Here is a 57671-nt window from a genome sequence, read left to right as displayed (position 1 = left end):
GCCCAAAGCGACTGTTTTGATTTGGCTGAACTTTCCGATTTATCGTTGTAACTGTATTGATGATTGCGCCATTCCTGTGCTAAATCTTGCCAATCGAAGGTGTTTATCAAGTAATTATGAATGAAATTTTTAGTCTCGAAATGCAAGGCATTCTTTAATAATTCATCAGAAGCTTTGTTTAGCGCATAATCCATCACATCCTGATCATTCGAAATCCCATTCATTCGCAGTGGAGACAGCAAAATAAGCCCCTCTAACGAACGCAAACGCGATAATGCCACATACGCCTGTCCCGGAAGGAAAACTTGCGAAACATCAAGCGCAGCTTTATCAAAAGTTAATCCTTGACTCTTATGAACCGTTATGGCCCACGCCAGCTTTATGGGATAATGAACAAAAGTCCCTAACACTTCCTCGGCAACTTCCTTGGTCGTTTCGTCTACTTTATAGCGGATATTTTGCCATTCGTATTTTTCGACTTCTATGGTTTTGTTTTCCTCTGGAAAATGAACTAAAATTTCATGGCTCGAAAGGGATTTAATAACACCCATTTTCCCATTGAAATAATTTTTATCAAAAGACAAATCGTTCTTGACAAACATAACTTGCGCGCCAATTTTGAGTTTCAAATGCTCCTCCACCGGAAAAATCTTATCGGGAAAATCACCAACAATTTCAGGTTTATAGATAACTTCTTTACCCACTAAAGCTTCCAAAGCTTGCGCATTCATAGTATCTGCCTTGACATTATGCGTCGTTAGCGTAATGTAACCTTTGTTTGCTTTTAAATCAAAATCCGGTTTAACGTATTGATTTAAGGCCTGAATATCTTCCTGCGAAATCTGATTGTTCCGCAAATTATTTAAAACAGCGATAAACTTATCATCCGTTTGACGGAAAATTTTAGATAATTCGATATACAACGGCGGATTTTGTTGCACGACATGCGAATGGAAAAAGAACTTCCCTTTGTAATAATTGCGAAGTGTGCGCCATTCTTCATCACGGATTACGGGAGGCAATTGCAACAAATCGCCAATAAATAATACTTGAACACCACCAAAAGGAGTGTTTCTTTTGCGAACGGTTTGCATCATATAATCCATCGCATCCAATAAATCAGCCCGAAGCATACTTACTTCATCTATGATCAGCAATTCCATATTGCGAATAACCGATTTCTTCAAACCGCTCATTTTGAAATGGCGGCGCAACGTATCTTTAGACTCGAATTTTACGCTTTCGGAAAATTGAGAATTTACATTGAATTCCGGGATAAAACCTCCAAAAGGCAACTGAAACATCGAGTGAATCGTAACACCCCCTGCGTTTAAGGCCGCTATTCCCGTGGGTGCAACAACTACAGTATTCTTGTGAGTGGTTTGGATAATTTCTCGCAGCAACGTGGTTTTTCCAGTTCCTGCTTTGCCGGTAAGAAACACCGATCGATGCGTTTGATTAATGAATTGTAAGGTATAAGCTGCGGCTTCAGAGATTGTTTGCATTTGGCGTGTATAGAGATAGCTAAAATATTGAAAATAGAATTACTATTTAAGTTTTTGGAAAATATTTTTGGTTTGATTCCAATGTTTTTCAGCCCCGATTGTAATGGAAATACTCGAGATTTAGAACGCAATTTTTTCTAAGCAGAAAAGAGCGACCGCAGGAAGCTTTTTTTATGGTTAAGAAAAAAGCTTTATAAACGAGAGATTGAAATGAAAAGCGGGATTAAGCTGCCAAAAAAAAGCCTCCAATCTAAATATTAGATGAAGGCTATATTTTGAATTAATAGTAAAAAATATTATTTTTTAGCTTCCGCTTCTTTTGGAGTTGCAGATTTGTATTTATCATTCAATTCTTTAATAATCTCTTTTGTGATATCGTATTTGTCTTCAGCATACAAAATTGAAGCTGCATCACCAGTTCCGTAGATATAAGAGTATCCTTTTTCTTTACCATAGGTTTTGATGAATTTTTTTACACCACTAACTAAAGAATCCATTTCTTTTCCACTTTCTTGTTGCAACTCTTGTGCTAATTGTTGTTGTGCAGCACCTAATTGTTGCTCTCTTTTTTGTAATTCAGCTCCTTTTTGTTGTGCCCAAGCTTGACCGTTTGCTTGTGCTTGTGCTTGAAAACCGGCAGCTTCTTGCTTGAATCTTGCAATTTCAGCATCTAGTTGTCTTCCTTTTTCCTCTGATTTGGCTTTATATTTAGCCTCAAGATCTTTGGCTTCTGTATATTCTTTCATTAACACTGAAGTATCAACGTAAGCTGTTTTTACTTCCTTAACTGCAGTTGCTGGTTTGTTACAAGATAGTACTGTAATTGAAAGTGCGATAATTAATAATGCTTTTTTACTCATCTTTTTAATATTACTTTTTTGGTATTCGTGAATCTTCGATTTCATTTGGTAAATTTCTAATTTTTTAAGTATGTGTGACAAAAATATAAAAAAATAAGTAGCATTGACATAAAGTTTAAAAAATGCACATTTATTTGTTGTATCAGTTTTTGTTATTGTAATTGATTTATTAATAATATAATTTTATCAAAACCCACTTCAATAGCTTTCTTTTAAAAGAATTTCACCGAAAAGACAATGTCAGACCTAGTTTTAAGCGAGAAAAGCGCTTAAACATCTTTAAAATTAGTTTAAGTAGTTTTTTATGATATAAATATGTGAGGAGTACTCCAAATTCTTCTTGGCTTTCCAATTCGACTGTAATCCAACGAAAAACGCTTTTATAAAATTCATTTTCCCAGTTTTATATTTTTCTGAAAGCAAGGCAACGTAAAAAGAATCAAACTTCATAGGAAGTACTTTTATCAATTTCATTTTTTCTTTTTGAAAAAGAGATTGTATCGCCTGTTTTGAAAAATGCCAAAAATGGATTGGCACATCATAAGCCGCCCAAAATGTTCCGTAATGTTTTGCGTCGAAAGATTTGAAATTAGGTACTGCAATAATTAAAGTTCCATTTGGTTTTAACAGACGTTTCAATTCTTTTATTTGTTCGTCTAAATTAGGGACGTGTTCCAGAACGTGCCACATCGAAATAACATCGAAAGATTGATTTTCCAATTCCGTTGTTTTCTCTACAAAAGAAACGCCCTTGTTTTTTGCGATTACTTTTGCTTTATCACTTGGCTCTACTCCTATTGTCTGCCAACCGTCTTGTTTTGCCACCGATAAAAAATCTCCTGTTCCTGCTCCGATATCCAAAATTCTTCCTTTATCAGGTTGTAATGAATTAATCAAATCAAGTTTGTTTTTTAGCGCAATGTTTTTCACGAAGTGATATGCTTTTTCAAAAAACGAACGCTTACTGTCTGTATGCGAAATATAATCCACACTTTCGTAGTACTTTCCTAAATTTTCTAAACTAGGTTGTGGAGATGTAATCAACATGTCCAAATCTTCGTCATGATACAAATCAAATGTTTCTTTAGAAACGGAATAATCTTTAACGGTTAAAAAATGCTTTTTGTTTGAAATGTCCATTTTTAGTTTTCAGTGGTCAGTTTTCAGTGGTCAGTTTAATACGATTCCTGAAAATTATATTTATAAATTAATTAATAGTTTCACGTGGAACAATTTTTACGATTCAGTGTTCATTAGCAGTATTCATTATAGGTCGCAGATCGAACTGACGACTGTAAACTGATTACTGAACACTTTCTTAACGTCCCATATAAATCAACAATACCGAAACATCACTTGGCGAAACACCGCTAATCCTTGATGCTTGAGAAATAGTTACAGGACGAATCTTGCTTAATTTTTGTTTAGCTTCAATCGACATCGATTTGATTTTATTATAATCGAAATTTTCTGGAATCTTCACATCTTCCAATCGAAGCAATTTATCAGCGTTGTTTCTTTCTTTTTCTATGTATCCAGAATATTTCACCTGAATCTCAGCTTGCTCACATATTTCCTGATCTACATCATTTGCCGCAACATAAGCCGCAACTTTCTCGAATTTCATGATGTCTGCCAAATCAATTTGTGGACGCGAAAACACTTTAAACAATTTGTCACCTTGTGTTATTAAGGCCGTATCCTTTGATTCTAAAATAGGATTTGCTTCTGCAACTGAAACACTCGTTTCTTTGAAAAAAGACACCATTTTTTCCGATTCATTTAATTTATGTTCCATTCTGCGCAAACGCGTTTCTGAAGCCAACCCAATTTCATATGACATGGGTGTTAATCTGAAATCGGCATTATCCTGGCGAAGTAAAGTTCTGTATTCAGCACGAGAAGTGAACATTCTGTATGGCTCTTCTGTCCCTTTTGTAATTAAGTCATCGATTAAAACCCCAATATATGCTTCATCTCTTTTCAATATTAACGGTGCTTTTTCATGCACTTTTAAATGCGCATTAATTCCTGCCATCAAGCCTTGAGAAGCTGCTTCTTCATATCCAGTAGTTCCATTTATTTGCCCCGCAAAATACAAACCTTCCACTAACTTTGTTTCTAATGTATGTTTCAACTGTGTTGGCGGGAAATAATCATATTCAATTGCATATCCTGGACGGAAAAATTTTACCTTCTCAAATCCAACAACAGAACGCAACGCTTTAAATTGAATATCCTCAGGAAGAGAAGTAGAAAAGCCATTTACATAAACCTCACAGGTATTCCATCCTTCTGGCTCAACAAACAACTGATGTCGCTCTTTGTCAGCAAAACGATTAATCTTATCCTCAATTGACGGGCAATATCTCGGACCCAGACTTTTTATTCTACCGTTAAACATTGGAGAACGATCAAAACCTTCTCTCAAAATATCATGCACGTCAAGTGAAGTATAGGTCATATGACACGATCTCTGATGAATTAAAGGCGAGGTGATATCCGAATAAGAAAACTTATCTGGCTTGGCATCTCCCTTTTCTTCGTTCATTTTAGAATAATCCAAAGAACGGCCATCCACTCTTGGAGGCGTTCCTGTTTTCATTCTTCCTGCTTGAAATCCTGCATTCACTAAATCTTCGGTAATTCCATAAGCGGCACTCTCGCCTGCTCTTCCTCCACCAAATTGCTTTTCGCCAATGTGAATCAAACCATTCAAAAAAGTCCCGTTAGTTAACACAACCGATTTAGATCGAATCTCCACTCCAAGCGAAGTTCGAATTCCTTTTATCTTTCCACTTTCTATAATCAAACCTTTCACCATTTCCTGATAAAAATCAAGATTTGGAGTTCCTTCTAACATCATCCGCCACTCTTCAGCAAAACGCATACGGTCACTTTGAACCCTTGGCGACCACATTGCAGGGCCTTTAGATTTGTTCAGCATCTTGAATTGAATCGCTGTTTTGTCCGAAACAATTCCGGAATAACCGCCCAAAGCATCAATCTCTCTAACTATCTGTCCCTTGGCAATTCCTCCCATAGCAGGATTGCAAGACATCTGGGCGATGTTCTGCAAACTCATTGTAACCAATAAAGTTTTGGAACCCAAATTCGCAGCCGCAGCCGCAGCCTCTGAACCCGCATGACCTGCGCCAACAACAATTACATCGTATTCTTCTTGAAACATTTTCTTATTATTTTGTTCTGAGAAAACTCAGGATTAAGATTGAAGCAGGTTTTACACCACTTAAACCTTGATTTAATTTATTGTTCCACGTGAAACATTCAACACCAACACAAATCATATTTAAAACTGTTCCACGTGAAACAATACTGCTTTGTGTTTGAAATTTAATCTATCGTTCCACGTGGAACAACGCTATCTTTTCATCTTCTTTAGAACGCATCAATAGTTCGTCAGCTTCTCCTTTGTCTTTATAACCACAATAGTGCAAAACACCATGAACCAAAACACGTTTCAATTCTTCTTCAAAAACAACATTAAAATCTTTAGCGTTGTCCTTTACTCTTTCAATAGAAACAAAAATATCGCCACTCAACTCATTCCCCATAGTGTAATCAAAACTGATAATATCGGTTAATGTATCGTGATTGAGATATTCTAAATTAATTTTATGCAAGTACTCGTCGTCGCAAAAGATGTAATTTATCTCTCCCTCTTTCTTGTTTTCTGAAGTAATAACATTGGTCAACCAAGCAGCAATTGCTTCTTCGTTGCCTAAAGTAAAGTCGGTTTCGTAATTAAAATTGATCATTTCTTATTAAAGTATTCTTGAACTTTTTGATTAAAATTCGAGCGCAAAGGTAAGGATTGTCTATTTAATATTTCGATGCTATTTAAATAATCTAATAATGCGGATGGCAATGCGTTAGATTGATTAGTAAATTCCTTTTTATTGGTTTCTGATTGCCTTTTATTTTCCTGTCCTTGTTGCTGAACTGCTGAGTTTAATTTCAATAATTCCTGTTTTACATTCAGGATTTTTTGAAGCGTCTCGTTTTTAAATCCTTTATTCAAAAGCTGTTTTTCTATTTGCTTCATTTGCTCCAAAGCGCTTTGGCCGTTTCCTCCTAGCCCCTGTTTGTTTAATTCGTTTTGTAACGCTTCACGCAGTTCTTTTTGTTCTTTGTAAATTTCCATAATAGCATTGGCATCTCCTTCACCATCATCGCCTTCTTGATCGTTTTCACCATTTTGACCAGAACCTTTTTTTCCCTTTTCTCCTTCTCCTGGTTTCTGTCCTTCTCGTGGCTTCTTCCCTTTCTCCATTCCATCCTTCATCTTTTCACCAAGTCCCTCCTGCTTTTTAATAATATCCGGCAATTGCATTCCTTGCCCTTGACCAGGTTTTGGTTTCCCGGAACCCATTCCGGACAAAGACATTTGCATGCCATTCAGAATTTCGCTCAAAAAATCCGCCAGCTTATTAGCAGCAGAAATCGTATATTGCTGATGCGACAAACCCTTTGGAATCTGTGAATCTGCCAAAGTCTCCAATGATTTATCAATGTTATAATGTACATTGCCTATTTCTTTTGTGACGTCCTCAGCTATTTTTTGGTTTCGTAAAGACATCGCAAACAAACTATCATCAACATGCTTGAACTGTAGTTTTAAATTTTGCTGTACTTTAATATTTTTATTAAAAGAAGGAGACCCCGTTTTCAGACCTCTGAACTGCAGCATCACATCTTCCTGAGACAATGAAAATGCCAACAAGTTATCTAAAATTTGTCTCAACATTTTCACATCTTCGTCCAGTTGTTCTTTCTCTGCACCTTCCATCCCTTGTTCCATTTTCATGGACATCTCTTTCATTTTCTTAGAAGCACTTTTTTGTTTAGGTTTAGCTTTAGATTGACTTTCCTTTTTTAATTCTTCAGAAGCTTTCTTCAAATCATCATTAATGCTTTTTTCTTTCTCCGTATCTTTTGGAAGATCCATTGGGGACTTAAGATCCTTATTTTCCTTTTCCAAATCTTTTAAATCGTCTTGAATTTTATCAAAAGTATCATTTATTTCCTGCTGTTTCTCTGATTTATTTTCCTTTTCGTTATCCGATAATTCATTTTGTTTCTTAGAAAGCTTGTTTAATTTATCCGCAATTTGTTCCGCTTTTTTATCTACATAATAACGCTTCGTGAGTTCCACTAACTGCGCTAAATTTTTTGTTTGGTTTTTACTATTTTGCTTAAATTTTTCTAATTTATCCAGCAAGTCTTCATTCTTGATTTTATCATTTAACGCTTTTAGTTCGTCCAATAATTTTTGATTTTTCTCTAAATCTTTATCGGCTTTATCTAATCGTTTTTGTAAATCTTCTTTTAGTTCGTCTTTTTTATCTGTTTTAAATTTATCTAAATTGTCTTTCATTTTTTCTGCAAATTCCTTCATCATTTCATCTTGTTGCTTTTGACGCTGGATAAAATCATTTACTTTCTGCTGATCATTAAATTCTAAATTGTCTTTTTCCTTTCCGCTCTTTTGAATTTTTTCAATGGCAGAGATTTGTTTGTCCTGATTTTTTAAAGACTTCTCTAAACTATTAATATTATCATTTTGTTGTTTCAAAACCTGGTCCTCCTTTTCTTCATCTGTAGAAACTCGATTTGAGAAAACAGATGATTTCGTGCTTTTAAAACGATGGATTGCATCATTATCAAAAACCTCAAAATAATAATCATACGACTTGCCTTGCTCTACAGGAAGGTTTCCAGGAAAAGTAAATACGAACTGATCAAATACTGATGCCTTCACAACAATTATTCCACGTCTGGCAGTTTGTGGCCTGTCTCTTTCAAAATAAACCACCTGAAGTTTAGACAATCCATAATCATCAGAAATTTGACCCAATACATAGTTTTTTTCCACCTTCAAACTGTCAGGAGCAGTAGTGACTCTGATAGTTGGGAACTGATCTTTAATTATTGAAAGCTGATAATCCAACTTTTCATAGTTTTTTACTTTATCATTCGAGGTAAGAATTTGATATTCTGTGTTTTGAAGGATATATTTTGATAAACTGAACGTATCTTCTGATTTTGAAAAAGAAAAAACGGATGATACAGCCTTAAAAACCACATTTTGAGTCGCTTGCGTGTTCATTTTCCAGGTAACTCTGGTTCCTTCCGGAATTATAGCGTTTCCGGTTCCTTTAATGTATTCCGGTTTTCTATTCAGATAAGACGGAAAATTTAATGACATTTCAAAATTAGAAATAGATGGTACAGTCACTACTTTCAATTCATAATCCACAGAAGAAATCCCATTGGCCTCCACGTGAAACAAAATATCTTTCGCCGGTTTCGAAATCTTAAATTGGAAATCCCCCGATTTAGTGGTTTCCATGAAATAACTTTCATCGTTAATAAAGATTGTGGCGTTTTCAGGAACAACTTTCCCTTCTGTTTTTATATGAACGACGAAATCTTTACTTTGTTCTGTTTGCAGATTATCATTTAAAAGAATGAATTTGAATGGTGCCGGAGGTAAAAATGGAGAATTAAAATGCACTACTCTATTCAAACTTTGAGAAAGTATTGTACTGTTACCCGACAAATAAAAGAAAGATAAAACCACGATAGGAAATAGCGCAAGAGGCAAGAACTTCTTGTTCTTATTTAAGATAATTGCGTTTCCAAAAAGAATCGGCTGCAAAATTTTCGCTTTCTGTTCTATTGAAGCTAATAATAATTCGGATTGATCTGCATCATTTGATAATTGTAAAAAATTAGTCAGCTTATCACTTACTTCGGTAAAATGATTTCCGATAATGTTTGATGCCTGTTTGTAGTCAATTCCTTTCTGGAGTTTGAACAGTTTAAATATTGGAAACAAAATAAATCGGAACAACAGTAAAACTTCAATAGCAACAAAAGTCCAAAACAAGAACCTTCTTCCCATTGGCTTAAGCCAAAGAAAATACTCCACAAAAATAGTGAACAAAAAATACAACAACCCTAAACCGACGAAGAATAACAATCCTCGTATCAGTTCATTGGCGTAATACTTTTTGATAAAAGTCTCCAATTTTTGAAAAATAACATTTCCTGTTTCCAAAATTTCTAACTTATTTGTAATAACCAATAAAAGTACTAATTTTTAATTAGAAAATTTATCAAATAGAAGATTAGAAAATGCACCAATTGTCTGAATTATCTAATTGCAATCCTTTTCTCATTATCTAATTAGAGTTGTATCTTTGCCACAAAATTTACAAAAATGTCGAAGCAAGTTCGTGTGCGTTTTGCACCAAGTCCAACTGGACCTTTACATATTGGCGGAGTTCGTACCGCATTGTTCAATTATTTGTTTGCCAAAAAAAATAATGGTGTGTTCTTCTTAAGAATTGAAGATACCGACCAAAACCGTTATGTTCCAGGTGCCGAAGAATATATCATGGAAGCACTGGAATGGCTGGGAATTGCACCAGACGAAACGATTGGAAAAAATGAGAAATTTGGTCCATACCGTCAAAGCGAAAGAAAAAATTTGTATAAACAATATGCGGATCAGTTAATCAATTCCGGTAATGCCTATTATGCTTTTGATACAACAGAAGCTTTGGATACAGCAAGAAAATTAGAAGAAGAACAAGGTAAAACCTTCATTTACAATCACCACAACAGAGAAAAACTAGACACTTCTTTGGTTATTTCTGCATCAGCAACTGCCAAAAGAATTGCTGATGGCTCCGCTTATGTAATCCGTTTTAAAACTCCGGTAAACGAAACGTTGCATATGCATGACATCATTCGTGGTGACGTAAAATTTGAAACAAATCTTTTAGACGATAAAGTTTTGTTTAAAAGCGATGGAATGCCAACCTATCATTTAGCCAATATTGTGGACGATCATTTAATGGAAACTACTCACGTAATTCGTGGTGAAGAATGGTTGCCATCAATGCCTTTGCACGTTTTATTGTACAGAGCTTTTGGTTGGGAAGCACCCCAATTTGCACATTTACCATTGATTATGAAACCTGTTGGAAACGGAAAATTATCCAAACGTGATGGTGACAAAATGGGATTCCCTGTATTCCCATTGGATTGGAAAACCGAAGAAGGCGTTTCATCAGGATACAGAGAAAAAGGGTTCTTTCCAGAAGCCGTTATCAACTTCCTGGCATTATTAGGATGGAACGACGGAACGGAAAAAGAATTATATACGCTTGAAGAATTAGTTGCGGCATTCGATTTGAGTCGAGTACATAAAGCCGGAGCTAAATTTGACCCGGAAAAAAACAAATGGTTCAATCACCAATATTTAGTAAAACAAAAAGATGGCGATTTGGCGAAAGCCTTCACTCCTATTTTGACGGAAAAAGGTTTCTCAATTTCTGAAAACGTAGTGACAAAAGTGGTTTCTTTGATCAAAGAACGCGCTCATTTTGTTTCGGAATTTTGGGAACTATGTGATTTCTTCTTTGTGGCTCCAACAGCTTATGATGAAAAAGCAAGCAAAAACTGGAAGGAAGAAACTCCTGCATTAATGCAAGAATTAATCTCTGTTATAGAGGAAATAACCGATTTTACTTCGATGAATATCGAAACAATCGTAAAAGATTGGATGACGAAAAACGAAATTGGACTGGGGAAAGTAATGCAACCGTTTCGATTGAGTTTGGTTGGCGCACTGAAAGGTCCTCACCTATTTGATATCGTTGAAGTAATTGGAAAAGATGAAACGATAAAGAGAATTCAGAAAGCAATAGCTACTTTATAAAAACAAAAAAGCTCCCAAATTTGGGAGCTTTTTTTATAAATACAGAATCAAATCTCCATTAATAATTCCTGGGTTTCCTTTGAAATTTACACCTAAATTCTTCGTGTTCAAGTTACCCAACATATTGTTCAGTCCATATTGATAGGAAACGTTAACTCGGAAATGACGAACTCCCGCAGTTATTCCTACGGTTGGATAGAAATTAAATTTAGAAATATCTACAATATCTTTGGCCAATAATGTGGTTCCAGAAATGTTGTTATTTTCTTTATTAGAATCAATTTTAAATTTTCCGTTTACTTGCACTAAAGGGCCAAATTCAACACTCAAATGATTTTCAATCAATTTATAACTCAACTGCAGTGATATTTGAGCTGATGGTAATTTGTAATTCACGGCTTCATTTGCTAAAAAAAAGCTTTTGGTGGCAACCGTAAAATTGTTTTCGCTGAACTGCAAAGCATAAACCATATCCCAATTATTATAGAAATTTCCTCTGACGGAAAGTCCCCCGTTCCATCCTGAACCAGCATTGGTCTGGAAATTATTAGTATTCAATGTAAACTGATTTACTCCAAAAGTAATCCCGATCCTATTGGCATCTCTATAATTATATTGCGCAAAAGAGGCTGTTGATAGCAGTATCAAAACACTAGTTAAACCTATCTTTTTCATGTTTTAAAATTTAATTAGAACAAACCTAAAGTTTTTTTGTAATTTAACGGTAACTTATTAATTAAATTATTCATACTATGAACATTACACTAATTATTATTATTGTCTTCGGATTATTTATTTTACTGTCTTCCTTTTTTACTGTCAAACAGCAAACCTCCGTCATCATTGAACGCTTTGGAAAATTCTTAAGTGTGAGGCAATCGGGGCTTCAACTTAAAATTCCTTTAATCGACCGAATTGCCGGACGCGTTAATCTAAAAATTCAACAGTTAGATGTTATCATCGAAACCAAAACGAAAGACAATGTTTTTGTAAAACTTAAAGTATCAGTACAATTTATGGTGATCAAAGAAACCGTTTATGATGTTTTTTACAAATTGGAATATCCTCATGACCAAATTACTTCTTATGTATTTGATGTCGTGCGTGCCGAAGTTCCAAAATTAAAACTGGATGATGTTTTTGAACGAAAAGATGACATTGCAATTGCTGTAAAAAGAGAATTGAACGAGGCAATGACTACTTATGGATATACCATTATCAATACTTTGGTTACTGATATCGATCCGGATATTCAAGTAAAAAATGCCATGAACAGAATCAATGCAGCGGATAGAGAAAAAACGGTTGCAGAATTTGAAGCAGAAGCCTCCAGGATTAGAATTGTGGCTAAAGCTAAAGCAGAAGCAGAAAGTAAACGTTTACAAGGACAGGGAATCGCGGATCAGAGACGTGAAATTGCGAGAGGTTTAGTAGAAAGTGTAGATGTTTTAAATAAAGTGGGGATAAACTCTCAGGAAGCTTCGGCTCTTATTGTGGTGACGCAACATTATGATACTTTGCAAGCCATTGGCGCAGACGCTAACTCTAATTTAATATTGTTACCCAATTCTCCCCAAGCCGGAAGTGACATGCTGAATAATATGGTGGCTTCTTTCAGTGCGTCCAATCAAGTGGGCGAAATGATGAAAAATAAGAATAAAAAAAGAAAACCAAAAGCGGGTGAGGAATCTCATACAGCTCATCAAACACCTCCCACTCCGGAAGAACCTGAAATAGAAATATAACACTACATAAAAAAAGAGGCTTAATTGCCTCTTTTTAATTTTGATACCCATTTGATAACCGTTGGAAAAACCTTGGAAACAAAAGGAACTGCTTTAACAACATATGGAATTGCAAGATTTATTAACGTCCCGTAATTACCTGAAAAAGCGTTCAACGAAGAACCTATCACTCCACTGACAATGTTTTGTGGTGTAAAACTCTCTTTCGTTTTTTTAATCCCGTAAACCAGTTTTTGATAACTGATTTCTTTTTCTATTTTCAATATTTCCAATTCCCTATCAATCTGAGCATAGGATGAATATTTTTTTGTTTCCATAATTTAGTCGTCGTTAAAAAATATTTCAGAAAATTTCTCTAATACTGATCCTTCAAAAAATCTTTCTCTGATTGTGAATAAAAGACCCGTTAAGACAAGGTATACCCCTGCTATGCTTAAAAATCCCAATGGATAACTGTCTAAATATTTGCCTATTGCCAACGCTCCAGCAATGGAACAAAATAATAAAACAATGCTAAAACATATAAAAATCAACGTGAACTTAAGAATCATGGTAGTTGATTTCATAGCAACCTTAAAACCCCATAATTTATAATAAGCCACATTGCTTTCCAAAAAAGACTGCATCTGTCCTTGAATATTCTCTGTGTTTTCTTTTAACTCTTCAAAAGCCATATATCTGTTTTTTAATATCAATTAGTACTGGTAACCAATATTATTTTTGAAACTTCGCATTTTGCTCTTTCAAGCTAGCCAATTTTTCTTCTAAAAAAGAAATTACATCTTCGGTTTTATGACTCACATTAGAAAGCATCTCATCATAAGTTTCCTGTAAATTATTTTGTTTGAAAAGAGAAATTTTATGTTTCAACTCTTCAGCTGCATTTTCATATTTATGCTTTAAATTATTTTTGGCTTCATCATATCCATCATTAATTTTTTCTCTGGTTCTCGAACCTTTGTCTGGTGCATATAAAATTCCGAATCCAGCTCCAATAGCTGCACCAGTTAATAAAGCTAATAATGTACTTCCTGCGTTATTTGACATAATTTCTGTTTTTATTGTTAATAATCTAAATTTACGGATTTTATTAACATCCCGTTGTTAACAAGCCGTTAAATTGTTTTCCATAAGACCAAAACACCAAATAAAGCACGCTGTTGTTCAAAAAATCAACAAACGTAAATCAAGCTGTGAAACTTAAAAAACCGCTTTAAATTTCATTTATGCGCATCTATTTTAATTGATAAATTTTATAGTACTAACAACTTTAATAAGAATTTACTATAATAAAAAAAGCACCTGATAAAAGGCGCTTTCGATTGAAAAAATCTATATCGTTTGTGGTCCGTTATAATTTCAAATCATTTAATAATTTTAGAACTTTTTCGTTTTTTTCAACATTTTTAATTTCCGAAAGTTGAGTTTCAAAAAGACTGTAGTTATTTAAATCATTTTGCAAATTCTGGATTGCCAAAATTCTGACAGCAGCCATTTGACTTTTTAAAGACATCGAATACAATTTAGTCAATGACTCTTCCTCTATGTCTTTAATTTTAACTTTATCAGAATAGTGCAAAATCAAATTAGAAAACAACAGGGAGTTATTATCATTCTTGATATTTTTGACAATTGTCTGAATAATTAAACTGTAATTATCAATACTTTTTATGTTTTGAATGATATAATTTAAAATCAAAACCGCATTATTCTCTTCTTTTTCCTTTACATATTTATTGATTTCCTTTTGAGTATTCATCAATAAATTTTCTTCCTTCTTGCCTTTTTCTTCCCAAGCATCTTTCAAACCAACGGTTTTATTAAAAACAATTTTACCTTCGGTTGTGTCTTTATCAACATTGAAATAACCCAAACGTTGAAACTGGAATTTATCATCCGCTTTTACGTCTAATAAACTTGGCTCAACAAATCCTTTTACAATTTGCAAAGAATTAGGATTGATAAATTCTAAGAAATTTTTCTCTTTATGACTGTCTGGCGCTTCATCTATAAACAAACGATCATACAAACGAACTTCGACCTCTAAAGCATGTTGTATAGAAACCCAATGCAAGGTTCCTGCCACTTTACGCTGACTGGCTTCACTCCCACTTCCACTTCGGCTGTCTTCATCATAAGTAACATGTATTTCCTTTATGTTTCCAGCAGCATCTTTTACAACACTTTCACCTTTGATGATATAAGCATTTTTAAGACGAACTTCTCTGCCTAAACTCAAACGGAAAAATTTAGCTGGTGCCTCTTCAAGAAAATCTTCTCTCTCAATGTATAATTCTCTTGAAAAAGGAACTGTTCTGAATCCTGCACTTTCATCTTCCTGATTATTTTCGGCTTCAAGCCATTCTTCTTTATCTTCTTGATAATTAGTAATAATCAATTTTATTGGATCCAAAACTGCCATAACTCTCGGAGCCGTCTTGTTTAAATCTTCCCGTAAGCAAAATTCCAAAAGTGAAAAATCGATGACATTTTCTCTTTTGGCAACCCCAATGATATCACAAAATTTACGAATAGAAGCAGCTGTGTAACCACGTCGTCTCAGTCCTGAAATGGTAGGCATTCTGGGATCGTCCCAACCATTTACTATATTTTCCTGAACCAGTTGCAGTAGTTTTCTCTTACTCATTACCGTGTAATTCAAGTTCAAACGTGCAAATTCGTACTGATGTGGTCTTACTTTTGATTCATCATAAATTTGGTCTAAAAACCAATCATATAATTCACGGTGCATTACAAATTCAAGTGTACAAATAGAATGCGAAATTTGTTCGATATAATCACTTTCTCCGTGTGCATAATCATACATTGGATAGATATTCCAATCGTTTCCGGTTCTGTGATGATGACGGTGTAAAATACGATACATTAACGGATCACGCATCAACATATTAGTTGATTTCATATCAATTTTAGCACGTAAAACATGGCTTCCTTCCGGAAAATCTCCGTTTTTCATTCCTTCAAACAAAGTTAAATTTTCTTCTATGGAACGGTTTCTATAAGGTCCATCAACTCCAGGTTGTGTAGGAGTTCCTTTTTGAATCGCCATATCTTCCGATGATTGACTGTCAATATAAGCTTTACCATTTTTAATCATGCCAACCGCCCAATCATATAATTGTTGAAAATAATCAGAAGAGTATAATTCTTCGGTCCAATTAAAACCCAACCATTTCAAATCTTCCTTGATTGCATCTACATATTCCTGTTCTTCTTTGGCTGGATTGGTATCATCAAAACGCAAATTAACTGGCGCATTGTACTTTAATCCTAAACCAAAGTTCAAGCAAATAGATTTGGCGTGACCAATATGCAAATACCCATTCGGTTCCGGCGGAAAACGAAACCGTAATTTATCTTGAGGAAAACCGCCTGATAAACTGTCTTCAATGATTTGTTCTATAAAATGGAGCGATTTTTCTTCGGTTGACATATTTTTTCTTAATTTTAGCAAAGATATAAAAAGTTTATAGTTCGTGGTTTATGGTTTGTAGTTAGATTCGCCATAAAGAACAAACTATAAACAAAAATTTGTATTTTTGTTTAAATATTAAAGGTGATGAGACAAATAACAGTTACAATTCCAGACGATTTTTACGAAACTTTTATTAGTTTTTTCAAACATATTCCTGACGTTTCTATAAATGACAACACAGAGAATGAAGTTCCGCTATGGCAACAAGAAATGGTTTTAGAACGAATGAAAAACGCTAAACCAGAAGATTATATTCCTTTAGAAGACGCTTTGAAAGAATTAGACAAAAAATGGCTTTAAAAGAAAATTATAAAACCACCATTCTTCCTAGAGCAAAACAAGAAGTTAATGAAGCAGCCGAATATTACGAATCTATAAGAATAGGATTGGGTAAATTATTTTATAAAGAGTTCAAAAACTATGCCTTAACGTTAAATAACATTCCATTTTTTGAAGTAAAATATAACGAAATCAGAATATTACCTCTTAAAAAATTTCCATATTCAATCCATTTTACAGTTGATGAATTTGAGAAAATTGTTTCAATTCAAGCTGTAACCTCCAATTACCAAAATCCAAACACCACAAGATTAAAATTATAAAAATGGGATTTATAAAATTAAAAAACATCAGAACCTTTTCCTATCATGGTTGTTTAATTGAAGAGAGCAAAATAGGTTCCGATTACAGAGTAGATTTAAAAATAAAAACAGATTTACGACAGTCGTCATTATCAGATGAATTAAATGACACCGTAGATTATGTGCATTTAAATCGAATTGTAGAAGAAGAAATGGCCATTCGATCCAACTTATTGGAACATGTGGCACAACGTATAATTACCAGGACATTCAAAGAAATTCCATCTATTTCCAGAGTAATTTTAGAGGTTTCAAAATTAAATCCTCCTATTGGTGGTGATGTTGAAGCAGTTACTATAGAAATGGATGAAACTAGAAGTTAGGTTAATTACGAATTACGAATTGGCAATAACAAATTTTTAAAACTTTGTGGTTATTGGCTTTCCTTTTTTAACTTTTTTAGTATATTTGCACACCAATAAATAATTGGCGTCGTGGCCGAGTGGCTAGGCTGGGCTCTGCAAAAGCTCCTACTCCGGTTCGAATCCGGACGATGCCTCTAAAAGAGATACAGAAATGTATCTCTTTTTTTTTGCTTAACTTTTTCTTAAAAATTAAAGATAATATCAATCAGACACAGAATTTATTACAGTGCTTTTTTAAAACTTATATGCTTTGTATGTTTAGAATTTCAAACCATATAAGGAATATAAGTTCATTTAATAAACTGTCATTTTTTGTCATTCCGACAAAGGAGCAATTTCATTTAAAGATTAGTTTTTCTACTTAGTTAAAACGACAATTTTCAAGATAAAAAAAACCTAAATCGGAATATTTTTATCCAATTTAGGCTTTCTTTATTTTTGAATTAAAAACTTCTTTACTTATTTTCTATTTTTTCGAAGGCATTTTTTACCATTTCTTTTTCTTTTGGAAACCAACCTTGGGTAATTAAAACGACACCAAAAATCATTAGAACAATACTAATTCCTTTTTTGATTTTAAGAATATTAGTAGGTGTCAATTTATTTTTTAACTGTTTGGCTAATAGAATTTTAATACAATCTATAAATAAATAAGATAAAATCACTGTTGTAAAAAAAGTCATCATTCTGGAAGTTTGCATTTCCAGTTTTGGGCCAACAGAAATAATAATTGCCAGCCAAAAACCAAGAACACCAATGTTAATGATATTTAAAAAAAATCCTTTTACAAAAAGACTTCCATAATTCTTCTTTATAATCTCCTTATCAATTATATCAGTATTTACCTTTTCTTCTTTTTTTAATTGTATGAAAGAAATAATACCGTAAACTAACATCAATATTCCTCCAAAAATAAAAAGAGCCGGCTTATCTTTTAAACTTTGAATCAGTCTATAACTTCCTAAATAAGCAATTCCTATAAAAACAATATCACCACAAATTACACCTAAATCAAATACTAATGCCGCTCTAAATCCTTTTATAATACTGGTTTCCAGTAAAATAAAAAAAACAGGACCTATCATAAAACTTAAAAAAATTCCCCACGGAATACCGGATAAAATATCGTTTATCATTAAAATTTAAAATTTATCAAATAGAATTGCAAAACTATTATTTTTCCATGATAGTTCCACCAATGAAAACTTCTTTATTAATTTGCTTCGGTTTTCCATAAATATAGACAGAGCCTCCAGCTTTAACTTTTGCATCTACTAATACTGTAGCATTGATTTCTGCATTTCCTCCAGCAGAAACGCTTATTGAGGTTTGTGTCGTATGTAAATCCTTTGCTTTTAGAACTCCTCCAGAAGTAATAACAACATCTTGATTTAATGCTGTTCCTGATAATTCAATTATTCCACCAGCATTAGCTTTTACATTCACTTTATCAACATTTATGTCAATGTTAATAACTGCACCTGATTTTGAATTCAAATTCAATATGGTTTGTTTAAAATCAGTTTCACTTGAAACGTAGCTTCCTTCACTTGCGCTTATACCTTCAATTTTTTTAAAATATAACTTCACTATAATATCATCACCTGATAATAATTGTGGAAAAGGCATTCTAATTTTGAGAATACCGTTTTTATTGACCACTTCTACTTCATTCGCTCTATTACCTGTAATGATGGTTTTATTTTCTAAACCAGGAATCAGTTTTAAATTGATTTTGTCAAATACTCGTACTTCATCAAAATCTCCTAAGTTTCTAGTTAACTGAGCATTTGTTAATTGGCTTAATAATACAACTGCAATAATGACTAATTTTTTCATTTTTTTATTTTATTGGTTCTTCAATTCTTCGTAAAAAATTAAAATCCAGTTGTTTTTTAACTAAATCGGCGTTTTTTACTTTAACGTAAATTTCATCTCCTAATTGTAATAATTTTCCGGAAGTTGCGCCAGTTAATGCATATTGTTTTTCGTCAAAGGTGTAGTAATCGTCTTTTATATCGCGTATTCTACACATTCCTTCACATTTATTTTCGATAATTTCAACATAAATTCCCCACTCAGTCACACCAGAAATTACACCCAAAAATTCCTGATCCTGATGATCTTGCATGTACTTTACCTGCATGTATTTTATAGAATCTCGTTCCGCATTTGTTGCTAAACCTTCCATCGTGGAAGAATGAACACATTTCGTTTCATACGTTTCTTCATCTGCCGATTTTCCTCCGTCCAGATAATGCTGCAATAATCGATGCACCATTACATCGGGATAACGACGAATGGGTGATGTAAAATGAGAATAATATTCAAAAGCTAAACCGTAATGCCCAATGTTATCGGTAGAATATTTGGCTTTACTCATACTTCTAATAGCAAGAGTATCAATTAAATTCTGTTCTTTTTTACCATTCACTTCTTCCATCAAAGCATTCAATGATTTTGAAATATCACCTTTGTTTCTAAAATCAATTTTGTAACCAAACTTTGCAATTAAAGTTTGCATGGCAATCAATTTATCTTCATTTGGTTCATCATGAATCCTGTAAATAAATGTTTTCTTTTGTTTTCCAATGAATTCCGCTACTTTTCTATTTGCCAAAAGCATGAATTCTTCAATCAGATGATTGGCATCTTTTGATACTTTAAAATAAACACCTTGAGGTTCTCCATCAGCATCTAAATTGAATTTTACTTCCACTTTATCAAAAGAAATAGCGCCATCAGCCATTCTTCTTTTTCTGAAAATTTTAGCTAATTCATCCATTTTTAGCGTCGCAGCAACTATTTCTTTCGAAACTTTATACGAACTACCAGTTATAGAAATTTCTTCCGGAATAACGTCATCTTTCGTTTCTATGATGTACTGTGCTTCTTCGTAAGCAAAACGCTGATCCGAATAAATTACCGTTCTACCAAACCATTGATTGACTACTTGCGTGGTTTCGGTGATTTCGAAAATAGCGGAGAATGTATATTTTTCTTCATTTGGACGCAACGAACAAGCAAAATTTGATAATACTTCAGGTAACATTGGCACTACTCTATCCACTAAATAAACCGAAGTTGCTCTTTGATACGCTTCATCATCAAGGATTGTTCCTTCTTGAAGATAATGGGAAACATCAGCAATATGAATTCCAATTTCGTAATTGCCATTCTCTAATTTTTTGAATGATAAAGCATCATCAAAATCTTTGGCATCTTTTGGATCAATCGTAAAGGTCAATGTATCCCGCATGTCACGACGTTTAGCAATTTCACTTGCTTCTATCGATGTATCAATTTTTTGTGCAAACGTTTCTACTTCTATAGGAAATTCTGATGGTAATCCGTATTCAGCAAGAATGGCATGAATTTCGGTATCGTGTTCTCCTGGTTTCCCTAATACTTTTATTACAGAACCAAAAGGACTATCGGCTCTGGCTGGCCAGTCTTCTATATGAACCAAAACTACATCTCCTTGTTCCGCCTCGCCTATTTTATCTTTTGGAATAAAAATATCAGTATACATTTTAGGATTAGCTGTTGAAACAAAAGCAAAATTAGCTTGAATGTCAATTACACCAACAAAGTCGGTTTTATTTCTTTCAATTACTTCAATTACCTCACCTTCCGGTTTTTTACCTTTTCTTTTGTTATAAACATATACTTTTACAATGTCTTTATCTAAAGCGTGATTCAAATTATTTGTTGGAATAAAAACATCTTCTTCCAGTTCAGAACAAACGAAATAAGCTGTCTTACGACCAGTCATATCAATTTTACCTTCGTAATAATCTTTACTTACTGCTTTAACTAAATATTTTCCGGGTTCTGATTCGATAATTTTATCTTGAGAAGCGAGAATCTTCAAATCTTTAATAATTTGATTTCTGCTTTGGGTATCATCGAGTTCTAGCTTTGCTCCTATTTGTTTGTAATTGAATGCTTTATTAGCACTTTGCGATAATATTTTTAATATTTTATCAGAGAAATCTTTCTCTTTTTTTATCGGCTTTCTTAATCTTTTACTCATACATCTTTTCTTATAAGCTATAAAATTACGAAATAGTTAATGGTTATCAATAAACGGTTAATAGAATTAAAGAAAATATAACTTTACAGAATAGTTGTATCTTTATAAAAACGATTCAAATGGAAGACTTTCAAACCATTGCTATTTTTAATTATTCACATGAAATTGTTGTTCTAAAACATATTTTAGATCAGGAGGGAATTCATTATTTTTTCGAAAACGAAACTACACTAGCGGTTGCTCCTTTTTATTCTGCAGCGTTAGGTGGTATTAAACTAAAAGTCCATCCAAACGATTTTCAAGCGGTTCAAGATATTTTAGACAATCTAAATAACAATCTTAGAATTGTTTAATTAATTCATAGCGTTTACAATTCTTAAACTTGATTTAAAAATTTTTAAAACTTAAATGTTATCAACATATATTAATATAAACAAAAAGAAAAATTAAATTTAAATTATTTTTTGGTTGTTATTATAGCTTGTTAATAATGGCAATAAATTTATTTTAAAATGTATTGAAATGAAGTTTTAGGATGTTATATAGAGTTATTAACATACTTATTTTATAGTAAAGGTTTAGTTTTAAAGCGGTTTTAAATTTTAATTAACAATGGTTAATAATGTAAAATGAATCAGTTTTGTAAATAAGTATTTTATAATTTTTTGTTAATAAACTACTTTTTTATAATGATAACTATTCTAAAAATTCACCAAACAAAATTTGGATTTCTAATGTGGGTTTTGGATTACTTATTTTTTTGTTACAACCCAAAAAAACTTCTAATATTCTATCTAAAGTTATAAACAATATATGTTAATTTAAAGTTAACTGAATATCAAGCAATTGCGTTTTACTATTAACAATGTAAAAAATTAACAAATTTATTATATAATCCACATTGATTTCTAGTCGTTTATGCATTTAAAAGAATTGTTAATAAGTGCTAATTTGGTAACAGTCTGGTAGTTATAGAAAGTTAATTTGAATTAATATATTGTATTAAAGAAAGCGAGAATTAAATTCAACAAAACTAAATTTCTTTATATAAATTTGCAGCACACAACTTAACTCATTACAAATGAAAATCTCCATAGGAAACGATCACGCCGGACCAGAATACAAAAAAGCAATTGTTGAAATGCTTAAAACAAAAGGACATGAAGTAACTAATTACGGAACTGATTCTATAGATAGTGTAGATTATCCTGATTTTGCGCATGCTGTTGCAAATGACATAACGGAAGCAAAAGCTGATTTCGGAATTATTATTTGCGGAAGTGGAAACGGAATCGCTATGGCAGCTAACAAACACGCTAAAGTTCGCGCCGCTTTATGTTGGATGAAAGAAATAGCAGCTTTGGCTCGCCAACACAACAATGCTAACATCATCAGTATTCCTGCTCGTTATACTTCGATTCCACAAGCGGTAGATATGGTAGATACTTTTTTAAATACTGAATTTGAAGGTGGAAGACACCAAACAAGAGTGGATAAAATTAGCTGTTAAGATTTATTTTAAACGAAAATTTTTTCATAAAAATAGAACACAGCAATTCCAATTAAAATTTGGATAAATACAATTCTGTAAAACTTAAAGAGATAATATTTTTTAGATATTTTATGACGAAAAATATACATGGCTAATGCCGAACCAATTGTGCCTCCGACAGCAGCGAATGTTAAAAGGGTTTCTTCGGAGATCCTTTTTTTTTGCACAATCGCCAATCGTTTGTCATAAGCGATAATTATAAAAGCTAAAATATTTAAGGTCAAAAAACTATATAATAAAGTCATAATTGATATAAATTTGAAGTTAAAAGCTATTATTTTAGCTAAAAATTAATTAGACGATTTCATTTTTTCTAATTAAAAATTTTTCAGATTAATGCATTTAAAATTATCTAATTACAGGATGACCAATATACAATTTATAGCTAAGCATGTTTCGACGGAAGCACTTAATATTCAAAATACAGTTCAATTATTAAAAGAGGATTGTACGATTCCGTTTATTTCCCGTTATCGAAAAGATACAACCGGAAATCTGGATGAAGTTTTTATTGAACAAATTGCCAAATTCCAAAAGGATTACGAAGTTATTGTAAGAAGGAAAGAAGCGATTTTGAAATCTATTCTGGAACAAAATGCGCTTAGTCCGGAATTAGAAAAAAAGATCCAAATCAGTTTCGACTTACAGGAATTAGAAGATTTTTATTTGCCCTATAAAAAAAAGAAAAAAACCAAAGCCGATGTCGCTCGCGAAAACGGATTAGAGCCATTAGCCAAAATCATTATGGCGCAAAATAATGATGATGTCGATTTTATTTCTACCAAATATTTGAATGTAAATGTAATTAATGAAGATGCTGCGCTGCAAGGTGCGCGCGATATTATTGCCGAATGGATTAATGAAAATATTTATGTTCGAAAACAACTTCGAAGATTGTACGAACGTAAAGCAGCTATTACAACAAAGGTAGTAAAAACAAAAAAAGACGATGAAGGCGCACAGAAATTTAATCAATATTTCGATTGGTCAGAACCGTTGACTAAGGCACCATCGCACCGATTATTAGCGATACTGCGAGCAGAAAATGAAGGTTTTATTAAGTTTAAAGTAGAAGTAAATATCAACGAAGCCTATGATATTATTGATGCGTTAGTTTTAAAAAGTCAAAATAAAACCACGCCACACGTACAGTTGGCGATTGAAGACAGTTACAAACGATTGTTGAATCCGGCAATTTCCAATGAAGCTTTGCAGGAAGCCAAAGTTAAGGCTGATGCGAATTCGATTCAGGTTTTTGCGAATAATTTAGGACAGTTATTATTAGCTCCGCCTTTGGGTGAAAAACGAATTCTGGCGATTGATCCAGGATTTAGAAGTGGTTGTAAAATCGTTTGTCTGGATGAAAAAGGCGATTTATTATACAATGAAACGATTTATCCGCATGCACCCCAAAAAGAGGAAGCGATGGCGATGAAAAAAATTCGTTCGATGGTGAATTCGTATAAAATTGATGCCATTTCAATAGGAAACGGAACCGCTTCGCGCGAAACCGAATTCTTCATCAAAAAAATAGCTTTCGACAAACCGGTACAAGTTTTTATTGTTTCCGAAGCTGGTGCATCCGTTTATTCCGCATCTAAAATTGCGAGAGAGGAATTTCCTAATTATGATGTAACGGTTCGTGGCTCGATTTCTATTGGGAGACGACTATCTGATCCGTTGGCCGAATTGGTAAAAATTGACCCGAAAGCTATTGGCGTAGGCCAATACCAACATGACGTTGATCAAAATAAGTTAAAACAAGAATTAGATAATACGGTGATTCGTTGCGTGAATTCAGTGGGGATAAATATCAACACGGCGAGTAAACATTTGTTGAGTTATGTAAGTGGAATAGGAGAGAAGCTGGCCGAAAATATTGTTCAATATCGTTCTGAAAACGGTCCTTTCACCGATAGAAAACAATTGAAAAAAGTACCGCGATTGGGTGAAAAAGCGTACCAACAAGGTGTGGCTTTTATCCGGATTTCGAATGCCAAAAATCCTTTAGATAATTCAGCAGTTCATCCGGAAGCTTATGGAATTGTAGAGAAAATGGCCAAGGATTTGAAATTAACGGTCAATGATTTGATTACCAATGCAGCAAAAACGAGTTTAATAAAGCCAGAAAATTACATCACGCCCGAAATAGGTTTGTTGGGATTGAAAGACATCATCAAAGAACTCGAAAAACCAGGATTAGATCCTAGAAAATCAGCTAAAGTATTTGAATTTGACCCGAATGTAAAAACCATAAAAGATGTAAAAACCGGAATGATCTTGCCGGGAATTGTCAATAACATTACCAATTTTGGTTGTTTTGTCGATATTGGAGTAAAAGAAAGCGGCTTAGTTCACATCTCACAACTTAAAGCAGGTTTTGTTAGTGATGTCAACGAAGTAGTGAAATTACACCAACACGTTCAGGTAAAAGTAACGGAAGTCGATGAAGACAGAAAGAGGATTCAGCTGACAATGATAATTTAAACCATAAAAAAAAGGCTTTTCAAATTATGAAAAGCCTTTTTTTATTTTGTTTCTTCTTCTTTTTTATCTGCTGATGGGTCCTCTTTAGCAGCGTTTTTGAATTCTTTAATTCCACTTCCTAGACCTTTCATTAATTCTGGAATTTTTTTACCTCCGAAAAGTAATAAAACAACGGCCAATATAACAAGGATTTCTGTAACACCTAATCTTCCCATGATTGAATAATTTATGCCGAAGCAAATTTGTAATAAAAACTATGGACAAAGATAATTATAATAAATTAATAGGAACTCATTTTAAGGCAATTATTTGGTTTTGCCAACGTTAAAAATTTATTAAAATATATTTGCCGTTTTGAAAAAAGCGTTGAAAGCATACAAATACTATCAATAGCATTAATTGTCTATATTTGTTCAATAATCAAATTATATGTCCAAGAAAAGACAAAAACGGAAAATAATTAAGGAAAATTTATTCAATAAAAGACGTTTAATAATTCTAAACGAGGATACTTTTGAAGAGACCTTTTCTTTAAAACTCACATTGATGAATGTTTTTGTATTTGCTAGTTTGGGAGCGATAATTATTATAACGGTTACCACTTTTATCATTGCTTTTACGCCGTTGCGCGAATTTATTCCTGGATATTCGTCTTCTAAATTAAAAAAAGACGCGACTCAATTAGCTTTAAAAGCGGATTCTTTGTCATTTGTATTGAAGAAAAATGAAGCATATATCAAATCAATCCAAAAAGTATTAACCGGGGAATTGGAGTTTGCTAAATTCAATAAAGATTCCATCCTTGGCGCAACTGAAGAAGTTTCTTCTCCAGTAAATTTATCCCCTTCAAAAAAGGAAATTGATTTAAGAGCGCAAGTGGCTAAAGAGGAAAAGGGCGCTATTTCTAAAAAAATAAAATCTAAGTAAAACAATAGTATTTATTCTTAAAAAGTACAAACATAAAAAATGTCAATAAAATCAGTAGCGGCAAAACTTTTTGCAAACAAAATATATAAAGAAACACAAGCTTGGGCCAAAAATCCTGTTGCAGCCCAAAACAAAGTTTTACAAAAGTTAATCAAAAAAGCTAAGGGAACTCAATTTGGGCTTGACCATCATTTTGACACCATAAAAACAAGTGCTGATTTTGCCAAAAATGTTCCAGTACGAGATTATGAAGCACTAAAAACTTATGTTGACAGAGTAGTTAAAGGAGAAGAAAATGTGCTTTGGAAAGGAAAGCCATTGTATTTTGCAAAAACATCGGGAACAACTTCCGGGGCTAAATATATTCCGCTGACCAAGGAATCGATGCCGTATCATATTAAAGCAGCGAGAAATGCAATTTTGCATTATATCCATCAAACGGGAAAAGCGGATTTTATTGATGGGAAAATGATTTTCCTTCAGGGAAGTCCAATTTTAGAAGAAAAGTACGGTATCAAACTGGGCAGATTATCTGGAATTGTAGCTCATTTTGTTCCAAAATATCTGCAAAAAAACAGAATGCCTTCTTGGGAAACGAATTGCATCGAAGATTGGGAGACCAAAGTAAATGCGATTGTCGAAGAAACATTCAACGAAAATATGACGGTGATTTCCGGGATTCCTTCTTGGGTGCAAATGTATTTTGAAAAACTGCAACAAAAAGGAGGGAAGCCGGTTGGTGAAATCTTCAAAAACTTTAATTTATTTATTTACGGCGGTGTCAACTATGAACCGTATCGCGCCAAATTCGAAAATTTAATAGGTCGGAAAGTAGACAGCATAGAACTTTTCCCTGCTTCCGAAGGATTTTTTGCCTATCAAGATTCCCAAAAAGAAAAGGGAATGCTGTTGCTCTTGAATTCGGGAATTTTTTATGAATTTATAAAAAGCGACGAATTTTATGCGGATCCCGAAGGTTCTGGACCAAGACGTTATACTATTGGCGAAGTGGAATTGGGTGTAAACTATGTTTTGATTATTTCTACCAATGCAGGGCTTTGGGGATATAACATTGGCGATACGGTCCAGTTTACATCATTAAAACCCTATCGAATCGTTGTTTCGGGAAGAATCAAACATTACATTTCGGCTTTTGGGGAACACGTGATTGGTAAGGAAGTAGAAAGCGCGTTGCAGGAAGCGATAACTGGAAGTACTATTCGGATTAACGAATTTACCGTTGCGCCTCAGATCACACCAGCAGAAGGATTGCCGTACCATGAATGGTTCATCGAATTCGAGAACGAACCGGAAGACAGCGGAGCTTTTGCAGAAGCGATAGACAATGCAATGAGAAAACAGAATATGTATTATGACGATTTGATTGTGGGGAATGTATTGCAAAAAGTAGTTGTAACCAAAGTGGCAAAAAATGGATTTCAGGACTATATGAAATCAATAGGAAAATTAGGCGGACAGAATAAAATACCAAGACTTTCTAATGATAGGAGTATTGTTGATTTATTAAAACAATAAATAAAAGAATTACATTTACGGGTTAGCAAATAAAAAAGAATGAAAGAGACTAGAAATATATCAAGATCCAGAGCACAGGAATCATCGGCAGCTATTGAAAAAATGTACATCACCATGCGCCATTTATTTAATAGAGGTTTTTATAAACCAATGGGAATTTCTGGAGACACATTAAGAGAAGCTTTATTGGCGCTGCGCCCTGAAATATATGGAAATATTGGTGAAGAAAAAGTAGAATTAAACGGACTTTTATATGTTATTGAACGCCTTCCACTAGGAATTGAAGAATGTCGTTTTATCAATTTAACCTCGGAAGAAGGATATTCTAAATCCCATTTTAAAGCGATTGTTCCACCTAAAAGAAGACGTAATTGCTATCGAATTGATGAGGAACAAATGAATGTGGAAATTACCCGCGGACGTTCCGATATCTATGATATTTTGACGCATTTGACTTTTATTTTCATCGAATCCCATAAAATTAGAAATAGAGTTTTGCTGGATGACGCCGGTGAAGTATCGCGCGACTGGTTTAAACTGGAGCAGGCGGTTTCCCAAAATAAAAAACTGACGCTTATAGAAAAAGAGAAAGCGATTTCACATGCAGCGAACATCCTAGGACGAACATTTGAAGAAGTTCTAGACATTTACGATGCGTTTGGTTCGGCTGCTTCCCCGGATCGCTTTTTGCATGTGATTTTTTGGTTGGGAAAATTGGCAATTGAAGAAGTTGTTGATGATAATAAAAGGACGATAACTTTTAGTCCTATTTTGAGAGAACGTTTAGGACATCATATTCATGGTGAAATATGGGCAACAAATATCAAGGAAGTTTTGAAAGAAAACAACCTTTTAGGTCGTCCGATTCATGTTATCAGTGCCAATATGCACAGCGTAATGAACTCTATTTTTGCAACGGAGGTTTTAAAAACCAAATTTAAAGGCAAATCAGATTTCTTTATTTATGAAGAATTAAGCAAGTCAGGCGCAAATGAAGTTCGCAATCAAGTTGAAGAAGTCGCTTTGAAATGTGGAATGATTTCGCTGCCGGACACCTCGGGAACGAATATTGACGTTCAAATTTTTGATACAGCCAAAATGGATTGGGCTAAAACTTCGTTTCCAAAAGCTAATACAAAAGCTAAACAACCAGTATTAATAGTCATGGATTATGCTTTTGGCGAGCAAGCCTATGAAACTATCGATGAATTATTGAAACCGTATAAAAAAGAGACTTTATTGAATGTAGAATCCGTTTCTATAATGGGAAAAGCGGGAATTCTGGAAGGCGGAAAAGGAGATATCATGATCCCAAATGCTCATATCAATGAAGGAACTGCAGATAATTATTTTTTCGAGAATGAATTAACGGCTGACATGTTTGAAGGTAACGGGATTTCAGTATTTGCAGGACCAATGGTTACTGTACTGGGAACATCCTTACAGAACAGGGATTTATTGAAGTTTTTCCATGAATCAACTTGGGGCGTAATTGGATTGGAAATGGAGGGTTCTTATTATCAAAAAGCCATTCAATCGGCTTCCAAAATCAGAAAAAGTGTTCCATTAAATGTTAAGGTAAGGTATGCGTATTACGCGTCGGATAATCCACTGGAAACCGGAAGTACATTGGCCTCTGGCGGATTAGGAACAACGGGAGTAAAGCCAACCTATTTGATTACCATTAAAATATTGGAACAAATTTTCAACGTAAAATAAAAAGATAACATGAGTGCAAACTTACCCCAACATCATCCTGAAGATCAAGAAATTGATTTAATGCAAATTTCAAAAAAGATAAAAAGCTTTTTTGAAAGAATCAATACATTGCTATTCAAAGGCATTCAATTTTTTGTGAAAAATGCCATTATTATTGCCATTTTATTGATTGTTGGTGTGGGTTTGGGAATGTTTTTAGACAAAAAAAGTATAAATTATAATAATCAAGTAATTGTGACCCCAAATTTTGGAAGTACAGATTATTTGTATTCTAAAATTGATTTGATTGAATCTAAAATTAAGGAAGGGGATACCGTTTTTCTTAAAGAAGTTGCGGGGATAAAAAAACCAAAAGAGCTTAAAGGGATAGAAATTACTCCTATTGCGGATGTCTATAAATTTATTGAAAATAAGCCTGAAAATTTTGAGCTAATTAAGTTGATGGCTGAAGATGGTGATATTAAAAAGGCTGTTGAGGATGATTTGACAAGTAAAAACTATAAATTTCATAAATTATCATTTGTCACTGATAAAATAACGAATAGTAAAGAAACAGTTCAGCCTTTATTAAATTTTTTGAATGATGCATCCTATTATAAGGAGATTCAAAAAGAAACGATAAATAATATTCAAATAAAGATGGTTCAAAATGACACTATTATTTCTCAAATTAATGTTGTCTTGAACGGATTTTCTAACAAAGCAAAAGGTTTTTTGAAAAGTGACAAACTGGTTTATTATAATGAAAACACACAGTTAAATGATATCATTAAAACTAAAGAAGCAGTAATTAATGAACAAGCAGACTATAGAATCAATTTGATTGGTTTAGATAAAATTGTAAAAGACAACAGTTCAACACTAAATATTGAAAATAAGAGTGCGGTTAACGGAAGATTTAAGTTTATTTTACCAATATTATTTATTCTAACCTTCATTCTTTTTCGATTATTTATAGCTTTTTATAGAAATCAATCGCTAAAAGCAATTAAATATAATTAGTACTACAAGTAATTTTTATGATTACCGCTAAAGATTGTAAAATTAGAAGTTAATTAAGTAACTATTGAAAGACATACCTTTTCAAGAAATAAAATATATTTTTGTAAAAAAACACAGATGAAAATAAAACTAACAACAGCAATTTTTTTCTTTGCGATAGCCTTCGTTTCTTGTAAAAATGAAGATAAAAAAGCAACCGCAGTGCCAGTTGAAGAAGTAAAAGCAAATACATTTGATGTTATAGTTGATTTAGTTATTAAAAAAGATGATGAATTAATTCTGTTTTATAAAGATTCATCTATTAATTATTTTGACGAAAAAAATACAGTTTATTATGGTTTAAAAGGTAAACAAGAGCCTCAAACCATAACCTTTAGCATTCCCGAAGGAGTTTTGCCAAATGATATTCGTTTTGATATCAGTTCTAAAAAAGATCAGAGCCCAATTAAAATTAATTCGATTAGATTAAGTTTTGAAGGAAGAACATTTAGAGTTGATCAAAAAGATCTACTAAAATATTTTACACCAAACGAATTTATAACGTTTGACGAATCTTCTGCTACAGCAACGCTTATTTCAAAAGGGGAAAAATACGATCCAATTTTTAATACAAAACAAGCAATTTATATAGAGCTTGAAAAAGTGAGAGGAGTTAAATTATAGTTCAAAAAAACAAAATTTTTTAAAGGCTATTCCTAATTAAGGTATAGCCTTCTTTTTGTAAAAAACACGTCAAAACAATGTTTAGTTTTTTTAATAAAATTTTACACGATAAAAAGCACAAAATACTAGTTTCTAATTTTGTTTACCTTGCTATACTCCAAGGTTTAAATTTAATATTACCATTACTTACATTTCCTTATCTGGTAAGAGTTTTAGGTATTGAGAGTTTTGGATTATTGTCTTTTTCATTTGCGTTAATCACCTATTTTCAAATAATCACTGATTTTGGTTTTAACTCTATTGCGACCAGAGATATATCGGTTGCTATTCATGATAAAAAAATGCAACAAGATATTTTTAATGGTGTTATGTCGGCCAAATTATTTCTGCTTGGTTTGTGTTTTGTTTTGATGTCAATCATCGTTTTTAGTTTTGAATTATTGAGAAATCATTGGGAAATTTATTTTTTTTCCTTTGGATCTGTATTGGGGCAAGCTATTTTTCCAGTTTGGTTTTTTCAAGGTATGCAAAAGATGAGGTATATCACTTATCTTAATTTATTTACAAAAATCATCTTCACCATAGCAATTTTTATATTTGTAAAAGAAGAACAAGACTATTTTTTAGTCCCTGTTTTTAATGCTTTAGGCTTTATTACGGCAGGGATTATTTCTTTTTATTTTGTTAGAAAACACTTCGATTTAAAATTACAAATACAATCATTTCAAAAAATTAAGAGTCAATTAATTAAAGGTAAATATGTTTTTTTATCAGAATTAAAAATTTCTATCTTCACCAATACGAACCTATTAATATTAGGGATTTTTGTAGGCAATCAAGCAGTTGGTTACTTTGCATCAGCTGAAAAGCTAGCCAGAGCAATTGGAAATTTTCAAACGCCAATTTCGAATACCTTGTTTCCTTTTTTAGCCATTGAAATGATTTCAAACAAGACAAAGACGATCGAGAATATAAATAAAATTACAATATTTGGCGCTATATTTTTTTCGATTATAGCTCTTTTAGGATTCTTCTTTGCCAAAGAGATTATACTATTGGTGTATGGACAAGTAATGTATCCTGCAATTATTTTATTTAAAATATTGATTATAATTCCGCTTGCTTCATTTTTAGATACGATGTTTGGTAAACAAATTTTATTAAATTTAGGGAAAGATAATTTATATTTTCGGGTCATTTTATGGGCAACAGTTTTAAATATTAGTATTAATTTAGGATTAACTTATTTTTATAAAGAACTTGGAACCGCTGCTGCGCTTGCTATTACACAGATTTTTATTGTATTGGGCATGTGGTTTTATGCAAGAAAAGAAATTGCTAAACTTTGTTAATATAAAGTTCTATGACTCAAATTAAAGTAAGCGTTATTATTCCTGTATACAATGCAGAAAAATTTTTGGTTGATTGTATTCAATCATTACTAAATCAAACACTACAGGAATGTGAATTTATTTTTGTCAATGACGGTTCATCTGATTCCAGTCAACAAATTATAGAAAAATTTAGAGGAAAGGATGCTAGAATTGTTTTGATTAATCAAGAGAATAAAGGTATAAGCAGTGCTAGAAATATAGGAATTGAAGTGTCAAAAGGAGAATATGTTGGTTTTCTTGATAACGATGATTATGTCAAAGAAACGATGTTTGAAACTTTATATAACAACGCAATCAAAAATAATCTTGACATTGTAGTTTCCAAAACTATTCTAGGCAGGGATCATAAATACATTATTAAAGACGCTGTTTTTCCAACGGAAAAAATATATCATCAGGATTTTATTCAAAAATATATTATTACCAGCTTATTGAGAGAAGAAGATTTATTTGCAGTTTGGAATAAAATTTATAAACGTAGTTTAGTTTTTCAGAAAGAAGTTCGGTTTCCTAATAGCAGAGTTATTGAGGAGGATAATATGTTTAACATACAGGCATTTAACCAAGCTTCAAAAGTAATTTTTTTAGATTATAGTGGTTATTTTTATCGAGAAGTGACAACAAGCGAATCCAGGAAAACAATAGAAAATGATTATTTTGACAAAGCACTTCAAAAACTTCTTTTTGATTATAAAAAGGAATATAACCTTTCCGTAACTTATCAAGAACTAGAAAAACTAAAAGCCATTCGTTTTATCCACAGGGTGTGTTATTTAATTTATAAATGCACAACTGCTAAAACTTCTTTTAGCAAAAAAATTAACTATATTAGAAAGATGGTTTTTCATCCAACAGTTTTTTCTTTATCAAATCAATATCGTGATGAGATACTATATAACAAAGGAAAATATGAATTTTTGGTTTTGAAAATTATAAAAAATAAGTCTATTGTTGGGTTATATTTATTAGTTTTAACAATTAAAATGGTATACCATCCAAAAATTTCCGAAACCATTCGTTTTTTAAATCGTTCTAAAGTTCAAAATACCTAAAAACAAAAAATTGTTTAGAAAATTATATACAATCCTTTTTTTTACAGGGCTTTTCTTTTTTTCGTTTAACGAATATGAAGGAATACCAATACTCGGAGAGTTTAAAAGTGAGGCCGGTGCAATTTTTTTATTATTGGGTTTTTTACTATTGATTATTGAATCTACTTTCACTAAAAAAATAATAATTCCGATTAAAAACCCCATTTTTCAAATCGTATTAATTTTTTTGTTCTGGTGTTTGATTACTACATTATTGAATATTCAAACGGTAGAATCTAATTATTTTAAACATACTGGAGGAATAAATAGATTTATCAGACAATATTTTGCATTGTTACTTTCGAGCATCATTTTTTTTCTTTTTTATTATAATGTTATCCAAAAAATGGAGCTAAAAGATATTCTTTTTAAAATAAGAAAAGTGTTTTCTTGGTCATTAATTGTTGCTTCTGTCTATGGTTTTTTTGAGATTTTAGTTTCTTATTTTGGTTTTGGATTTTTATATCCAACATTAAAATTATTTGACTATTTTCCGTTTTTAGAAGTCGCAATTCATAATGGAGGGCGAATCTCTTCAATCGCGTATGAACCACCATTTTTTGCAATCTATTTGATTACAATTGCAGGTTGGATGTTTAGTTATATTTTAACAGAAAAAAGCAGTTGGAAGTTTCTCCCTGGCACTGCGGTGTTATTACTTACTTTTTTTTCAGGTTCAAGAACGGGTTTAATGGTTGTTTTTTTTCAATTAATTATTTTTGGTACTATAGTTTTCAAAGACAGGAAAAATAGAAGTTATCTTGTAAAATCACTTTATGGATTTTTGATTGTATTTTCACTCCTGCTCTTATTTAATGGAGAAAAAATAATAAATGCCGTTTCAGAAAAAATAGTTTCATTGGATTTTATTGGAAATTTAAAAAGTAATAAATCTAATCAATCTCGGTTTGGTCTGCAATATGCTTCCTTGCAAGTTTTCAAGGAAAATCCTATTGCTGGTGTAGGTTTCGGTCAACAGTCCTATCACAGTAGGACACATTATCCAAGTTGGGCCACGAAAGACAATTATGAGTTTGATTTGATGTATAAAAATAAAAATGTAAAATCATTCCCGCCAGGGTATAATCTTTATACGAGATTGTTAGCAGAAACAGGTATAATAGGTTTTTTGATTTTAGTAGCATTAATTTATTTTTCGCTAATGCAAACAAAAATAGTTATAAAAAAAAGTACTGGGGAGAAGCAAATTCTATCATATATAGTCTTAATCTCTTTGTCAGGTCTTTTTATTAATTGGTTGCAGATTGATACTTTTCGAATCTATGGTGTTTGGCTTTCATTGGCTATTTTGATGCGACTGTCTAATGACAAAAAAATTATAAATGAATAAGGTTGTTGTTTTAATCCCGCACTATAATAACCCGTTAGGATTAATAGGGTCTGTAGCATCAATAGATGCTTCAGAGGATGTTGATATAGTTGTAGTGGACGATGGAAGTGTTAATGAAAGAATAGATGAAATTAGGACAAACAATGCTTTCAAAACAAAAGGAGAAATTACGTATCTGTATTTAAAAAAAAATCAAGGCATTGTACATGCTCTGAACCATGGTTTAGACTATATTGTAAATGCTCATCAATATCAATTTATTGCCCGGCTGGATTGTGGAGATACATGTATTGGAAAACGATTTCAAAAGCAAAAAAAATTTCTTATTGAAAATTCGGAAATAAAATTAGTGGGTTCGAATGCTATTGCAGTAAATCCAGCAGGTAAATTTTTATACAAAACATTATTTCCGGAAAAGAATAAAAAAATAAAAAACAGGATGTTTACTAACGCAATGTTTCTTCATCCTACCGTGATGTTTAAAGAAGAAATTTTAGCAGTTACAGGAAATTATCCAACAAATTATAGCGCGGCGGAGGATTATGCCTTTTTTTTTAAAATTGTCAATAAATTTGAAACAGCTAATATGCAAGAATTTTTAGTTCAATATGAAATTAATCCGTCAGGAATTTCGTTTTTAAAAAGAAAGACACAAGTTTGGAGCAGAGTAAGAGTTATAAAAGAAAATTTTTATTTTGGGTTTTGGCCTGTTTATGGAATTTTAAGAAATGTAATTTTATATATATTACCCAATTCCGTAATTCAAATAATTAAAAGGTTAAAATAATGAGTAATCTTTCCATAAAAGAGTTTTATAACAACATTGTTTTATTACTATTACTAACGCTGTCTTTTTCAAAATCAATACCAAATATTGTTTTAGCAGTTGCTCTATTTGCTTTTATAGTAATGCTGTACAAGAAACAAACAGCATTTCCTAAAAAACAGTATTATTACCCTTTTGGATTTCTTTTTTTTTATCTTTTGACTAAGTCAATTTTCAACTCCTCAATTGCTAATGAAATAAATTTATTTAGTCGATTTTTATTGGTGCTTATCCTCCCGATATTATTTATTCCGGTTCCAAAAAACAAAATAATTGTAGGATTCATTGTGTCGATTTTCATGGCCGTCATAGTCGCATTAGTAAACACTGCTGTTTTTTATTTAAAGTATAAAACACTTCCTTTTAGTAATGGAGAAGAAGTGAATAAATTATTGATTATAGAAAGACCTTACTTGGGTTTTATGTGCTTGATAGCATTAATTTTATCTTTATTTATCGCAAAAGAGTATCCAAAATATAAAAAAACACTTTTTGCTTTGAGTATATTTTTTACAATTTTCATTTTTTTTATCGCAGCAAGATTGTCTATAATAACTTTATTAGGAGTTGCTATAATTTATTTGTTATTTTATTCAGGACTGTCCGTTCTGAAAAAAATAGGAGTCGTAGCGGTTAGTTTTGCATTGATATTAGCTTCTTTGTTAAGCTATAAGAATTTATCAAACAGATTTTTTGTCAGTGATAGTATTCAAACCATGAAAGATTATGAACCAAGAGTTGTAATTTGGAGTTGCGCATCAGAAATTGCTCGTTCTACTGAATTTAATTCTATTTTTGGAAGTAAAAGCATTAATTGGATAGAGAAACAATATGTTCAATGCTATTCTGACACTATAAAAAATGAAAGTAAGAAAGCCTGGTTTTTAAATATAAAATATAATTCCCATAATCAGTTTATTGATTTTTTTCTCATTGGCGGTTTTTTAGGATTAGGTTTATTTTTATTTTTTTTATTTTCGATGTTGAAATATTCTGTTGGAAATTTTTACTTTTTTTCAATTGCTGTTTCTTTAATTTTATTTTTTTTGATGGAAAACGTATTGCACAGACAATTAGGTTGTTATTCGACCGCAATTCTCTTTTCTATAATTTCAAAATATAAAGATGAAAAAAATTAAAATTGCACATGTTCTTCATTCCGTAGGGGGTGTAGATGTGTCTTTACGACTAATCCTCGAAAATACTAATCCCACAGAATTTGATAATATTGTAATACATGGAATTAGTGACACGAAAGATTTTTTTTACGATAAAAATAGAAATCTTGTCAAAGAATATAAAGTCCCTATTTTTAGAAAAATAGCAATTGTAAATGATTTCACCTCGATAGTAAAAACATACCGAATAATAAAAAAGGAAAAACCACACTTAATTCATAGTCATAGCGCCAAAGGCGGGGTAATTGGTAGGATAGTTGGGATTTTAACAAGGATACCTGTAGTGCATACTCCGCAGGCATTCTCCTATTTAAGTTCAAATAGCACCATTAAAAAAGCAGTTTTTCTTTGGATAGAAAAATTATTATCCAAAGGCAATAGCATTCTTTTAGCATCTTCAAAGTCCGAAATGGATAGAGCTTTAAATGAAGTGGGGTTTAATAAGGAAAATGTAGTGCTTTTTAACAATGCAATAAGACCAATTGTTGTAATAGATGAGCTAGCGATAAAAAAAACTTGGCCTGAAAATTATATTTGTACCGTTGGTCGACCTTCATATCAGAAAAATATTGAATTCATGATAAGGGTTTTATATGAAATAAAGAAAACGACAAATATTCATCTGGTAGTAATGGGAGTAGGTCCGGTATCTGAGAATTTAGATTCCGTAAAAAGCCTTATAAAAGAATTAGATATGTCAACTGAGATTACTCTTTTAAATTGGACTGATAGAACAGACGTTTTTAATATCATTAATGGAGCAAAATTTTACATTTCGACCGCCAGATATGAGGGATTACCGTATTCTATTATCGAAAGTTTAGCATTATCAATTCCTTGCATAGTTTCAGATTGTGATGGAAATAGGGATTTGATTAAAAACAATTTTAATGGGTATTTAATCAAAGAAAATGACACATTAGATTTTAAAGAAAAATGTATTAAATTACTGAACGACGAGGAGATACACATTGAGTTATCAAAAAACGCAAAAAAATCGTTTGATAAAGATTTTAATATTTTAAAAAACATTATTTATTTGGAAGCTATTTATCAAAAACAATCAGATTTAAAATATAAAAAGTCGCATAAATAGCCTTATTTTGCTTAAACAAAAAATGTTTATGAAAAGAATACTTATCACTGGAGCCGCTGGATTTTTAGGATCGCATCTTTGTGACCGTTTTATCAAAGAAGGCTATTTTGTTATAGGAATGGATAATCTCATCACTGGAGATTTAAAAAATATAGAACATTTGTTCAAACTGGAGAATTTTGAATTTTATCACCATGATATCACCAAATTTGTGCATGTTCCGGGTCAACTGGATTATATTTTGCATTTTGCCTCACCGGCAAGTCCAATCGATTATTTGAAAATTCCAATACAAACCTTAAAAGTGGGTTCACTAGGTACGCACAATCTTTTAGGTTTGGCTCGAGTAAAAAATGCCAGAATTCTTATTGCATCCACTTCTGAAGTGTACGGAGATCCATTGGTTCATCCTCAAACAGAAGAATATTACGGAAATGTAAACACAATAGGACCAAGAGGTGTTTACGATGAAGCCAAACGTTTTCAGGAATCAATTACGATGGCATATCATACTTTTCATGGTGTAGAAACCAGAATTGTCAGGATTTTCAACACTTACGGTCCAAGAATGAGACTCAATGACGGTAGAGTTATTCCTGCTTTTATAGGTCAGGCGCTTCGTGGTGAAGACTTAACTATTTTTGGTGATGGAATGCAAACGCGCTCTTTTTGTTATGTAGATGATCAGGTCGAAGGTATTTTTAGATTATTGCATTCTGATTATGTTTTACCAGTAAATATTGGCAATCCGGATGAAATTACTATTAAAGATTTTGCTGAAGAAATTATAAAACTGACAGGAACGAACCAGAAAGTCGTTTATTTTCCTTTGCCAATAAATGATCCATTACAACGTCAACCGGACATTACTAAAGCAAGAAAATTGTTAGGATGGGAAGCTAAGGTAGATCGTGCCGAGGGAATGAAAATAACGTATGATTATTTTAAATCATTGTCCAAAGAAGAACTTTCGAAAGAAGAACATAAAGATTTTTCGGGTTATATAAAGTAAAGAAATTTATTTTGAGAGGGAATTTGTTCCTTTCCAAATTTTTTTTTCGTTTTGCAGAATTAGTACCTATAAATCTTATAAATTATATATTTGTCTGATAAATAGGAGAAAATTTAATGGATTAAGAATTAATTTCTAATTTATAAGGTATTGTATAGTTTTAATATACTTTTAATTTTTCGTCAAACAGAAAAATAGCAACATATTTACGTACTATAATTTTTTGTGGTTCCTTCAAAGTAGTTAAGTAGCATACTTTTGATTTCAATAATAAGAACATTTTATTATTTTTAATTCTGTAAGTTGTTATTTAACATTGCTGTTCGCCTGCAAAACAAATTAAATATTATGTTGGAAAGTCAAAGTGAACCGATTATAAATAATGATTATTACCTAAGACAATTTCAAAGCATTATCAATGGAAATTTTACGAAAAGAAAAGAACGAAAACCCAATAGGTTATCATCGCTCATTATGACTGCATCTCAAACAGGAAGATATTCAAAATACATTAGACCAATAAGTGTTACAACAGACCTATTGATCATTTCTGTTATGAGTATGTCTTTCTTTAAAGGACTTAATTTAAATACGGAACTTTATCTTGTTTATCAAATTATAGGATGGATCAGTGCGGCTGTTTTTATTCAATTTTATGAAGTTTATCGCTTCACTACCCCAATAGAAATTATTTCCAAGATACTTAAGCAGTCTGTGTTGTTTCTATTGATAGTTATCGCTTATTTCCCCTTCGAAAAACAAGTTGTTTTTAGCGGAACTGCTGTCGCTTTTTTTATGATTTCTAGTATAGTACTTGTCTCTTTATCTAAATTTTTATTGTTTTATTATTTGAAAGAATATCGAATAATAACACGGAGTAATTATAGAAGCGCTGTAATTATAGGATATACACCGGAGGCAATTCGATTGAAAGATCTTTTTGAAACAAGAAATGACTACGGTTATCGTTTTTTTGGATATTTTTCAGACAAGAAATCAAATCAAAACATTAGAGGAAAATTGGCTGATTTGAAACCTTTTGTGCTTGAAAATAGTATTGATGAAATTTATTGTTCCTTGAATGAAATTTCCAATGAGCATTTGAAAGATTTAATTGATTTTGCCGATGAATATAATAGAACTATTAAATTCATACCGGATACAAAAGAAATTTTTTCAAAGAAATTAAAAATTGATTATTACGATTTTTTTCCAGTGCTGTCATTAAAGAGAACCATTTTACATGAACCTGTTATCAAAGTTCTCAAGCGATCTTTTGACGTTGTTTTTTCATTATTAGTGGTGCTTCTTCTTCTATCTTGGTTAATGCCAATATTAGCAATTTTAATAAAATTAGAATCCAAAGGTCCTATTTTTTTCAAACAAGGCAGACCCGGAATTGATGAAAATGAATTTTTTTGTTACAAATTTCGCTCCATGAGAATCAATGGAACAACTGAAAATGAGGCTTCCAAAAATGATCCTCGCGTAACCAGAATAGGGCGGTTTATGAGAAAAACAAGTATAGATGAAATGCCACAATTCATTAATGTATTACTAGGTGATATGTCCGTTGTTGGTCCTCGTCCGCATCTTTGGGCACAAAATAAATCATACGGGAAGAAAATTAAAAAATATATGGTACGCCATTGCGTTAAACCAGGCATCACAGGTTTGGCACAAATTAGCGGATGTCGAGGAGAAATCGAAACTGAAACCGATATGGTCAACCGTATAAAATTTGACATTTTTTACATCGAAAACTGGTCACTCATCTTAGATTTGAAGATAATTTCACAAACGGTTATCAACGTTTTAAAAGGCGAAGAAAAAGCATATTAAAATGGAATTAGTCTCAATTATAACGCCTTCTTTCAATTCTGAAAAATTTATTGCAGAAACGATTCGATCGGTCCAAAATCAAACCTTTCCGAACTGGGAAATGATTATTGTAGACGATTGCTCTACTGATAAAACGGTTTCTATAGCTGAATATATTGCCAATAATGACAACAGAGTTAAGGTTTATAAACTAGACAAAAATTCGGGAACCGGAATTGCCAGAAATACCGCTTTAGAAAAAGCTTCAGGGAAGTATATTTCGTTCTTGGACGCAGACGATTTATGGAAACCCAATAAATTGGAAATTCAAGTTAATTTTCTAAGAAATAACAATTTACCATTTACTTTTTCCTATTACGATTGCATCAATGAACAAGGAACTGAATTGAATAAAAGAGTGGAAGCCCCCAGAAATCTTTCCTATAGACATTTGTTTTTTTGCAATTATGTAGGGAATCTTACAGGTATTTATGATGTAAATTATTTAGGAAAAATAGCGATCTCTTCAATAAGGAAACGTCAGGACTGGATGTTATGGCTTACCATTCTAAAAAAAGCAAAAACCGCACAACCTATTCCTGAGAGTCTGGCTTTTTACAGAATTAGAGAAAACTCCATATCAGCTTCTAAAGTTAATTTATTAAAGCACAATTTTACCGTTTATAGAAGATTTCACGGGTTTAATTTAGTACTTTCATTGCTTTGTATGACGGGTTTTTTATTTACACAATTGCTAATCAAACCGCATTACATAAAAAATATTAAAGCATAGATTTAAACTGTTTTAATTTTCCTCGATTGCTTCTTGCTAAAACTTCTTTTCTCGTAAATTTAAAGTTCAAACCAGGTTCCAGATATAATTCAATCGCTTTTTTAATTTTTTGAATTTGTGCCAAATTTAATTCGGTTTCACTGACATATTTAATTTCAAAACAATCAATTTTTGTTTGTTGAATAATAAATTCCTTTACGTTTCCGTCGTCTTCAATAAAGCTTTTGGTTACATAATAAAACGTCAATCCAGGCGATCTTTTTCCGCTTGGTAAAATAGCAACATCGTTTGTTCGTCCAATTAATTTCTTGAGAATGGGTTTTTTTAATGTGCTTTTTTCGTCCAGAATTCCAATATCGCCAATATCGTATCGTATAAACGGATGTGCTTTGTTGAATAAGGAAGTGATCACGATGCGACCAGAAGTTCCATTTTGGACAACTTGGTTATTATCATCCAAAATCTCGACAAATAAGGTTTCTGAATTTACCTGCCACTCTCCATTTGGGTTTTGAAAAGCAATTAAATCCAACTCTGAAGCACCGTATTCGTTGACAATTGGTATGCCAAATTGTTTTTCTAACAGTATTTTATCATCTTCAAAAAGCATTTCGGAAGTTACCATGCAGACTTTTAAAGTTGGACAAATTGCTGATAATATAATATTTCTCTTCTGTAAAAATTTGGCAAACAAAACAATTGAACTGGTATATCCATTGATGTAATCAAATTTTTTGGTTCGAAAATGTTTCAAAAACACTTCTAGATTAGCATCCGATAAATCAAAAATGGAGAATCGAAACCGATGGCTCAATAAATCTTTAAAACGTTCTTTTTTATTACCAATAAAATCCATTGGGATTCCATAAAATCGTGCTTGATAGGAACTATTAAAATCAATTCCATACCAGCCAAAACGATAGATATTAGAAGCCCAAGTTAAGGCATGACAGTATTTGTCCTTGGCAAATATAAACGGATCACCACTAGAACCGGAGGTTTTATTAACATAACTATTTTTAGCGGAATACCCTTTTGAAAGTCTTTCCGATAATGGTTTTTGTAAATTTTGTTTATTTAAAATGGGTAAATCATTCCAATTTTTAGAATTTTTTGGACCAACTAATTTTTTATAAAAAGGATTGTTTTGCAAATGAAACTCAACAATTTCTTGTTTTTTATTTTCGACAAAAGCTTTGTGTTCTTTTTCTGAAAAAGCGACAATTTTTCGCAATTCGGCTTTGGCTTCCTTCATCGGGAAACCATTTATATGGAGCGTTAAGTCGAAAAGCGGAATCATCTAAGCTACTTTAGGAGTATCAAAACGTTTGATAGATTGCAGTTCTTGTGCCTTATTTTCTTTTTCTTCTTCAATATCAAAATCATCTTGAAGCCCAAGCCAAAATTTAGCGGAGTTACCAAAATATTGACTCAAACGCAAAGCGGTGTCAGCCGTAATTCTGCGGTTTCCTTTGGTAATTTCAGAAATTCTGGTTTGCGGAATTTTTAAATCTTTAGATAAACGGTAGGCTGTTATTTCCAAAGGAATTAGAAATTCTTCTAATAAAATTTCACCAGGATGTATGTTTTTTAATTTTTCCATTTTTAACTATTTTAATGATAATCTACAATTTCAACAAGGGAAGCATTTCCATTATCCCATATGAAAATAATTCGCCATTGATTGTTAATTCGAATGCTGTAATAGTCTTTTAAACTTCCATTTAATTTTTCTAGTCGGTTTGACGGTGGAATTCGCAAATCTATCAAATCTAGAGAATTGTTTAACATTCTTAGTTTTCTTCTACCAATTTGCTGTATTTCCATTGAAGGTTTTCTTACAACAATTCCATTCCATATTTTTTCGGTTTCTTTAGATCCAAATGAAATTATCATATCTTTAGCGTTACTAACGTCAAAAGTAAGTAAAAAAAATTATTATTTCAACTTAAAACGAACTATTTTTGCACCACAACTAAAGAAAACTACACCATGACAATTTTACTACTAGGTTCAGGCGGAAGAGAACATGCATTTGCATGGAAAATGATTCAAAGTCCGCTTTGTGACATACTTTTTGTAGCTCCAGGAAACGCAGGGACAGCCGCAATAGCTACTAACATTGATATGATTCCAACTGATTTTGATGCGATCAAAGCTTTCGTTCTTCAGGAAAAAGTAGAAATGGTTGTTGTAGGACCAGAAGATCCATTAGTAAAAGGGATTTATGATTTCTTTTTAAATGATACTGAATTAAAATATATTCCAGTTATTGGGCCATCAAAAATTGGTGCTCAATTAGAAGGAAGTAAAGAATTTGCTAAAGAATTCTTGATTAAACACAATATTCCAACAGCGGCTTACGATAGTTTTACTGCCGAAACAGTTGAAAATGGATGTGAATTTTTGGAGACACTGCAACCGCCTTATGTTTTAAAAGCGGATGGATTAGCAGCAGGGAAAGGAGTTTTGATTATTCAGGATTTGGCGGAAGCCAAAGAAGAATTAAGAAATATGTTGGTTCATCAAAAATTTGGTGCTGCCAGTTCAAAAGTGGTTATCGAAGAATTTCTGGATGGTATAGAATTAAGTTGTTTTGTTCTTACTGATGGAAAAAGCTATAAAATTTTACCTACTGCTAAAGATTACAAACGAATTGGCGAAGGTGACACAGGGTTAAATACAGGCGGAATGGGAGCGGTTTCTCCAGTTCCCTATGTTGACGCTGTTTTGATGGAAAAAATCGAAACACGCATTGTAAAACCAACCATTGACGGTTTCCAGAAAGATGGTATTCCGTACAAAGGATTCGTTTTTATTGGATTGATAAATGTGAATAACGAACCGATCGTAATTGAATACAATGTGAGAATGGGTGATCCGGAAACAGAAGTGGTTATTCCAAGATTGAAAACCGATTTAGTTGAATTATTTTTGGCGGTAGCCAATGAAAAACTGGACGAAATTACGCTAGAGGTTGACGTAAGAAGTGCTACTACAATTATGGTCGTTTCTGGAGGATATCCTGAGGATTTCGAAAAAGGAAAAGTAATTTCAGGATTAGAAAATATAACCGATTCGATTGTTTTTCATGCAGGAACAAAATTAGACAACGGAAATGTCGTATCTAATGGAGGAAGAGTATTAACGGTAACTTCGTATGGAAATGATTTTGAAGAGGCCATAAAAAAATCTTACCAAAACCTAGACAAGCTAAATTTTGATAAGATGTATTTTAGAAAAGATATTGGAAACGATTTAAAATAAGATATAATAACTGTTCACTTTTTTTTAAAATTATTATTTTAAGAAAGAGTGAGCTGTCGTATCTTGATTTTCCTCACCATTATCTTGGTGAAGTTTCAATTGCAAAATCCAATATACCATTGCAGCTGCACAAATAATCATAAAAATCCAGTTGATGGTGTTAGCAACAAACCAAGATTTTAGCTCTAATGAGCGTAAAAAGTCTAGGGGAGCAAATAAAATATTTACAAATAAGTATTGTATTCCTTCGAAAAATGCTTTCATAATGTATAAAATTAATTTTATTAATTGTTTTAAAGAGTAACTGGCAGACAAAAGATCTTATTCATAAAGAATATTTTGAACTTAAAGCCGTTCCTTTTAAACAAGTATTATATTTACAGTCACAAAAGTATAAAATATCCTTATGATAACAAGTGTTTTTAAGAAATCTACACCATTAAATTTTTCTCTGGTTGTTATATTAATACTAGTTTTCTTTTTAATGTACCAGTTTCAGGATGTTTCTTGGATGAATTCAGGTATTTTAATTGTAATAAAAGGAATAATATTAAGTGTTTTATTAGCTTCAGTTTTAATTACTAATTTCGTTGCAAAGAAAAATGGATTGAGTAAAGACAGCACTTACACCATCTTTTTCTATTTTTTATTTCTACTTTTTTTTCCTTCGTTATTGGATAATATTAATTTGGTTGTGTCGAATTTCTTTGTTTTATTAGCACTTCGTCGACTGATTTCTCTGCAATCACTAAAAGCTTCTAATGAAAAAATATTTGATGCCTCATTATGGATTTTTGTAGCTAGTTTATTTCATTTTTGGAGTATTCTTTTTATTGTATTGGTATTTATATCAATACTTTTTCATGTTTCCAGAGAGTTAAAAAATTGGGTGCTGCCGTTCATCGCCCTTTTTATTGTTGGGATTATCTCGATCCTTTTATCGATGATTTTCAATTTGAGTATCATTGAATTTTTGAATAAAAATGCAACAACTAATTTTGAAATTAATTATTTCACTAATAATTATCAGAATGGTGCTTTATCTATTTATGCAACGGTAGCTTTATTTTTTGTAATATCTATGTTTGCAACTATATCGCACAGGCCACTGCTTTTACATACCTCATTTAAAAAAATAATTGCATCGTTTTTTATTGGAGTGCTAATTTTCGTGGTTTCGCCGGATAAAAGCAATGATTTATTAGTATTCACTTTTGCCCCGATGGCAATAATGGCCACAAGCCACATTGAAGTTGCCCAATTAAAATTGAAACAGGAAATGGTACTATTTGTACTTATAGCATGTAGTCTTTTTGCTTTTTTCTCCCAATTATAATTTTTCTCCGAAAGCTAAATCTCCCGCATCTCCAAGACCCGGTACAATGTAGCTTTTCTCGTCAAGCTTCTCGTCTAATGCAGCTATCCACAGATGACAATTATGAGGTAAATGTTTTTCCAGGAACGCAATTCCTTCTGGAGCGGCAATAGTTACTGCAATGTGAATTTCTTTCGGGGTTCCTCTTTCCACTAATCTGTTGAAAACAGCAACAATGGATTGTCCAGTGGCAAGCATAGGATCTATCAGTAATAAATTTTTATTATTGATATCAGCGATGGCTTGATATTCAACTTTAATATCAAAATAAGCATCGTTGTTTGGATGGTGCCTGTAGGCGGAAACGAAACCATTTTCGGCGCTGTCAAAATAATTTAAGAAACCCATGTGTAAGGGTAATCCCGCACGCAAAATAGAGCATAAAACTAATTGATCTTTAATTTCAGTCGTTTTCTTAATACCAAGTGGTGTTTGGATTTCAATAGTTGAATAATGTAATTCCTTGCTCAATTCATAGGCCATTATTTCACCAATGCGCTCAATATTTCTGCGGAAGCGCATACTGTCATTATGAACATTGACGTTTCTGATTTGTCCTAAAAAATGATTCAGAACACTATTGTTTTCTGATAAAATATGAATTTGCATGATTTAAATTTGGGAATTAAACTTCTAAAGTTTTTTTAATCTATAAAAGTATAAAAAAGTATCTTTGCGTTATAAAATATAAAGATATGTTTTCAAAGTTAGCTTATTCCGTTTTCGAACAAAGTATTAAAGATTATCACCAGTTTGATAATGTTGATCAACCTATAAATAATCCTTTTCCTAAGGATAAATTCGAACATTTATTATATTCAAAAAATTGGGTTGATACCGTTCAATGGCATTATGAGGATATTATTAGAGATCCAAATATTAACCCAGTTGAAGCGTTGACATTAAAACGTAAAATTGATGCCTCCAATCAGGTTCGTACTGATATGGTAGAATATATTGACAGTTATTTTCTTCAAAAATACAGTCATGTAGCCGTAAAAGAAAACGCTAAAATCAATTCTGAAAGTCCTGCTTGGGCATTTGACAGGTTGTCAATTTTAGCTTTGAAGATTTACCACATGAATGAAGAAGCCAATCGTGCCGAAGCTTCTCAAGAGCACAGAGATAAATGTCAGGAAAAATTGAATGTTTTATTGGAACAAAGATCCGATTTGTCAACTGCAATTGATGATTTGTTACAAGATATTGAAAACGGTGATAAATTCATGAAAGTGTACAAACAAATGAAAATGTACAATGATGACGAATTGAATCCTGTTTTGTACCAAAGCAAGAAATAATTCGGCATTTTAAATTGTCAAAAAAAATCCAGCATATAGCCGTCATGAGACTTTCCGCAATGGGAGACGTCGCCATGACGGTTCCTGTTTTACGGGCTTTTGTAAATCAGCATCCTGAGGTTAAAATCACGGTTATTTCCAGACCTTTTTTTAAACCTTTTTTTGAAGAAATTCCCAATATTTCTTTTTTTGCTTTCGATGAAAAAGAAAGACACAAAGGCGTTGCAGGATTGTTGCGTTTGTTCCAAGATTTAAAAGGATTGCATATTGACGCTTTCGCCGATTTGCATAACGTTTTGCGTTCTAAAATCGTCAGAAGTCTTTTTGCTTTAAGCGGAAAAAAAGTGGCTTCGGTGGATAAAGGAAGAGCGGAGAAAATGGCTTTGACACAAGCCGAAAATAAAGTTTTCAAGCAACTGTCCAACATGTTCGAGAGACACGCCAACGTGTTTAGTGAACTTGGTTTTACAGTTGATTTGTCTCATATAGTATTTCCCAAAAAAGCAGTTTTAGATAAAGAAATTTCAAATATTCTTGGAGAAAATAACAAAAAATTAATTGGAATCGCTCCTTTTGCACAATACGATTCTAAAGTATATCCATTGGATTTAATGCAACAGGTTATCAATCAATTAGCCAAAAATACGGACTACAAAATTTTGCTTTTTGGCGGAGGGAAAAAGGAAATCGAAATTTTAAATTCTCTTACAAATAACAAAGAAAACGTCATTAATATGGCGGGACAACTCAAATTTCAGCAGGAACTGCAACTTATTAGTAATCTTGATGTGATGCTGTCCATGGATTCCGGAAATGCGCATATTGCAGCCATGCTTGGCGTAAAAGTCATTACGCTTTGGGGCGCAACGCATCCTTATGCGGGATTTTTACCTTTCGATCAACCGTTAGAAAACGCGTTGGTTTCTGATAGAAAATTATTTCCAAAATTACCTACTTCGGTGTATGGAAATAAAAAAGTCGAAGGATATGAAGAGGCAATGCGAACGATTTCACCAGAGAAAGTGGTTTCTACTATTGAGTCGCAGCTTATCGTTTAGAAGATAAGTAGTGGCAAGTTGAAACCAACTAGTTAAGTTATGTTTATGCGTCTTTTTTCTTTAGACACCGTCCTCTCGGCTCATCACCCTGATGAAGCACAATTTCGGAATGTAGGAACTGTGCGGCTGCTGCGGAATCTTTCACTTTAGAAGCCGAGCGTTCTAACATTTCGGATTCAAACTCAGTTAATACACTTTTTCTTATTCCAGCTTCTCGCCATTGAGATAAAGAGTTACATCCTTTCGAGATTCCCCGAGCTAACATGAGCGCATCCAGCAGTGCTTGATTTGCCCCCTGTCCTTTGAATGGACTCATTGGGTGAGCCGCGTCTCCAATCAGGGTCACTTGTTCGCCTTTCTCCAATAATTCTGATTGGAGTAATTCTCGGTCATACACGGGATAGCCAGAAATTTGCGCTTCCAGGGTCGCCGCTAAAATCTGAGGAATGGGATCGTGCCACTGAGTTCTACGACACGCTTCTTCCTTGAGTGCTTGAGGTCCTAGAGCACTTAACGCCTTAGCCTCATTTTCTGGCATTTGGAAGCTAAGTTGCCACATCACTGAGTCTGACGTATAAGGCATTATGTAAATCCGTTCATTGCCATTGGCGGTTTGAAATACAGTTGCTGAGTCCAGCAAAGAATTATTCAGTCCGTTGAGAGCGCTCAAAGGACAAATGCCCAATATCACAATGCAACCGAGATAACGTAAAGGGTTACTATCGGCACCAATCAGTAACCTCCTAACCGAACTACGAATACCATCGGATCCAACCACAAGATCCGCCTTGCAACGCTGAATCTCCCCGTTTACTTCAAACGTAAGATCAACACCTTCACCCTCGCATTTCTTAATATCTACTAACTGGTGTCCCCACTGTACCGCATCATGTCCGCCGAGTTGCTCGAGTAAAGCTAAGCGCAGAGACTGCCGTGCGATATGCACATTTGTACGTTTCGTATACGTTTTTTCATCAGTCTGCATCCATTTTCTGATACCCCATTCCCCAATCACTTTTCCGTCTGTAGTATGAACCACATGTCTTGTTGAAATCACCCCTTCTTCTAACGAGAAAATTCCCAATCCCTCGATTGCTTTACTGGCTTGCTGCAAAGTGAGTCCATAGCCCTGAGATCGAGCATCAAAGTTACTGTCGCGCTCATAAAGGGTAAAAGGAATTCCGCGATGCAAACAAGCCACGGCTAATGCCGCACCGCCTATCCCACCACCAATTATAGCAAGGTGTGGGTACTTTTCTTTATCTGCTATTGGAGGATTAGCAGAAGGAAGCAATCCGGAGCCGTTACAATTCAAGCAGGTGTATAGGTGGCCTCTAGGATGAACTGGTTTCGTCCCTTCGCCATTCGTTTTTTCAAATTCATCGAATGCTATCATGTATTGGCGTCGCGCTTTCATGCTGAGCCCTCGACTTTTTTTGCCGCGTCCCTGACATTCGGGACAAAAAGTCCAGCTTGCTTCTGCATTTTTAACCTTTTTCACTTCTTATTTATTTTACTTGATCTTGACTACCCTTTCTAAAAAAAACTTAGCCGATACAATTGATGCTGTTCTTAATAGTAAAGGAATGATTGCAACTTTCATTACTGCTGTATAATTTAACGCTAGAATATTTTTCAGTTTTCAGTCGCAGTTTATCGTTTAACAGATAAATAGCGGCAAGTTGAACTGGTGCTCGTTTGCAACGAGTTCCTAATGACATTTATGTGAACGAAATAACGAGTTTACAACGCGGCTATTATAAATTGATTCTACTCAGTCGACAACCGTTATGGAAATAAAAGTAGGTACTGTATTATTTGTAACTTTATATTTCTCAGACATTTTTGCAAATATATTGATTTTAAGAAACTCTATTATAAAAACAGCCATACACTTGTCTAAAAGCTACACCCTTGTTTTAGCTATCCGATGCAAACGGTATAATTTGTCTCTTAATTTAAGTAGACACTCGTCGCAGACGAGTACCAGAGAATTGCTAGTTGTTAGTTTGTTATCATTTAGTTACAAAAAAAAGAGTTTGCGATGTGCAAACTTTTTTTTTTAGTTTAATTGATTCAATTGCAGTATTCTGGACCATATAAGTTACTAAAGAAAATATAAGTTCATTTTACTGCAAACGGAACACTTTATTAAACGTCATCGTAATCTACTGTTATTGCAGCTGACGTTGGATGTGCCTGACAGGTAAGAATTAATCCATCGGAGATTTCTTTATCAGTAAGAATAGAGTTTTTGGTCATTTCGGCAGTTCCTGAAGTAACACGAGCCAGACAACTGCTGCATATTCCGCCTTGACAAGAATAGGGAGCATCAAGACCTTGTTTTAAAGCGGCTTCAAGGATAGTTTGTTTTTGTGACATTTCGAAAGTCGTTTCTTCATCATCCACCATAACGGTGATTTTTGAATGTCCTTCCAGATTTTCTTTTATCACATTTTCATTCGAAGAAGTAGTAAAAAGCTCAAATTTTATTGCTGATTCTTTTACGTTTTTTTCTTTTAAAATATTACTTACCAGATTAATCATTTCTTCTGGACCACACAAATAGAACTTATCAAATTCCAGTTCCTTGTGTTTGTTATTCAACACGAAATTCACTGCAGATTTTTCTATTCGACCAAATAATACGTTTTCTGCTTTAGCTTGACTAAAAACATAATGCACAAAAAAGCGACCTACATATTGTAATTGCAAATCGTGTAATTCTTGGTAAAAAATAGTTTCTTCGGGAGATTTATTTCCGTAAACCAATACAAAAGAGCTTTTAGGTTCATTTTTCAAAACCGATTTTAGAATGGATAGTACAGGTGTAATTCCGCTTCCGGCCACAAATGCAACATAGTTTTTTTGTCGGTCCGCTTGAGGATCAAATGTGAATTTCCCTTCTGGTTTTCCTACTTCCAGAACGTCGCCTGCTTTTAGTTTTGTATTGGCAAATTGAGAAAAAGCACCATTTTTTACCGCTTTAACGGCAATTCGTAAATCCCCGCTTTCCGGGGATGAACATATAGAATAGGCACGACGAATTTCTTTTCCGTCAAGTGTTAATCTTAAATTTACGTATTGACCTGCAATAAATGCATAATTGGGTTTTAATTCTTCGGGTACGTTGAAAAGTATTGAAACTGCTGTTGCAGTTTCACGTTTTACTTCTTTTATAATGAGTTTCAGGAATGAAGACATGTGATTATTTTTTTACAAAGATAGGAAACCGATACGTTTTCTAAAAGTGATAAATTTTGAAATTTTAATACCTAATTTAGTTATGTATAAGAATCTTATGTATATTTGTTATTCAAAATGAAAAGGCAAATGAAAAATTCACAATTATACAAAGGAAGTTTGAATACCATAATCATGAAATTGCTGGAGGAAAACGGCAAGATGTACGGTTATGAAATTACTCAGAAAGTAAAGTCTATCACTCAAGGTGAACTCAATATTACCGAAGGGGCTTTATATCCTGCCTTGCATAAACTGGAAGCAGAAGGTTTACTGGATGTAGAGATAGAAAAAGTGGACAACCGTATGCGTAAATATTACAAACTGACGGAGAAAGGAACTACTGAAACGGTAAATAGACTTTCAGAATTGGAAGACTTTATCAGAAACATGCAGAGTTTAGTAAATCCAAAATTAGAATTTTAATTTTTTAAACATGAAATTAACCAACCAACAAATTGCCCAAATAGAAGAAACACTAGTTTTAAACGGTCTTGTTTATCAAGATGTCAAATTAGAATTATTAGACCACATTGCTTCAGAAATTGAGGAGAAAATTAGTAATGAGGAAATTTCATTTGAAGTTATCTTCAAAGAAGTTTTTGAGAAATGGAAACCAGAATTAAGGCCAAGTTCTTCTTCTTGGGTTGGCCTCATGAATTCTGTGCCCAAAATAGTTTTAGATAAATGGGTTTCAATTACAAAGCGTCAACAATTAAAAGTGCTTTTAATAATAATATTTCCAGCATTAATTTTCACATTATTTTTCAAAACAAATTTTGAAAAATATGATTATACGATTTTTACACAATTTTTAAAAACGATTAGCCTACTAACGTCATTTTTAATTGTTTTAGCCAAAATAATGATTTGGAATTCTAAAATAAAAACGACCTTCGGTTTTATTTTTAATAAAAGCACACCTGTTTATATGTTTTTTTTGCTGTTCTATGGATTAGGTGTTCTACCGATGAAATTTACTATTTGGGATTTTGGAACGCGATTGTTTTTTGTTTCGATGCTCTCATTTTTGTTTCTTAATTCTATTTTTTGTTTGCGATTAGCATACAAACACTTTCAATTCGAGAAAAAACTATCTTTTTCTAAATCATGAAACTTTCCAAGGAACAAATAGACCAACTTTTCACGTTCACCCGTCAGCATTATGTGGAATGGTATGACTTGCAATCGGAATTAGTGGATCATTTGGCGAATGCCATCGAAGCGGAATGGCAAGAAAATCCCAAGCTCACTTTTGACGAAGTCTTAAACAAGGAATTTAAGAAATTTGGTGTTTTTGGTTTTATGGATGTGGTAGAAAAACGACAGGCGGTTTTGGGTAAAAAATATAACGGTTTGGTTTGGTACCATTTCAAAGATTTTTTTGGAGTCCCTAAGATTGTATTGACAATTGCGATGACGCTGGTATTGTTTAGCATTCTAAAAATAAGTCAGTATAGTGAATGGATTGTCATGGGGCTTTACCTCATTTTGATTCTGTTTACATTTTACGAAATTTTCAAAAACAATAAATTTAGAAAAGAAAAAAAGCAAGCAAAACAAAAAAGATGGTTATTTGAAGAAATCATAAATCAATACGGAAGTTTTTCTGGAGTCATTATTTTCTCCTTTAATATGTTTATTCAAATTTTTAATTCTACTGAAAAGTATATTGGAAATGACTTTTGGATATTAGGTTTAAGTTTCTTTTTTGTCCTTCTTGTCCTACTGATTTTCATCATCTTCAAAATTATCCCATCCAAGGCAGAAGAGTACTTACGAGCCACTTATCCGGAATATAAATTTGAAGCAACGTAACATTTTTCTTATTTCCGCTACTTACTGTAAAACCAAACCACTTTATTATGTTTAAACGTTTTATTTATCTCGAATGGAAGGCTTTTACAAGATCGGCCTCTTTCGCAACTAATTTGGGATTAAAGATTTTAATGTTCTTTCTTATTGCTTATTTTTCTGTCGCTTTCCTGGCGTTAGGAATTGGAGCATTTTATATTCTTAAAAAAATGCATCTTGATCCATTGGTAACTGTAAATAAATTTCTGATTTATTACTTTTTGATGGATCTGATAATTCGTCTTTTATTGCAGGCTATTCCTGTGATGAACATCAGGCCACTATTGACCTTACCAATAAAAAAACCAACAATTGTACATTTCTCTTTAGGGAAAACGGTCTTGTCCTTTTTTAATTTTGTCCATGCTTTTTTCTTTATTCCGTTTACGGTTGTTTTGATTATAGAAGGGTATGATGTAGTCAGTGTGATACTTTGGCATTTGGCAATGGTTTCCTTGATTTACATCAATAATTTTTTGAATATTTTATTGAACAACAAAGACAACTTGTTTGCTATTTTCGTTGGGATTATTATGATTCTGGGAGGTTGTCAGTATTATAAGTTTTTTGACATTACTAATTATACTACTTTATTTTTTGACGGATTATTTCACACAAAATGGATGTTTCTTTTTCCGGTTTTGGCTTTAATGGGATTGTATTATGTTACTTTTCATTATTTCGAAAACAATTTATACCTAGATGCGGGTCTTTCCACCAAAAATAAAATCGCCAAAACCGAGGATTTGACTTGGTTAAACCAATTTGGGACTTTAGGAACATTTTTAAAAAATGACATCAAATTAATTAAAAGAAATAAACGGTCAAAAACCACAGTGATCATGAGTGTGGTGTTTTTATTCTACGGTTTTCTATTTTTTACCAATAAAATCGAAGCTTACAATAATCCCATCATGCACATTTTCGCAGGAATTTTTGTTTCAGGAGGTTTTTTATTCACTTTCGGTCAATTTGTACCCAGTTGGGACAGCTCTTATTATCAATTAATGATGACACAAAACATTCCTTACAAAGGATATTTGAGTTCAAAATGGTGGCTGATTGTTATCGCCACGGTTGTTTCGACACTATTGGCTTCGTTTTATTTGTATTTTGGATGGCAAGTGTACCTTACCATTGTTGTGGGCGCGATTTATAATATTGGAGTCAACTCGCATTTAGTGCTTCTTGCCGGTGCTTATACAAAAACGCCAATAGATTTAGATTCCAGCAAAGGAGCTTTTGGAGATAAAAAGGCATTTAATATAAATACTATGTTGATTTCGCTGCCAAAATTGTTGTTGCCTTTAGGACTTTATTGGATTGGTTCTAAAATAATGAATCCCAATTTAGGATTAGCCATGGTCGCTATTGCCGGACTAGTAGGTTTTGCTTTGAGAGACAAAGTTTTCTCTTTAATCGAAAAGGTGTATAAAACCGAAAAATATAAAACCATTGATGCCTACAAGCAAAAGAGTTAACAGTCAATTTTCATAAAGCGATTAACCAAATCAACAAATAACCGATTAAACTTTTTTAAAATGATACAAGTAAACAACCTTTCAAAAACATATAACGGAACCACAGTTCTAAACATTGAAACGCTTGAGATTCCAAAAGGACAAAGTTTTGGATTAGTAGGTAACAACGGGGCCGGAAAAACTACTTTTTTCAGTTTATTATTGGATTTAATCCAACCTTCAACGGGAAACATCATCAATAATGACGTTCAGGTAAACACCAGCGAAAACTGGAAACCGTTCACCGCCTCTTTTCTGGACGAAAGTTTTCTAATTGGCTACTTAACGCCCGAAGAATACTTTTATTTCATAGGTGATTTACGCGGTCAAAACAAAGCCGATATTGATGCTTTGTTAGCGAAACATGAAGAGTTTTTTAATGGAGAAATCCTTAAAAATAAAAAATATTTGCGCGATTTATCAAAAGGAAACCAAAAGAAAGTGGGAATTATTGCCACGCTTATAGGAAATCCCGAGGTGGTCATCCTAGACGAACCCTTTGCTAATTTAGACCCGACAACGGTTAACAGATTAAAAAAAATAATCAAAGAACTTGCCGAAAACCCTAATGTTACTGTATTGGTTTCCAGTCACGATTTAATGCACACTGTCGAGGTTTGTGATAGAATCGTAGCACTAAATAAAGGCGAAATTGTAAAAGATATTCAAACGTCCAGAGAGACGTTGCAGGAGTTAGAACTGTTTTTTGCAGTTTAAAATTTAATTTGGGCGTGACCCGGAAATAAAAATTTCGGGTCGGGCTTTTCGCTCTCAATCTTTTTTATTCTTAAAAAAGAATAAAAAAGGATTTCCGCTGCACTCCCTCACGCGAAGCGCTGAATCAAAAAGAAACCTAATAATTTCCACGATATCAAAAAGAAACGTATTTTTACAAGTCAGTATACTAAAAGGTATTTTTAAAAGTTAATTGATAAAAGACGTTTACCATTGAAAACCAACACATTTAGGCAACTAATTTCTATAGGATTTTTGTTATTTTTGATAGCATGTTCTACCAAGAAGGATACTTTTTTGGCTAGAAAATCGCATGCCTTAAGCACGAAATACAATATTCTATACAACGGTCAAATAGGATTAGACAAAGGTGTGGTAGGCATAAAAGCAAATAGTAAGGATGACTTTTGGAAGCGTTTGCCTATCGAAAAAATGCAGATCAAAGAGGATTTCATTGTAAGTGAAAAACCCAAAAATGCTGATTTTGAATTAGCGGAAACCAAGGCTACAAAGGCAATTCAGAAACATTCCATGAACATTGGCGGAAGAGAAAAAAACAGCCAGATTGATGAAGCGTATTTGCTACTTGGTAAATCTCGCTATTACGATCAACGGTTTGTTCCTGCATTAGACGCTTTCAATTATATTTTATACAAATATCCCAACAGCAGCAATATTTACGAAGCCAAAATTTGGCGCGAAAAAACCAATATGCGTTTAGGCAATGATGCCTTGGTAGTTAAGAACATTACCAAACTTTTGGAAGAACAAAAACTAAGCAATCAGGTTGTCGCTAATGCGAATGCACTTTTATCAGAAGCTTTCCTGAATCTGGAGGAAAAGGACAGTGCTGTGGCCAAATTAAAAATTGCCGAAGAATACACAAAAGTAAAAGCTGAAAAAGCCAGATATCGTTTTATACGAGGACAATTGTATGAAGAATTAGGAAAGAAAGACAGTGCAATATACAGTTATCAGTCGGTTATTGACATGAAAAGGAAAGCGGCAAGAGAATATGTTATTCAGGCTCAAGCCAAGAAAGCACAACTGTTTGATTATGAAAAAGGAGATACGACGGATTTTTCAAAAACATTTAGAACGCTTATTGCTGATAGAGAAAACCGACCTTTTTTAGATGTAATTTACTATCAGATGGGGGTGTTTCACGATAAAAATAACAACCAGAAACAAGCCTTAAAGTACTACAACACTTCTCTAAAAAAAGCAACGACAGACCAATATTTGGTTGCTTCCAATTACCGAAATTTAGGAAATATGTATTTCAAAAATGCAGAATATCCAATTGCGGCAAACTATTACGACAGTACACTCGTAAAGCTGGATACTAAAACCAGAGAGTATCTTTTGATTCAAAAAAACAGAAAAAATTTAGACGAGGTTATAGAATACGAAGCTATTGCCAAAAGAAATGACAGTATCATTCATGTTGCGTCTTTATCGGAAACAGAT

At 32.8% G+C, this 57671-nt stretch carries 55 protein-coding genes and 1 tRNA gene (2 of these 56 cut by a window edge); 33 read left to right on the top strand and 23 right to left on the bottom strand.

Annotated features, from left to right (window positions below):
• From ACFX5F_RS14110 to ACFX5F_RS14085, 6 genes are all read right to left on the bottom strand, one after another.
• Window positions 1–1505: the 5' portion of a helix-turn-helix domain-containing protein gene (locus tag ACFX5F_RS14110; protein WP_379852654.1), read on the bottom strand. Its footprint begins 766 nt before the window's first position; 1505 of the gene's 2271 nt are visible here — the first part of the coding sequence; its start codon is at window positions 1503–1505; the stop codon falls past the left edge of the window.
• A 296-nt stretch (window positions 1506–1801) separates the two neighbouring features.
• On the bottom strand, window positions 1802–2410 hold the full coding sequence (locus tag ACFX5F_RS14105; RefSeq protein WP_379852652.1) for an OmpH/Skp family outer membrane protein: 609 nt from the start codon (window positions 2408–2410) through the stop codon (window positions 1802–1804).
• Between the two features lie 240 nt (window positions 2411–2650).
• The gene (locus ACFX5F_RS14100; RefSeq protein WP_379852651.1) at window positions 2651–3505 is read right to left on the bottom strand and encodes a class I SAM-dependent methyltransferase; all 855 of its coding nucleotides are present in this window, start codon (window positions 3503–3505) and stop codon (window positions 2651–2653) included.
• Between the two features lie 178 nt (window positions 3506–3683).
• On the bottom strand, window positions 3684–5555 hold the full coding sequence (mnmG, locus tag ACFX5F_RS14095; protein WP_379852650.1) for a tRNA uridine-5-carboxymethylaminomethyl(34) synthesis enzyme MnmG: 1872 nt from the start codon (window positions 5553–5555) through the stop codon (window positions 3684–3686).
• A gap of 169 nt (window positions 5556–5724) precedes the next feature.
• Window positions 5725–6144, bottom strand: coding sequence for an rRNA maturation RNase YbeY (ybeY, locus tag ACFX5F_RS14090; protein ID WP_379852649.1), 420 nt, complete (start codon window positions 6142–6144; stop codon window positions 5725–5727).
• Complete coding sequence (locus ACFX5F_RS14085) at window positions 6141–9449, bottom strand: DUF4175 family protein (protein WP_379852671.1); 3309 nt, start codon at window positions 9447–9449, stop codon at window positions 6141–6143. The genes ybeY and ACFX5F_RS14085 overlap by 4 nt, the downstream gene beginning before the upstream one ends.
• 162 nt (window positions 9450–9611) lie before the next feature.
• Between ACFX5F_RS14085 and gltX the strand changes: the two genes are divergently transcribed.
• Window positions 9612–11117 carry a glutamate--tRNA ligase gene (gene gltX / locus ACFX5F_RS14080; protein WP_379852648.1) on the top strand — a complete coding sequence of 502 codons (1506 nt, stop codon included), beginning with the start codon at window positions 9612–9614 and terminating at the stop codon, window positions 11115–11117.
• 33 nt (window positions 11118–11150) lie between these two features.
• On the opposite strand, the gene ACFX5F_RS14075 is transcribed toward gltX, so the two are convergent.
• Window positions 11151–11792: an outer membrane beta-barrel protein gene (locus tag ACFX5F_RS14075; RefSeq protein WP_379852647.1), complete on the bottom strand. Its 642-nt coding sequence runs from the start codon at window positions 11790–11792 to the stop codon at window positions 11151–11153.
• 77 nt (window positions 11793–11869) lie between these two features.
• Between ACFX5F_RS14075 and ACFX5F_RS14070 the strand changes: the two genes are divergently transcribed.
• Window positions 11870–12862: an SPFH domain-containing protein gene (locus ACFX5F_RS14070; RefSeq protein ID WP_379852646.1), complete on the top strand. Its 993-nt coding sequence runs from the start codon at window positions 11870–11872 to the stop codon at window positions 12860–12862.
• A 20-nt stretch (window positions 12863–12882) separates the two neighbouring features.
• Here ACFX5F_RS14070 and ACFX5F_RS14065 read toward each other — a convergent pair whose 3' ends face one another.
• The 4 genes from ACFX5F_RS14065 to ACFX5F_RS14050 all read right to left on the bottom strand — a co-directional run bounded on the left by ACFX5F_RS14065 (window position 12883) and on the right by ACFX5F_RS14050 (window position 16316).
• Window positions 12883–13179 carry a DUF6327 family protein gene (locus ACFX5F_RS14065; protein ID WP_379852644.1) on the bottom strand — a complete coding sequence of 99 codons (297 nt, stop codon included), beginning with the start codon at window positions 13177–13179 and terminating at the stop codon, window positions 12883–12885.
• 3 nt (window positions 13180–13182) lie between these two features.
• A complete protein-coding gene (locus tag ACFX5F_RS14060; protein WP_379852643.1) occupies window positions 13183–13536 on the bottom strand; it encodes a competence protein in 354 nt (117 codons plus the stop codon).
• A gap of 40 nt (window positions 13537–13576) precedes the next feature.
• On the bottom strand, window positions 13577–13909 hold the full coding sequence (locus tag ACFX5F_RS14055; RefSeq protein ID WP_379852642.1) for a YtxH domain-containing protein: 333 nt from the start codon (window positions 13907–13909) through the stop codon (window positions 13577–13579).
• 304 nt (window positions 13910–14213) lie between these two features.
• Complete coding sequence (locus tag ACFX5F_RS14050) at window positions 14214–16316, bottom strand: glutamine--tRNA ligase/YqeY domain fusion protein (RefSeq protein ID WP_379852640.1); 2103 nt, start codon at window positions 16314–16316, stop codon at window positions 14214–14216.
• A gap of 126 nt (window positions 16317–16442) precedes the next feature.
• On the opposite strand from ACFX5F_RS14050, the gene ACFX5F_RS14045 reads away from it, so the two are divergent.
• The 4 genes from ACFX5F_RS14045 (at window position 16443) to ACFX5F_RS14030 (ending at window position 17498) form a co-directional block, all read left to right on the top strand.
• Window positions 16443–16658: a hypothetical protein gene (locus ACFX5F_RS14045; RefSeq protein ID WP_379852639.1), complete on the top strand. Its 216-nt coding sequence runs from the start codon at window positions 16443–16445 to the stop codon at window positions 16656–16658.
• The gene (locus ACFX5F_RS14040; protein ID WP_379852638.1) at window positions 16649–16960 is read left to right on the top strand and encodes a type II toxin-antitoxin system RelE/ParE family toxin; all 312 of its coding nucleotides are present in this window, start codon (window positions 16649–16651) and stop codon (window positions 16958–16960) included. The genes ACFX5F_RS14045 and ACFX5F_RS14040 overlap by 10 nt, the downstream gene beginning before the upstream one ends.
• 2 nt (window positions 16961–16962) lie before the next feature.
• Entirely contained in the window at window positions 16963–17322 is a 360-nt protein-coding gene (folB, locus tag ACFX5F_RS14035; protein ID WP_379852637.1) for a dihydroneopterin aldolase, read from the top strand.
• A 105-nt stretch (window positions 17323–17427) separates the two neighbouring features.
• Window positions 17428–17498 (top strand) — tRNA-Cys (locus ACFX5F_RS14030).
• 321 nt (window positions 17499–17819) lie between these two features.
• Here ACFX5F_RS14030 and ACFX5F_RS14025 read toward each other — a convergent pair.
• The 3 genes from ACFX5F_RS14025 to rnr are packed head-to-tail and all read right to left on the bottom strand — an operon-like array spanning window position 17820 to window position 21400.
• Window positions 17820–18500 carry a LysE family translocator gene (locus ACFX5F_RS14025; RefSeq protein ID WP_379852636.1) on the bottom strand — a complete coding sequence of 227 codons (681 nt, stop codon included), beginning with the start codon at window positions 18498–18500 and terminating at the stop codon, window positions 17820–17822.
• Window positions 18501–18537: 37 nt separating this feature from the next.
• On the bottom strand, window positions 18538–19203 hold the full coding sequence (locus ACFX5F_RS14020; RefSeq protein WP_379852635.1) for a head GIN domain-containing protein: 666 nt from the start codon (window positions 19201–19203) through the stop codon (window positions 18538–18540).
• A gap of 4 nt (window positions 19204–19207) precedes the next feature.
• Window positions 19208–21400: a ribonuclease R gene (rnr, locus tag ACFX5F_RS14015; protein WP_379852634.1), complete on the bottom strand. Its 2193-nt coding sequence runs from the start codon at window positions 21398–21400 to the stop codon at window positions 19208–19210.
• Window positions 21401–21519: 119 nt separating this feature from the next.
• Here rnr and ACFX5F_RS14010 point away from each other — a divergent pair, with 119 nt between their 5' ends.
• Window positions 21520–21753, top strand: a complete 234-nt coding sequence (locus tag ACFX5F_RS14010) for a DUF2007 domain-containing protein (RefSeq protein ID WP_379852633.1) — start codon at window positions 21520–21522, stop codon at window positions 21751–21753.
• A gap of 728 nt (window positions 21754–22481) precedes the next feature.
• A complete protein-coding gene (rpiB, locus tag ACFX5F_RS14005; RefSeq protein ID WP_379852632.1) occupies window positions 22482–22910 on the top strand; it encodes a ribose 5-phosphate isomerase B in 429 nt (142 codons plus the stop codon).
• Window positions 22911–22918: 8 nt separating this feature from the next.
• Here rpiB and ACFX5F_RS14000 read toward each other — a convergent pair whose 3' ends face one another.
• Entirely contained in the window at window positions 22919–23197 is a 279-nt protein-coding gene (locus tag ACFX5F_RS14000) for a DUF1294 domain-containing protein (RefSeq protein WP_379852631.1), read from the bottom strand.
• 118 nt (window positions 23198–23315) lie between these two features.
• Between ACFX5F_RS14000 and ACFX5F_RS13995 the strand changes: the two genes are divergently transcribed.
• Window positions 23316–25439 carry a Tex family protein gene (locus ACFX5F_RS13995; RefSeq protein WP_379852630.1) on the top strand — a complete coding sequence of 708 codons (2124 nt, stop codon included), beginning with the start codon at window positions 23316–23318 and terminating at the stop codon, window positions 25437–25439.
• Window positions 25440–25480: 41 nt separating this feature from the next.
• On the opposite strand, the gene tatA is transcribed toward ACFX5F_RS13995, so the two are convergent.
• The gene (gene tatA / locus ACFX5F_RS13990) at window positions 25481–25654 is read right to left on the bottom strand and encodes a twin-arginine translocase TatA/TatE family subunit (RefSeq protein ID WP_379852629.1); all 174 of its coding nucleotides are present in this window, start codon (window positions 25652–25654) and stop codon (window positions 25481–25483) included.
• 214 nt (window positions 25655–25868) lie between these two features.
• Between tatA and ACFX5F_RS13985 the strand changes: the two genes are divergently transcribed.
• The 14 genes from ACFX5F_RS13985 to ACFX5F_RS13920 all read left to right on the top strand — a co-directional run bounded on the left by ACFX5F_RS13985 (window position 25869) and on the right by ACFX5F_RS13920 (window position 41848).
• Window positions 25869–26366 (top strand): peptidase, encoded by a 498-nt coding sequence (locus tag ACFX5F_RS13985; protein ID WP_379852628.1) that lies wholly within the window; start codon window positions 25869–25871, stop codon window positions 26364–26366.
• 39 nt (window positions 26367–26405) lie between these two features.
• Window positions 26406–27902, top strand: coding sequence for a GH3 auxin-responsive promoter family protein (locus ACFX5F_RS13980; RefSeq protein ID WP_379852627.1), 1497 nt, complete (start codon window positions 26406–26408; stop codon window positions 27900–27902).
• A gap of 39 nt (window positions 27903–27941) precedes the next feature.
• A complete protein-coding gene (locus ACFX5F_RS13975; protein WP_379852626.1) occupies window positions 27942–29621 on the top strand; it encodes a DUF6909 family protein in 1680 nt (559 codons plus the stop codon).
• Window positions 29622–29630: 9 nt separating this feature from the next.
• Window positions 29631–30623 carry a hypothetical protein gene (locus tag ACFX5F_RS13970; protein WP_379852625.1) on the top strand — a complete coding sequence of 331 codons (993 nt, stop codon included), beginning with the start codon at window positions 29631–29633 and terminating at the stop codon, window positions 30621–30623.
• 117 nt (window positions 30624–30740) lie between these two features.
• Window positions 30741–31286, top strand: a complete 546-nt coding sequence (locus ACFX5F_RS13965; protein ID WP_379852624.1) for a hypothetical protein — start codon at window positions 30741–30743, stop codon at window positions 31284–31286.
• Between the two features lie 77 nt (window positions 31287–31363).
• Complete coding sequence (locus tag ACFX5F_RS13960) at window positions 31364–32638, top strand: flippase (RefSeq protein ID WP_379852623.1); 1275 nt, start codon at window positions 31364–31366, stop codon at window positions 32636–32638.
• Between the two features lie 11 nt (window positions 32639–32649).
• A complete protein-coding gene (locus tag ACFX5F_RS13955; protein WP_379852622.1) occupies window positions 32650–33732 on the top strand; it encodes a glycosyltransferase in 1083 nt (360 codons plus the stop codon).
• 385 nt (window positions 33733–34117) lie between these two features.
• Window positions 34118–35122, top strand: coding sequence for an O-antigen ligase family protein (locus tag ACFX5F_RS13950; RefSeq protein ID WP_379852621.1), 1005 nt, complete (start codon window positions 34118–34120; stop codon window positions 35120–35122).
• The gene (locus ACFX5F_RS13945) at window positions 35115–35909 is read left to right on the top strand and encodes a glycosyltransferase (RefSeq protein ID WP_379852620.1); all 795 of its coding nucleotides are present in this window, start codon (window positions 35115–35117) and stop codon (window positions 35907–35909) included. The genes ACFX5F_RS13950 and ACFX5F_RS13945 overlap by 8 nt, the downstream gene beginning before the upstream one ends.
• Window positions 35909–37087 carry a hypothetical protein gene (locus ACFX5F_RS13940; protein WP_379852619.1) on the top strand — a complete coding sequence of 393 codons (1179 nt, stop codon included), beginning with the start codon at window positions 35909–35911 and terminating at the stop codon, window positions 37085–37087. Before ACFX5F_RS13945 ends, ACFX5F_RS13940 begins: the two co-directional genes overlap by 1 nt.
• Complete coding sequence (locus ACFX5F_RS13935; protein ID WP_379852618.1) at window positions 37074–38222, top strand: glycosyltransferase; 1149 nt, start codon at window positions 37074–37076, stop codon at window positions 38220–38222. Before ACFX5F_RS13940 ends, ACFX5F_RS13935 begins: the two co-directional genes overlap by 14 nt.
• A 28-nt stretch (window positions 38223–38250) precedes the next feature.
• A complete protein-coding gene (locus ACFX5F_RS13930) occupies window positions 38251–39234 on the top strand; it encodes a UDP-glucuronic acid decarboxylase family protein (protein ID WP_379852617.1) in 984 nt (327 codons plus the stop codon).
• A gap of 348 nt (window positions 39235–39582) precedes the next feature.
• Window positions 39583–41076, top strand: a complete 1494-nt coding sequence (locus ACFX5F_RS13925; RefSeq protein WP_379852616.1) for an undecaprenyl-phosphate glucose phosphotransferase — start codon at window positions 39583–39585, stop codon at window positions 41074–41076.
• A gap of 1 nt (window position 41077) precedes the next feature.
• On the top strand, window positions 41078–41848 hold the full coding sequence (locus ACFX5F_RS13920) for a glycosyltransferase family 2 protein (protein WP_379852615.1): 771 nt from the start codon (window positions 41078–41080) through the stop codon (window positions 41846–41848).
• Here the strand turns inward: ACFX5F_RS13920 and ACFX5F_RS13915 are convergent.
• Genes ACFX5F_RS13915 through ACFX5F_RS13905 form a run of 3 tightly spaced genes read right to left on the bottom strand, consistent with a single transcriptional unit; the run spans window position 41838 to window position 43744 of the window.
• On the bottom strand, window positions 41838–43148 hold the full coding sequence (locus ACFX5F_RS13915) for a phenylacetate--CoA ligase family protein (protein WP_379852614.1): 1311 nt from the start codon (window positions 43146–43148) through the stop codon (window positions 41838–41840). The two genes, ACFX5F_RS13920 and ACFX5F_RS13915, sit on opposite strands and share 11 nt — an antisense overlap.
• On the bottom strand, window positions 43149–43451 hold the full coding sequence (locus tag ACFX5F_RS13910) for a HigA family addiction module antitoxin (RefSeq protein ID WP_379852613.1): 303 nt from the start codon (window positions 43449–43451) through the stop codon (window positions 43149–43151).
• Between the two features lie 11 nt (window positions 43452–43462).
• Complete coding sequence (locus tag ACFX5F_RS13905; RefSeq protein ID WP_379852612.1) at window positions 43463–43744, bottom strand: type II toxin-antitoxin system RelE/ParE family toxin; 282 nt, start codon at window positions 43742–43744, stop codon at window positions 43463–43465.
• Between the two features lie 96 nt (window positions 43745–43840).
• Between ACFX5F_RS13905 and purD the strand changes: the two genes are divergently transcribed.
• Entirely contained in the window at window positions 43841–45115 is a 1275-nt protein-coding gene (gene purD / locus ACFX5F_RS13900) for a phosphoribosylamine--glycine ligase (RefSeq protein WP_379852611.1), read from the top strand.
• A 33-nt stretch (window positions 45116–45148) separates the two neighbouring features.
• Here purD and ACFX5F_RS13895 read toward each other — a convergent pair whose 3' ends face one another.
• Complete coding sequence (locus ACFX5F_RS13895; protein ID WP_379852610.1) at window positions 45149–45379, bottom strand: DUF6341 family protein; 231 nt, start codon at window positions 45377–45379, stop codon at window positions 45149–45151.
• Window positions 45380–45521: 142 nt separating this feature from the next.
• Here ACFX5F_RS13895 and ACFX5F_RS13890 point away from each other — a divergent pair, with 142 nt between their 5' ends.
• Entirely contained in the window at window positions 45522–46451 is a 930-nt protein-coding gene (locus ACFX5F_RS13890; RefSeq protein ID WP_379852609.1) for a DUF6427 family protein, read from the top strand.
• Here ACFX5F_RS13890 and upp read toward each other — a convergent pair.
• A complete protein-coding gene (gene upp, locus ACFX5F_RS13885) occupies window positions 46446–47099 on the bottom strand; it encodes a uracil phosphoribosyltransferase (protein WP_379852608.1) in 654 nt (217 codons plus the stop codon). The genes ACFX5F_RS13890 and upp overlap by 6 nt on opposite strands.
• Before the next feature lie 86 nt (window positions 47100–47185).
• Between upp and ACFX5F_RS13880 the strand changes: the two genes are divergently transcribed.
• Entirely contained in the window at window positions 47186–47791 is a 606-nt protein-coding gene (locus tag ACFX5F_RS13880) for a DUF4254 domain-containing protein (RefSeq protein ID WP_379852607.1), read from the top strand.
• Between the two features lie 44 nt (window positions 47792–47835).
• Window positions 47836–48849, top strand: coding sequence for a glycosyltransferase family 9 protein (locus tag ACFX5F_RS13875; RefSeq protein ID WP_379852606.1), 1014 nt, complete (start codon window positions 47836–47838; stop codon window positions 48847–48849).
• 43 nt (window positions 48850–48892) lie between these two features.
• Here ACFX5F_RS13875 and ACFX5F_RS13870 read toward each other — a convergent pair whose 3' ends face one another.
• Complete coding sequence (locus ACFX5F_RS13870) at window positions 48893–50350, bottom strand: FAD-dependent oxidoreductase (protein ID WP_379852605.1); 1458 nt, start codon at window positions 50348–50350, stop codon at window positions 48893–48895.
• Window positions 50351–51000: 650 nt separating this feature from the next.
• Entirely contained in the window at window positions 51001–52053 is a 1053-nt protein-coding gene (locus ACFX5F_RS13865) for a 2Fe-2S iron-sulfur cluster-binding protein (RefSeq protein ID WP_379852604.1), read from the bottom strand.
• A gap of 129 nt (window positions 52054–52182) precedes the next feature.
• Here ACFX5F_RS13865 and ACFX5F_RS13860 point away from each other — a divergent pair, with 129 nt between their 5' ends.
• The 6 genes from ACFX5F_RS13860 to porW form a co-directional block, all read left to right on the top strand.
• Window positions 52183–52518, top strand: coding sequence for a PadR family transcriptional regulator (locus ACFX5F_RS13860; protein WP_379852603.1), 336 nt, complete (start codon window positions 52183–52185; stop codon window positions 52516–52518).
• Window positions 52519–52528: 10 nt separating this feature from the next.
• On the top strand, window positions 52529–53206 hold the full coding sequence (locus ACFX5F_RS13855) for a hypothetical protein (protein WP_379852602.1): 678 nt from the start codon (window positions 52529–52531) through the stop codon (window positions 53204–53206).
• On the top strand, window positions 53203–53910 hold the full coding sequence (locus ACFX5F_RS13850) for a hypothetical protein (RefSeq protein WP_379852601.1): 708 nt from the start codon (window positions 53203–53205) through the stop codon (window positions 53908–53910). The genes ACFX5F_RS13855 and ACFX5F_RS13850 overlap by 4 nt, the downstream gene beginning before the upstream one ends.
• A 47-nt stretch (window positions 53911–53957) precedes the next feature.
• Complete coding sequence (locus tag ACFX5F_RS13845) at window positions 53958–55427, top strand: DUF5687 family protein (RefSeq protein WP_379852600.1); 1470 nt, start codon at window positions 53958–53960, stop codon at window positions 55425–55427.
• A 60-nt stretch (window positions 55428–55487) separates the two neighbouring features.
• A complete protein-coding gene (locus tag ACFX5F_RS13840; protein WP_073209421.1) occupies window positions 55488–56183 on the top strand; it encodes an ABC transporter ATP-binding protein in 696 nt (231 codons plus the stop codon).
• 231 nt (window positions 56184–56414) lie between these two features.
• A protein-coding gene (gene porW / locus ACFX5F_RS13835; RefSeq protein ID WP_489753082.1) for a type IX secretion system periplasmic lipoprotein PorW/SprE crosses the window boundary here: on the top strand, window positions 56415–57671 show its 5' portion. Its footprint extends 1368 nt past the window's final position; 1257 of the gene's 2625 nt are visible here — the first part of the coding sequence; its start codon is at window positions 56415–56417; its stop codon lies off the right edge, out of view.

Source organism: Flavobacterium zhoui (assembly GCF_042787235.1).
In the GTDB taxonomy this organism is placed as follows: domain Bacteria; phylum Bacteroidota; class Bacteroidia; order Flavobacteriales; family Flavobacteriaceae; genus Flavobacterium; species Flavobacterium zhoui.
This window is presented reverse-complemented; position numbering and strand designations above follow the sequence as displayed.

Coding starts and splice junctions, on each gene's coding strand:
- ACFX5F_RS14105 (WP_379852652.1), bottom strand. CDS start 2,410: ATGAAATCGAAGATTCACGAATACCAAAAAAGTAATATTAAAAAGATG.
- ACFX5F_RS14100 (WP_379852651.1), bottom strand. CDS start 3,505: ATGGACATTTCAAACAAAAAGCATTTTTTAACCGTTAAAGATTATTCC.
- mnmG (WP_379852650.1), bottom strand. CDS start 5,555: ATGTTTCAAGAAGAATACGATGTAATTGTTGTTGGCGCAGGTCATGCG.
- ybeY (WP_379852649.1), bottom strand. CDS start 6,144: ATGATCAATTTTAATTACGAAACCGACTTTACTTTAGGCAACGAAGAA.
- gltX (WP_379852648.1), top strand. CDS start 9,612: ATGTCGAAGCAAGTTCGTGTGCGTTTTGCACCAAGTCCAACTGGACCT.
- ACFX5F_RS14075 (WP_379852647.1), bottom strand. CDS start 11,792: ATGAAAAAGATAGGTTTAACTAGTGTTTTGATACTGCTATCAACAGCC.
- ACFX5F_RS14070 (WP_379852646.1), top strand. CDS start 11,870: ATGAACATTACACTAATTATTATTATTGTCTTCGGATTATTTATTTTA.
- ACFX5F_RS14065 (WP_379852644.1), bottom strand. CDS start 13,179: ATGGAAACAAAAAAATATTCATCCTATGCTCAGATTGATAGGGAATTG.
- ACFX5F_RS14060 (WP_379852643.1), bottom strand. CDS start 13,536: ATGGCTTTTGAAGAGTTAAAAGAAAACACAGAGAATATTCAAGGACAG.
- ACFX5F_RS14055 (WP_379852642.1), bottom strand. CDS start 13,909: ATGTCAAATAACGCAGGAAGTACATTATTAGCTTTATTAACTGGTGCA.
- ACFX5F_RS14050 (WP_379852640.1), bottom strand. CDS start 16,316: ATGTCAACCGAAGAAAAATCGCTCCATTTTATAGAACAAATCATTGAA.
- ACFX5F_RS14045 (WP_379852639.1), top strand. CDS start 16,443: ATGAGACAAATAACAGTTACAATTCCAGACGATTTTTACGAAACTTTT.
- ACFX5F_RS14040 (WP_379852638.1), top strand. CDS start 16,649: ATGGCTTTAAAAGAAAATTATAAAACCACCATTCTTCCTAGAGCAAAA.
- folB (WP_379852637.1), top strand. CDS start 16,963: ATGGGATTTATAAAATTAAAAAACATCAGAACCTTTTCCTATCATGGT.
- ACFX5F_RS14025 (WP_379852636.1), bottom strand. CDS start 18,500: ATGATAAACGATATTTTATCCGGTATTCCGTGGGGAATTTTTTTAAGT.
- ACFX5F_RS14020 (WP_379852635.1), bottom strand. CDS start 19,203: ATGAAAAAATTAGTCATTATTGCAGTTGTATTATTAAGCCAATTAACA.
- rnr (WP_379852634.1), bottom strand. CDS start 21,400: ATGAGTAAAAGATTAAGAAAGCCGATAAAAAAAGAGAAAGATTTCTCT.
- ACFX5F_RS14010 (WP_379852633.1), top strand. CDS start 21,520: ATGGAAGACTTTCAAACCATTGCTATTTTTAATTATTCACATGAAATT.
- rpiB (WP_379852632.1), top strand. CDS start 22,482: ATGAAAATCTCCATAGGAAACGATCACGCCGGACCAGAATACAAAAAA.
- ACFX5F_RS14000 (WP_379852631.1), bottom strand. CDS start 23,197: ATGACTTTATTATATAGTTTTTTGACCTTAAATATTTTAGCTTTTATA.
- ACFX5F_RS13995 (WP_379852630.1), top strand. CDS start 23,316: ATGACCAATATACAATTTATAGCTAAGCATGTTTCGACGGAAGCACTT.
- tatA (WP_379852629.1), bottom strand. CDS start 25,654: ATGGGAAGATTAGGTGTTACAGAAATCCTTGTTATATTGGCCGTTGTT.
- ACFX5F_RS13985 (WP_379852628.1), top strand. CDS start 25,869: ATGTCCAAGAAAAGACAAAAACGGAAAATAATTAAGGAAAATTTATTC.
- ACFX5F_RS13980 (WP_379852627.1), top strand. CDS start 26,406: ATGTCAATAAAATCAGTAGCGGCAAAACTTTTTGCAAACAAAATATAT.
- ACFX5F_RS13975 (WP_379852626.1), top strand. CDS start 27,942: ATGAAAGAGACTAGAAATATATCAAGATCCAGAGCACAGGAATCATCG.
- ACFX5F_RS13970 (WP_379852625.1), top strand. CDS start 29,631: ATGAGTGCAAACTTACCCCAACATCATCCTGAAGATCAAGAAATTGAT.
- ACFX5F_RS13965 (WP_379852624.1), top strand. CDS start 30,741: ATGAAAATAAAACTAACAACAGCAATTTTTTTCTTTGCGATAGCCTTC.
- ACFX5F_RS13960 (WP_379852623.1), top strand. CDS start 31,364: ATGTTTAGTTTTTTTAATAAAATTTTACACGATAAAAAGCACAAAATA.
- ACFX5F_RS13955 (WP_379852622.1), top strand. CDS start 32,650: ATGACTCAAATTAAAGTAAGCGTTATTATTCCTGTATACAATGCAGAA.
- ACFX5F_RS13950 (WP_379852621.1), top strand. CDS start 34,118: ATGGAGCTAAAAGATATTCTTTTTAAAATAAGAAAAGTGTTTTCTTGG.
- ACFX5F_RS13945 (WP_379852620.1), top strand. CDS start 35,115: ATGAATAAGGTTGTTGTTTTAATCCCGCACTATAATAACCCGTTAGGA.
- ACFX5F_RS13940 (WP_379852619.1), top strand. CDS start 35,909: ATGAGTAATCTTTCCATAAAAGAGTTTTATAACAACATTGTTTTATTA.
- ACFX5F_RS13935 (WP_379852618.1), top strand. CDS start 37,074: ATGAAAAAAATTAAAATTGCACATGTTCTTCATTCCGTAGGGGGTGTA.
- ACFX5F_RS13930 (WP_379852617.1), top strand. CDS start 38,251: ATGAAAAGAATACTTATCACTGGAGCCGCTGGATTTTTAGGATCGCAT.
- ACFX5F_RS13925 (WP_379852616.1), top strand. CDS start 39,583: ATGTTGGAAAGTCAAAGTGAACCGATTATAAATAATGATTATTACCTA.
- ACFX5F_RS13920 (WP_379852615.1), top strand. CDS start 41,078: ATGGAATTAGTCTCAATTATAACGCCTTCTTTCAATTCTGAAAAATTT.
- ACFX5F_RS13915 (WP_379852614.1), bottom strand. CDS start 43,148: ATGATTCCGCTTTTCGACTTAACGCTCCATATAAATGGTTTCCCGATG.
- ACFX5F_RS13910 (WP_379852613.1), bottom strand. CDS start 43,451: ATGGAAAAATTAAAAAACATACATCCTGGTGAAATTTTATTAGAAGAA.
- ACFX5F_RS13905 (WP_379852612.1), bottom strand. CDS start 43,744: ATGATAATTTCATTTGGATCTAAAGAAACCGAAAAAATATGGAATGGA.
- purD (WP_379852611.1), top strand. CDS start 43,841: ATGACAATTTTACTACTAGGTTCAGGCGGAAGAGAACATGCATTTGCA.
- ACFX5F_RS13895 (WP_379852610.1), bottom strand. CDS start 45,379: ATGAAAGCATTTTTCGAAGGAATACAATACTTATTTGTAAATATTTTA.
- ACFX5F_RS13890 (WP_379852609.1), top strand. CDS start 45,522: ATGATAACAAGTGTTTTTAAGAAATCTACACCATTAAATTTTTCTCTG.
- upp (WP_379852608.1), bottom strand. CDS start 47,099: ATGCAAATTCATATTTTATCAGAAAACAATAGTGTTCTGAATCATTTT.
- ACFX5F_RS13880 (WP_379852607.1), top strand. CDS start 47,186: ATGTTTTCAAAGTTAGCTTATTCCGTTTTCGAACAAAGTATTAAAGAT.
- ACFX5F_RS13875 (WP_379852606.1), top strand. CDS start 47,836: ATGAGACTTTCCGCAATGGGAGACGTCGCCATGACGGTTCCTGTTTTA.
- ACFX5F_RS13865 (WP_379852604.1), bottom strand. CDS start 52,053: ATGTCTTCATTCCTGAAACTCATTATAAAAGAAGTAAAACGTGAAACT.
- ACFX5F_RS13860 (WP_379852603.1), top strand. CDS start 52,183: ATGAAAAATTCACAATTATACAAAGGAAGTTTGAATACCATAATCATG.
- ACFX5F_RS13855 (WP_379852602.1), top strand. CDS start 52,529: ATGAAATTAACCAACCAACAAATTGCCCAAATAGAAGAAACACTAGTT.
- ACFX5F_RS13850 (WP_379852601.1), top strand. CDS start 53,203: ATGAAACTTTCCAAGGAACAAATAGACCAACTTTTCACGTTCACCCGT.
- ACFX5F_RS13845 (WP_379852600.1), top strand. CDS start 53,958: ATGTTTAAACGTTTTATTTATCTCGAATGGAAGGCTTTTACAAGATCG.
- ACFX5F_RS13840 (WP_073209421.1), top strand. CDS start 55,488: ATGATACAAGTAAACAACCTTTCAAAAACATATAACGGAACCACAGTT.